We start from the raw sequence: 57,671 nt of genomic DNA, 5'->3' as shown, positions 1-57,671 counted from the left end.
TCATTGGCCACCACATTAAAATGGCAAATATAAATAACCCTACGGTATAAATTCCATGAAGCGTTTCATCAAGCTTTACTGCATCAAAAATGAGCGGTATATGATAAAAAGAGAAAAAGCTGTTAAATAAAATGAGAGCTAACAAGGGGCGTGTCAATAATGTGAATACATTTGTTATTGGCTTAAGGTTTATAAACGCCTTCCAGACCCATTTAGGTATTCCAATAATCATTAAAGGTGGAATAACTAAGTACAATGTAGCCATTTGAATCATATGAACAGAAAACATAATATGTCCTAAAAGATCAACTGGTGAGCCTTTAATGACATAGAGAAGAACCATAGACAGGATAAAAAATATAGCTTGTTTAATAGACAAAGGCTCTGATTCTTTAAATTCGCTACGCCATTTAACCGTTATTAGAAAATATAAGACAGTTGCAAACACAACCGCAATAGCAAAAAACGGACTCCATAACGCTAAAAAGCCAAATATTTCTAAAGGCATTTCTTCACCTCTCATGAATGTTTTAATTCTATACTATTATACTAGTACGTGTACTCTACTTCAATGTAATGTAATGACAATCTCGTGAAGTTTGCACGTTCATTCGGTAGATTCAACTAATAAATATGAAAGAAACCAACCGAATAACGGCTGGTTTCTCTTTATTAGATCCAAACAATCGTAATAAAAGCCAATACAGTTAAAAATGCAACAAACGCTCCTGAATATAAGAATAATGCAGGTGCTTCATGCCCTTTATGACTCATATGCATAAAATAATACAGTTGGAAAATAACTTGAATGACAGCAAGTAGTAAAATGAATGGAAAGATAAACCACTCAGAGAATCCACCTGCAACTGCAATAAATGCAACTAATGTTAAGAAAATCATCAGAGCAAATGTTACCACTTGCATTCTCATGTCCTGTGCATTTTTTCTACGACGGTACTCATAATCGACTTTTGGGTTACCTGAATTTACTTGATTTGCCATCAGTTTATCCCACCAATCCCATTAAATATACTACTGTGAAAATAAATACCCATACAACATCAATAAAGTGCCAATACAGTGATGCCACATAAAATTTAGGAGCGTTGTACAGACTTAATCCACGTTTACGGTTACGAATTAATAAAGTGGTAATCCAAAGTAATCCGAATGCTACGTGAAGTCCGTGGGTTCCTACTAAAGCATAAAAAGCTGAACCAAATGCACTACTTGTAAACGTATGTCCGTAAGCATGTACATAATGATAGAACTCATATACTTCAAGACCTAAAAATGCTGCACCTAATGCAACGGTAATAAATAACCAAGCAACCATTCCGCGGAAATTATAATTTTTCATATGGTGCATGGCATATACACTCGTTAATGAACTTGTAAGAAGTAGCATGGTAGCAACAAAAACAAGTGGTAAGTCAAAAATCTCAGCTGCCACTTTCTGTCCAGGAAGCACCTTATCTTTAAGTGCAAGATATGTTGCAAACAAGGAAGCAAATAATACAGTTTCACCGCCTAAGAAAAACCAAAAGCCATAAAACTTATTTTTCCTTCTAACGTTTGTAACTCGGGAGAATTGGGCCAAGTGCGTGTTGTGTGTTTTTCTTCTACATGCATTAGTTTTTACCTCCCTTGTTCTCATCTTCAAGAAGTTCTTCCTTATGGATATGATATCCATGGTCGTCAATAACAGAACGTAAGAACATAGCAAACAGAGTAATTAAGAAACCGATGATTAATACAGGAATTGCCCATACTTTATCATCTACATTATACATTGCTCCAAAGGATGCTACAAATAATCCAAGTGATATGATGAAAGGAAGAATAGAATTATTCGGCATATGAATATCACCAATCGGTTCAGCCGGCGTCATTTCTGTTTTCCCTTCCATTTTTTCAATCCACCAAGCATCTAATCCACGTACTAGTGGTAGCTGCTTAAAGTTGTAATATGGCGGAGGTGATGCAATCGCCCATTCAAGCGTACGACCATCGCCCCAAGGATCATTGCCCACTTTTTCGTTTTTAATTGAGGTAATAACAACATTGATTAATAAGATGATTACTGCAATACCCATGAAGCCCGCACCAATTGAACTGATCAGGTTACCTGTGTCAAGTCCTTGGTTCGGTAAGAACTTCCATATACGACGAGGCATTCCCATTAATCCTAAGAAATGTTGAATAAAGAATGTTAAGTGGAATCCAATTAGGAACAACCAGAATGTAATCTTTCCAAGAAGCTCGTTTAACATCGTACCAAACATTTTTGGCCAGTAGAAATGAGCACCTGCAAGAAGGGCATAAACGACCCCACCAATAATAACATAATGGAAGTGGGCTACAACGAAATATGAATCATGGAACTGATAATCAGCAGGAGCTGCTGCATTCATTACACCTGTTACTCCTCCAGCTACGAATGAAGGAATAAACGCGACAGCATATAGCATTGGCGTCGTAAATGATATACTCCCACCCCACATAGTGAATAACCAGTTAAATATTTTAATACCTGTTGGAACGGCAATGGCCATTGTTGCTACCGCAAAAATAGCGTTTGCGATTGGTCCTAGACCTGTAGTGAACATATGGTGAGCCCATACCATGAATCCTAAGAAACCAATTAATACAGTTGCGAATACCATGGAAGAATATCCAAATAATCGTTTTCTTGAAAATGTTGGGATAATCTCAGAGAAAATACCAAACGCTGGTAATACTAAGATGTAGACCTCAGGATGTCCAAAAATCCAGAAGAAGTGTTCCCAAATAATCGTGTTACCGCCACCAGCAACGTTGAAGAAATGAGATCCAAACATTCGATCAAAGATTAATAGAAACAATCCGACAGTTAAAGCTGGGAATGCAAATAAAAATTAAGGCAGATGCAACAAATGCTGTCCACGTGAATAGTGGCATACGCATATAGGTCATACCAGGCGCTCGCATTGTAATGATCGTCACAAGGAAGTTAATCCCTGCAATTAATGTTCCCGCACCGGATATTTGGAGTCCTAGCGCATAGAAATCTATTCCGTGTCCTTCTGATGCAAGTGATAATGATGCATAGGAAGTCCATCCTGCATCAGGTGCCCCACCTAAAAACCATGATAAGTTTAAGAAAACTCCTCCAAAGAAGAATAACCAAAAACCTAAAGAGTTTAAGAATGGAAATGCAACGTCACGCGCTCCAATTTGGAGTGGGACAATTGCGTTCATAAATGCAAATAGTAATGGCATAGCTGCCAAGAAAATCATAGTCGTACCGTGCATGGTTAATAATTCATTGTAAAGATTTGCACTTACAAAGTCATTATTCGGTACTGCTAGTTGAATACGAATCATTAAAGCTTCAATACCACCCATTAAGAAGAAAATACCACCAGTGATTAAATAAAGAATGGCAATCTTCTTATGGTCTACTGTCGTTAAGTAGTCCCAAATGGTACCAAGGAAGCCTTTGTTCTGTGGATTACTGCTCACAATTAAACCTCCCTCTTATCGTTCAGTTCACTATTCTTGAACTTTTAAGCTCATTAAATATTCAGCAAGAGCATCTAACTCTTGTTCATTTAGCTCTTTGTAGGCACCAGTCATCTTATTGCCTGGTTTGTATTGTTCTGGATTTCTAATCCAATTTTTAGCTCTTCTTCATTATGATCTAGGATACCAGCAACTTTTGTGCGGTTTCCGAAATCAGATAAATTCGGTGCAATTCGAGCTGCAGCCGGTGTACTATTGTCCGGGCTTACTGCGTGGCAACCTAGACATTGCTCGTTATAAACTTGTTGACCTTGAAGAGCAAGCTCAGTTTCTGCAATAGGTTCTTCAGCATTTTGCATTGCTGTTACCCAGCTAGTAAATTGCTCTGAATCGATTGCTCTAACCTTAAAGTCCATTAGAGCATGTGAAGGTCCGCAAAGCTCTGCACATTTTCCGTAGAAAACATTTCCTGCTTCGTTTGCTTTTTCGTTGTCAAACTCAAGGTAGAAAGAGTTAACATTGTCAACGTTTGTATCAATCTTACCACCAGCAGCTGGAATCCAGAAGCTGTGTTTCACATCAGATGCGGTAACATTGAAGTAAACATTTTGGTCAGTAGGAACAACAAGATCTTGCGCTGTAACAATTCCTAAATCTGGATACTCAAATTCCCACCAATAAAGGTTTGCACGAACATTAATGACTAGATTCTTTTTATTTCCTTCCTCGTCTACTAATTCGGCATCTGACGTGTCAGCTAAATCAAACGTCATAGCAACAGTTGGCACTGCTAAGATAAGAAGTAAAATAATTGGTATCACCGTCCAAATTAACTCAAGAACGTGACTTCCTTCCACTTGCTTCGGTACACTATCATCACCTTTTTTACGACGGAAACGAATTAGTGCAATAACATAAATAACTACAACGATTAAAATTACGCCAACCATGATTAACGTACTCAATATCATTAAGTCATATTGAGCTTGAGCAACTTCTCCAGCTGGTCGTAATGTGGAAAGAAAAGGCTCTCCACAACCTGATAAGACAAGCGCTAGTGCTGTAAGAATTGCAAGCACGCGCCATTTAGGTAGCCTTGCTTTCATTGATTAATCAAACCCCTCTTTCGTTATTTGGTCTCTTAAGTAAACAAGGACTTCATAGATTTATGTGGATTTCTTATGAAGAAAGAATTCCTAAAATAAAGGTTAAATCACGGTAACAATAACCATTGCTACAAAAAGAATCGTGAGATAATTAATAGAATAAACAAAGTTTTTCGTCGCCCACTTTATATCGTCTTCGTGGTTTCTCCCTTTGATAGCAAGAATTAGCCATCCAATATTTAAAAGTGTAGCAAACACTACAAAACCTACCCCAAGTTCTAATAAGAAAAATGGAAGAGGTAATAAAGCGATAACCCATAATAGAATATGCTTTTTAGTGGTCTTAAATCCTTTAACAACTGGTAACATAGGTATATTTGCTGCCCTATATTCTTCGCATCTTCTCATTGCTAACGCATAAAAATGAGGAGGCTGCCAAATGAACATGATTAAAAATAATACCCATGCCATAACACCCAAATCTGAATCAACGGCAGACCAACCTATTAGTGGTGGAACAGCTCCAGATACACTACCAACTATTGTATTACTAACATGTTGTCGTTTTGACCACATTGTATATATCACAACATAACTAACGACCCCTATTAATCCAATAACCCCAGCCGTTATAGTTGTCATAAACAAGAATAATTGACCGAGAGTAATTAGTGCCAAACCAATGATCAAAACCTTTTTACCACTAATTCTTCCTGTCACGGTAGGTCTTGATTTTGTTCTTTCCATTAATGGATCAATATCACTGTCAATAAAATTGTTTAATGTTGCTGACCCAGCAATAACCAGCGATGACCCTACCAAAGTCAAAAACATAATATCTAGGGAATCTAAAAAATGTGTGCCAGTAAAGTGAAAGGCCAGCCACATTCCAGTAAATGTTGTGATTAAATTGGAATTTACAATTCCAATTTTAACTAAAGATAGTATTTCTTGAACCATAGAAGGCTTTGGAATTACTGTCTCGCTCAATTCTGAAGTAAATACCCTACTGTTTGACATATCTTCCCCCCTCTCTTCAAAACACAAAAAGCTTCACTCTATCATTACTATAATAGAATTCAACACAGTTTTCTATAAATGATAGTAAAATTCCAATGACATCCTAAATTAATGTGAGAATTTACATTATACAAGCAATCATATACGTAATAATTATACCGTTTACGAGAATTTTATTTATACTTATTTAATGCGTTATATCTAAATGAATGCATCACACTATATTAAAACATATAAATAGGATGATTTGTGAAGAGAATTTGACGTAAATATGTCAAAATTGTGTCTCTAATAAACCCTCAAAAGTTGTTCACAACTTAGACCCTAATTTACTATCATCATATCATATAATATTTATAAGCGCTTTCATTTTTTCGAAGAACTATTCTATCAACATAATTCTTTTACTAAATCAAAAATGTTGAAATGGTACTTATTAATAGTTGTCACTTTCGCATCGTTCCGTTATCATCGTATAAGTAAATATTTTTCTACAAAACTACTGTTTTTTTATAAGAAGGTGAAATTTTTGCATAAAGGCTTAAAATGGCTATCGGTTCTTACAACAATCGGTATGTTAATGGTTTTACTTGGTGGAGCACTTGTGACCAAAACGGAGTCCGGTGCAGGATGCGGTACATCGTGGCCATTGTGTCATGGTCAGATTATTCCTGAAGAATTTCCATTAGATACAGTTATCGAGCTTGCTCATCGACTAGTATCTGGTGTAGTAGGATTATTAGTGCTCGCCCTTTCAATTGCAACTTGGAGGAAAATTGGCTATATTCGGGAAACGAAATTTTTATCATTCGTTTCGTTCATCGTGCTGGTGTTACAAGGCTTGATTGGAGCTGCCGCAGTAAAATGGGGCCAATCAGATTTTGTCCTTGCCCTTCATTTTGGAATTTCGTTAATTTCGTTTGCTGCTGTATTTTTGCTTACTCTATTAATATTTGAAGTAGACAAGAAATTTAACGCAGACACTTTACGTATTGATAAAAAAATGAGAGTGCATATGGTAGCTATTACCGTATATTCATACTTAGTGGTTTATTCTGGGGCTTTAGTACGTCATACTAAATCTAGCCTCGTTTGTCCAGACTGGCCGCTTTGTCGTAATGATGCTAGCTTCCTTCCAACTAATATGTATGAATGGATTCAAATGGGACACCGCGGGGCTGCAGGGCTTATCTTTATATGGATCATCTATTTGTTTGTTACAAGTTATAAACACTACCGTGACCAAAAGATTATCTACTACGGGTGGCTCATTGCCCTCATASKTGTTTCGTTACAAGTTTTAACAGGAGCACTTATCATCATCACGAAGTTAGCTTTACTTATTGCACTCGCTCACGCTTTAATTATTTCTTTATTATTCGGTCTTTTGTCTTACTTTATATTACAAGTTTTTAGAGTGAAAAGAWWAAAAAAACAAAGTCCATTCTATTGGACTGTTTTTTTATCTTCATTATTTATCCGACTGTATTTCGATTAATAAATCACCAGTTGTAATAGCTTCTCCGTTTTGTACATAAACATCTTTGATTACACCGTCAAAAGGTGCTTGAACCGTTGTTTCCATTTTCATCGCTTCAGTTATAAGCAAATGATCTCCTCTTTTAACCTTTTCTCCTTTTTCACTCACCACTTTAATAACGGTACCTGGCATTGTTGCCCCAATATGTGAGGAATTGGAAGGATCTGCTTTAATCTTTGAGACCACCTTCGATTTAATACTTTCATCTTTTATATTAATTTCACGTGGTTGACCGTTCAACTCAAAATAGAGTGTTCGATACCCATCGATTTGAGGTTGTCCGATCGAAACAAGCTTTACGATTAACGTCTTACCCGTTTCAATTTCAACTCGTACCTCTTCTCCTAACCTCATACCATATAAAAACGTAGGGGTATCTAATACAGAAACATCACCAAATTTTTCTACTGTTTTACAATAATCTTTAAATACTTTTGGATAGAGAGCAAAGGCTATAGCGTCAAAACTAGTGACTTGACGTCCTAATTCGTGAAACAATTGTTCTTTTAAGGCATCAAAGTCTACTGGCTCAAGTAGTTCTCCAGGTCTTACGCTTAGCGGTTCTTTCCCTTTTAGAATAACTTTTTGTAGTTCTTCAGGAAATCCGCCATGAGGTTGACCTAAATACCCCTCAAACAACTCAATAACAGAATCAGGAAAATCGATTGTAGCTCCTTTTTCGAGGACATCTTGTTCGGTTAATTCGTTCTGTACCATGAAAAGCGCCATATCTCCTACAACTTTTGAAGAAGGTGTAACTTTTACTATATCCCCAAACATCTGATTGACGCGGGCATACATATCTTTTACTTCATCAAATCGATCGCCAAGTCCAACCGCTTTCGCTTGCTGTTGGAGATTACTATATTGTCCACCTGGCATTTCATGCTTGTAAACTTCAGGATGCGGGCTCATCATTCCACTTTCGAAATCTTGATAATATTTACGTACATCTTCCCAATAATTAGCTAACACTTCCATTGATTCATGATTTAAGTCTATTTCTCGGTTACTCCCCTTAAGTGCATAATAAAGTGAGTTTCCACTAGGTTGAGAGGTTAACCCTGACATGGTACTTAAAGCAGTATCTACAATGTCGACACCTGCGTCTATGGCTCTAGCATACGTAAAAATACCATTTCCACTAGTGTCATGAGTATGAAGGTGAATTGGTAATTGAACCGTATCCTTTAATTCTGAGATTAATCGATAAGCTGCTTCAGGCTTTAATAAGCCCGCCATGTCTTTAATGGCTAAAATGTGTGCGCCTTGCTGCTCAAGCTCTTTTGCCATTTGCTTATAATAGTCAATGTGATATTTTGGTCTATTAGAGTCCATAATATCTCCAGTATAGCAAATAGCCGCTTCAGCAATTTTCCCCGACTGTCGAACAGCATCGATAGCCACTTCCATCCCTTTTACCCAGTTCAAGCTGTCAAAAATTCTAAATACATCTATTCCAGCATAAGAGGACTTCTCAACAAATTCTCTAATCACGTTATCAGGATAGTTTTTATAACCAACAGCATTAGATGCTCTAAGTAACATTTGGAATAAAACATTTGGAATTTGCTCTCGTAATGTGAGTAAACGCATCCATGGGTCTTCTTTTAAAAAACGATAGGAAACATCAAATGTAGCCCCACCCCACATTTCTAGTGAAAACAGTTCAGGCATTAAATGTGCCGTTTCACTTGCGATATGCTGTAAATCTTTCGTACGCACTCGAGTAGCTAATAGAGATTGATGTGCATCTCTAAAAGTAGTATCTGTAATCAAGACATTATTTTGTTCTTTAATCCAAGATGTCAATCCTTCAGGCCCTACTTCATCAAGTATTTGCTTCGTTCCATTAAGAATCGTCCCATTTTTATCAAGAATTGGCTTTCTCGGTTTTGGGTATACTGGTTTCTTCTTTTTTTCAACACCAGGAAAACCATTTACCGTTACATTCCCAATGTAGGAAAGCATTTTCGTGCCACGGTCTTTACGTTTAGGGAAAATAAATAATTCAGGCGTTGAATCAATAAAGGAAGTGTCATAGTTTCCAGTTAAAAACTTTTCATGCCGAACCACATTTTCTAAAAATGGAATATTCGTCTTAATACCACGGATACGAAATTCCTGTAGATTTCGATCCATTTTACTTGCTGCTTGTTCAAAGGTTAAAGCCCAGGTAGATAATTTAACGAGTAACGAATCATAGTGAGGTGTAATGACCGCACCTTGGAAGCTATTACCAGCATCTAAACGTACACCAAATCCTCCCCCTGAACGATACGCCATAATTTTACCCGTGTCTGGCATAAAATTATTTAATGGATCCTCAGTTGTTACACGTGATTGAATCGCAAAACCATGTGTATAGATTTTTTCTTGAATGGGTATTCCAAGTTTACTGCTATGTAACGAATGGCCTTCTGCAATTAAAATTTGGGACTGAACAATATCAATTCCCGTGATCATTTCAGTGATAGTATGTTCAACCTGCACACGTGGGTTCACTTCAATAAAGAAGAACTCGTTGTCACTAACCAAAAATTCCACTGTACCAGCATTAATATAATCCACATTTTTCATTAATTTGACTGCTGAATGGCAAATTTCTTCGCGTAATTGGTCAGAAAGGCTTACGCTTGGTGCAACTTCTACAACCTTTTGATGTCGTCGTTGGACTGAGCAGTCTCGTTCAAATAAATGAACAATATTGCCTTCTTTATCTCCTAGAATTTGCACTTCAATATGTTTCGGGTTTTGAATAAATTTTTCAACATATACTTCATCGTTTCCAAACGCCGCTTTTGCTTCAGACTTGGCACGATCGTATGACTCCTTTAGGTCTGACTCAGACTGGACAATCCTCATCCCACGGCCGCCACCACCTAGTGAAGCTTTTATGATTAGTGGATAGCCATATGTATCACCGAACTTAGCCACGTCCTCTATTTGCTGAATTGGACCGTCGCTACCTGGTATCACAGGAATATCTGCTAAAACAGCTTGTTCTCTAGCCTTGACTTTATCACCAAACATATCTAAATGGGTTGAACTTGGACCAATAAACAGAATGCCTTCTTCTTCGCATCTTCTTGAAAATTGAATGTTTTCTGATAGGAATCCGTATCCTGGATGAATCGCATCCACTTTCGCTTCTTTTGCCACTCGTAAAATGTCTTCAATATCTAAGTATGCATCAGTTTGGTTTTTTTCCATCTCCAACCAAATACGCTTCATCTGCTTTGTATCGATGATACGAGCCCGCATCTTCGTTGGAGTAGATGGCAACGGTTCGAATGTTTAGTTCTGTACAAGCTCTGAATACCCTAATAGCAATCTCACCACGATTGGCAACTAGTTACTTTTTTTATTTTTTCCATAATAATCCCCCTATTCTCTCTTCCTGTGTCTACATTTTTCAAGAACGATCTTGATGTGTATAGGTTAGGCGTGATTCTCATATGATCGTTCATTTGAAGAGTGTGAAGTATGCCCCTTTTTCTTTTTTCGTTCGTATGATCTCATAGACATTGAAATATTGACTAATATCCCCATTGAAATGGATAGAAGCAAAATGGAAGTACCCCCATAACTAATAAAAGGTAATGGTACACCGGTTAATGGGATTAAATTTGTTACACCGCCTAGGTTGATGAACGATTGAAAACCAATCATCGAACTAATACCAACGGCTATCATTGCTCCCATACGGTCATGAATTTTTAATGCAATATAAAATCCCTTAAACACAATATAAAAGATGCCTAATAAGACGATAGAAACCCCTAGAATTCCTAGCTCTTCTGAAATAATCGCCATAATAAAATCCGTATGGGGCTCAGGTAGATACCCAAGTTTCTGTACGCTTTTTCCTAATCCAAGACCTGATATTCCCCCAGAACCAATCGCTAACAATGAATTGACTGTTTGATAACCATCGCCTTGGGCGTATGCAAAAGGATCTAAATATGTGGTAATCCTACTCCCTTTTTCACCGGTAAACACAGAGCCTGTTGTCACGTAAAGATAGGTAATAATACCACCAATAGAGAGGGCACACAAACTTAAAATTTTAAATATGTTTTTCCCACTCATACCAGAGCAAAGAATAACTGACCCCCCTGTCGCCAAAATAATCATCCCAGTTCCAAAATCTGGTTCTAAAATGACTAAACCTGCTAATAAAACAAGCATAATTAGAGGTGGCATAATGGCACGGTTCATATCATTTATGTAGGATTGTTTTTTAGAGTACACAGAAGCTAAATACAAAATAACAGCTAACTTAGCAAACTCTGAAGGCTGGACATTCATAACATATAAATCTAACCAACTTTTTGCTCCATTTACTTCAACTCCAATGATTTTAACAGCAAACAAAGCGGCAATCGTTCCAAAAAAGATTAGCTTTAAAACTAATTTATTTTTATAGAATTTATATGGGATAACCGCTGCAACAAAAAAATAAGAAAAAAACCTAATGAGAATGTTCCGAAGTTGGCTTTTAAAGAAGTGGTCATAATCATACTCTAATACTTGCACGGATGTTACCATACTTGCACTAAAAATCATGACAAGGCCGAACAAACAAAGAGCGATGTACACGATGATTAAGGAAAAGTCGTACGGTTTAAGCGTCCGTTTTTTCATATATTCTCCATCCCTTGTCTATTATTATTATTCGATAATATTCTGAATTTTCCTTCTTAAATTTCAACAATTTTCGCTCTACCTTTTTTAGAAATTAATTATTGAGTAAGAAGTAAGCATGTCCTTATTCTATATTGAATCCATCTATATATCATCTACTATTTTTTTAGTATGATAAAAAAACTCAAACAATTCACTTGAATTGTTTGAGTTTTCACGTTATTTTTTAGTGGAAGCCTCGTGAAGTGCTGAGAGTTCTCGTTCTAGGGAATCTAATAAAGCCTTTCCATCCTTTTCATCTACAAGGTTAAGTCGCACTGCAAATTCGATTTCTCTTGATAAGCCAAACATCTGAGTATCTAATACTTCCTCATATAAAGGACATTGTGGCATCGTTAAGTTATCCATTTGTACTTTTATTAATTGCAAGATTTTTTCTGCATCTATTTTTAAAAGCTCATACGCTTTTTCCCTATGGTTAATCGTTGTTTCTGATGACGCCAAAGTTATCCCCCCACTTCCGTTCAATAACCATTCTATCTTCAAATTTTATCGTGAAAATATACGAATTGCAAGAAAAAGCTTAAACACCTGCACATTTTCATTCTGATAAGAATACGTTGTTATTTGATTATTCTACTATTTCTTTTCTTCTTATATAGGATTATGTATACTGTACAGTGAACAGAAGAGGAGGTATGAGCATGAATACTATTTTAACCATTACAGGAAACGTCCGGTTTTCTATAACATTGGATCCAAGTACTTGGATATTTGATGATAGAAAAATAGAAGAAAAGGACTTTTTTTCGGTTTCTGAAGAAAAACTTGAGGATTACACAGAAGTAATGTCAAAGCATTGGTCTAGAGAAATACAAGAAGGACAGGCTTTTCCTCCAACATTAAAAACTGAAAAGCGCTATGAAAAAGAAAAATTAGTGACTAGTACATATGGTATTCTTTTACATCCATTTATAATGAATGCTGAACCAAGCGAAGATGCAATGGAGATTGAAATTGTAACGAAGGAGAAATCTTATTATTTTCCTTTAGAAAAGGTAAACAGCATGCTTCTTTGTTTTTCAAAGCTTGGGAAGCCAATTAAAGAAAATGGTCCTGTACTCCTCTATTTTAGAGACGGATCTAATAAGGATAAGCCGATTAGTTCGATTGAGCGATTTACTATTCATTGATTTGTCTTGTTTGAGATTTATAGGAACTACTATCAACTGAATCCTCTAAGCAATCTAGAATTTATTACATTCAATCATTTAACTTTCCTATCATTTATTAACTACCAATCTAATCATAATAACCCTGTTAAAGAGAGGAAGCGATGAGTTTATGCGCTTCCTCTCCTTACATGTTCCGAGCAGAATTTGCTTACATACTTTTTGCTTCTTTGTAAATACTAGTAGGAATCAACATAATTTGTTCTTTCAATGAAAATAGTCCTATTTGTTGTAACGCTTTTATAGCTAAGACATATAGTATTACGAATTTTATAATATGTCAGCAGCAAGTTGAGCTAATCCAGAACGTTCGCCTTTAATTAATTTAATATGTCCTGAAATGGAATGTTCTTTAAAGCTCTCTACCACATAGGTTAATCCATTACTATATTCATCTAAATAAGGGTGGTCGATTTGAGCAGGATCCCCCATTAAAACAATTTTACTTTTTTCACCAACACGAGTCAGAATGGTCTTCACCTCATGCTTCGTTAAATTTTGAGCTTCATCAATTATAATGTATTGTTCAGGAATACTGCGTCCTCGAATATACGTTAAAGCTTCCACTTCAATAGACCCCATGCCTGCTAATATGCCATCGATTTCTCCTGGCTTTTTGGTATTAAACAAATACTCTAGGTTATCATATATAGGTTGCATCCAAGGTCTTAGTTTTTCTTGCTTCTCTCCTGGAAGGAATCCAATATCCTTTCCTACTGGAACAATTGGCCTTGCAACCAACAATTTTTTAAAAATGTTTAAGTCTTCTGTTTGAAGTAATCCAGAAGCAAGAGCTAATAATGTCTTTCCAGTTCCCGCTTTGCCGATGATGGTTACTAATGGGATGTCTTCTCTCAAAAGTAGTTCTAAAGCCATGGTTTGTTGAACATTTCTCGGTTTAATTCCCCAAATTGGTTCTTGATCGTACACAAGTTTTTTCATGTATTGCGATGTTTTATCTACCATTCCAATGGCAGAAGCATTACTACCTAATAGATCTTTAATAATAATAAATTGGTGAGGATGTAATCGCTGGTTCGTAATTTCATACAAAGGTACTTGACCATGCTCATAAAAGGATGCCACTACTTCTGGTTGGGTATACAATTCTACAAAGCCATTATAGACGTCTGTGACGTCAACTACTCGGTCGCTTAAGAAATCCTCAGCCCGCAGACCCATGGCATCGGCTTTTACGCGCATTAGCGTATCTTTGCTAACTAAAATGACCGCTTTTCCATCAGGTTTTTCCTTTTCTTCATTTGCTAAATTTTTCGCTACCGCTAAAATTCTGTTATCGTTGGTTTTTTCTACAAATATTTCTTGAAGCTCGTGAAAAGAGCGATGGTTTAGTTCAATTCTTAATGTACCACCATTATGGAGAGGGATTTTTTCGTGGAGCCTTCCTTCTTCTCTTAAGTTGTCAATCAGTTTGGATACGTGCCTTGCATTTCTACCTACTTCATCCATATACCTTTTTTTAGAATCCACTTCCTCTAGTACAACTGCTGGGATGATTACCTCGTTTTCTTCAAATGAAAAGATTGCATATGGGTCTTGTAGCAAGACATTGGTATCTAATACATAAATTTTACTCAAAACGATGCCTCCTGCTCCTATATTCTTAAACTATTGTATGTAGCGACATATCTTCTCGTTAGTAAATCTTTCTCCAATCGTTATCGTTTGCTAAAATATATGATTTTACGTATAAAGATAGAAGAAAATTACACACTAATTACTAAGAAAGCATCTTTTTAGGAGGGAATAACCTATGTATCGACTACTCGCACTCCTATTAATCGTAGTGATTAGTGCATGTCAAAATGACAATGAACTTGGCCTAAACGAAAATGAAGCACCTAGAACCATAAATGTAAATGACTCTACTATTGAACAGAATATTGACAGAGATGACAGTGAAACAACTTCCAATCGCCTAGCAGAACTTGCTGCATCTGTTCCTAACGTGAAACATGCTACAGTAGTAGCACTAGGAGAGTATGCTATTGTTGGGATTGATGTAGATAAAGACCTTGATCGTTCTGAAGTGGGAACAATCAAATACTCCGTTGCCGAAACCTTAAAAGATGATCCAGACGGAGCTGAAGCTCTTGTAGTAGCTGACCCGGATATAACAGCAAGGCTAACAGAAATACGTTATGATATACAAAATGGGCATCCTATCCAAGGTATTTTAAATGAACTCTCAGACATAACAGGAAGAATCATCCCCGAGCTACCGAAACACTTACAAAAAACTAACCCAGAAGAAGCTCCTGAGGAACCAGAATCAAAAATAAATGAAGGGAAAGAAAATACTCTAGACAAAGAGCAAGAAGATCAATCTAATAACTATCTAAATGAAAAAGAATAAAATGAAATACTAAAAGCCATGAAGAGCGCTATTTATTAAGCTTCTTTCATGGCTTTCATTACTTGTATATCTAATTTTTCCGCAGCTTTTTTGTCATATGTTTTATCATATTCAGGATATTGGACAATTTTTGAACCATAAAACATTACATCTCTAACTTCTTTTACAGATAGTTCCAGCAATGCTAGTTTTAACGGCACACCATTTAAAGTCTCTTCTTTAATCTTAGAGAGACCAGTAATGGTATAAGAAGTTTCGTTTGCTAAGACGTTCACAGCCATTGAAGCATGCTGCTGAATATTCTCAACCATTCTAGATTTCTTATCAACCGCAAGATAGAGCGTCTTCTCATCCTTTGCTATTACCCATGAAAGACTAGTTACTGCTGGACCACCAGTATCTTTATCCACCGTCGCAACTGTAACGAATCTTTCAGATTGAAAGCAATCAAACAATTCTTGAGATAACCTATCTTCCACTCGATTTGCCAACGCCATCCCTCCCAAATCTCAGACAGTTCTTGTTTGTAATTCTTGCTGTTATAGTCAGTATACTATACACCTTTGTAAAATATAAGTAGAACTCTCCTACTTTATGAAAGAGTATTTCACGTGATATACTTATGTTAAATGCAAATTAGGAGGAAACTATGAAAGTAAAATGCGTAATTTGTGAACGAATCGATACACTTCAAGACGAAAATCCCTTGGCAAAAAAGCTACGAAACCGCCCGATACATACTTATTTATGTGATGAATGTAATGATCGAATTGCGACAAAGACAAAAGAAAATCGAGACCCTGAAACATATCGTCTTCATCATCTACTAAACAAGGAAGCGGATTTTTAATGATCCGAAAAGGAATCATCATAGGGACGATTTCAGGTCTCCTTCTAGGGTTCTTTCTTAAGGGGATTGAGTATTTAACTGGAGTTAAAGTATATACATTATTATTAAATGTTGATTTTATACCAATCATCGGAGATATTCAGTGGCCAGAATTTATCGAATTCTTTTTTCATTGTATCATATCCTTTTTAATTGGTATTTTATACTTGTATATAATTGAAAAATCTAGCAATAAATGGTTCGGTGAACACCCACTATTCACAAGCTTTCTCATTACTCTCCCTACCATACCATTATACTTTCCTTTAGTTTTATTAGCTGAGAAAACCGTCCCACCTTTATGGGACATCGTTGCATTCACTTATTGGGGACTAGGTCATATTGTGTATTTCTTTAGTTTATATGTAAGTTATAAATGGCTATACAAAAAAGGTTGACCTAGTCGGTCAACCTTTTTTATTTAAGCCTCGGTACTTTTCTTTTCTTGTCGTAATCTTATTTTATATATGATTAAGATTAACGCTGCAACGACGAGACCCTCGGCAATGGGTAAGAAGATGCCTAGGAATGTTAATACCGTACAACCCAAAATTAAAAATGCATAAATAACAACATTCTTTAACAATGGGAGCTTTTTAGCAAACCCTAGCTTAAACACTAAAATCGCTAAAGCGACAATTGTAAGATAAAGTAACCACATTCCTAATTCTGTGTTTGCGTCTACTCGATAAAGAGATGCAAAAAAGGATAAGCGTTCTGTTACATTCGCTTCCACTTTGTGGCCCTCCCTTCTAAGAGATTAGTCGTTCAGTTCTGCGTATTTCTTTTTCTTCGCTACACGTTCACGCTCATTTTTATCAAGAATTTTCTTACGGAGACGAATGCTTTCAGGAGTAATCTCACAATATTCGTCATCATTTAAATACTCKAAAGATTGCTCTAAAGACATAATTCTTGGTTTTTTAATGGTAACGGTTTGGTCCTTATTAGCAGAACGAACATTTGTCGCTTGTTTGGATTTCGTGATGTTTACGGTAATATCATTTTCACGAGTATTTTCTCCGACAATCATTCCCGCATAAATCTCTACACCTGGTTCTATAAAGATGGTACCGCGGTCTTCCACTTGCATGATACCGTAAGTTGACGCTTTTCCAGTTTCCATTGAAACAAGAACACCTTGGTGACGTCCACCCACTCGACCTTGTTGCATTGGCTGGTAGCTGTCGAAGGTGTGGTTAATAATTCCAAATCCTCTAGTTAAACTCATGAATTCCGTAGAGTATCCAATAAGTCCACGAGACGGTACAAGGAAGATCAAGCGAACTTGTCCACTACCATTATTAATCATATCAAGCATTTCGCCCTTACGAGAACCTAATGACTCAATAATAGATCCTGTATGCTCTTCTGGAACATCAATTTGAACACGCTCAACTGGCTCACATTTTACCCCATCAATCTCACGAATAATAACTTGAGGTTTCGAAACTTGTAGCTCATATCCTTCACGACGCATGTTCTCAATTAAAATAGAAAGGTGAAGTTCTCCACGACCAGAAACGGTCCATGCATCAGGAGAATCTGTTGGTTCTACTCGTAAACTTACATCTGTTTGTAACTGTTGTAATAAACGCTCTTCAATCTTACGTGCTGTTACCCATTTACCTTCACGCCCTGCAAATGGAGAATTGTTAACCAAGAAAGTCATTTGTAATGTTGGCTCATCAATACGTAACACTGGTAGAGCTTCTTGTTGATCAACAGGACAAACCGTTTCCCCTACGTTAATGTCTTCCATTCCAGATACGGCTACTAAATCCCCAGCTTTTGCTTCTTCAATTTCAACACGCTTTAAACCTAAGAAACCAAAGATTTTGGTTACACGGAAGTTTTTCACGGAACCATCCAATTTCATTAAGGATACTTGTTGCCCTACTCGCATTGTTCCACGGAACACACGTCCAATTCCAATACGTCCAACATAATCATTATAATCAAGTAAAGCTACTTGGAATTGTAACCCTTCATCACTATTATCAATAGGAGCTGGAATATGTTCGATAATGCTATCATAGATTACTTGCATGTTCTCATCTTGGTTTGCAGGGTCTGAATCTAAGCTAGCTGTACCGTTAATTGCAGATGCATAAACTACTGGGAATTCAAGCTGGTCTTCGTTTGCATCTAACTCAATGAATAATTCAAGCACTTCATCAATAACTTCTTCCGGTCGTGCCGAATCTTTATCAATTTTGTTGACTACAACTATAGGTGTTAAATTTTGCTCTAATGCTTTCTTTAAAACAAATCGTGTTTGAGGCATACATCCTTCATATGCATCTACTACAAGTAGAACACCGTCTACCATTTTCATAATACGCTCAACTTCTCCACCAAAGTCAGCATGCCCAGGTGTATCAAGAATGTTAATTCTTGTATCTTTATATTGAATCGCAGTATTTTTAGCTAAGATGGTAATACCACGTTCTCTTTCTAGATCATTGGAATCCATTGCACGTTCTTCCACTTGCTCATTAGAACGAAAGATTCCAGATTGTTTTAATAATTCGTCCACTAATGTTGTTTTTCCATGGTCAACGTGGGCAATAATCGCAATATTGCGAAGATCTTGTCTTGTTTTCAAAAAATATCCACTCCTGATATCGTGTGATTCTACACACATTCTATTAACTTGATTATTATAGCACACTGTATAGAAAAGAATAAGCAGAAGATGTACAATGATGATGGATAGGAGGGGAAATTATGAAAAATATACAATGGATTTTTGTGTTATTGGCATGTTTAGCAGCTGCTTCTATTATGGGTATTGGAATTTTCATTAGTGAAGGAAGCTTAACTGGCGTGCTTTTATCAATTGTGGCCCTTATTTTTATTATGGGCTTTGGCTTTATGACCAAGAAAAAAAGTAGAGAGAATAATGAGAAATCTTAACAAAAATTTTACATAAAAAAGCTTCACAATGATGTGAAGCTTTTTTCATCTAATTCAATTCAACAGACCTTAAATATTTCTCAGAGATCTTTTGATGAAGACCTGGTTTTGAAATAAAACAGAGGATTTTGAAGTAATGGTAAGTGGTTCACCTGTTAGGCTCGTAACAACTCCCCCAACTTCTTCTACTATCACTTTTCCTCCAGCAAAATCCCAAGGGGAGAGTCTCATTGTAATATATGAATCTAATCTCCCAGAAGCTACATAAGCAATTTCCATTGCAGCAGAACCGTACGATCTAGTTCCTCGTACATTCTGAACTAACGGCCCAAGAACATGACGATTTATACGGTGGTTATCGGTTACCCATAACGCATTAACCCCAATAACAGCATCCTCTATTTCCACTTCACTTAATGGGCTGAGACGTTGATCATTTAAAAACGCTCCAAATCCTTTTCTAGCATGATACAACTCATCATGAACCACATCATATATGTAACCAAGCTGGCCTATTCCATCTTCATAAATACCTATACTTATGGCAAAGTTTCGCTGTTGATGGACAAAATTCATCGTGCCATCAATAGGATCAATCACCCAAATTACTCCATTCTCATCCTCTACAACATCACCAAATCCTTCTTCACCTAAGATTCGGTGGTCAGTATAAGCTTCATTAATTTTTTTAATTAAAAAACTGCTCAGTTTCTTTGTCCATATTCGTGACTAAATCATTTCTATTTGTTTTTGTTTCAATTTTTAATTGCTGGAGAAATGATGCACGTATTTTGCTTCCCGCTTCTTTTATCCATTGTATAGCCTGCTCATTTATCTTTTCCCAATTTGTCATGGTACTTTCCTCCCGTGCATATGCTATGGGTTTAAGCTTATAGAAAAATGCACGGTTATTCAAGTAACTACTCTTCAAATTTCACAAAATAAATGCGAGCTTTTCGCCCGCAAAAGGAGTTATTGTTGTAATGCTTTTAATCTCATTAATTCGTCTCTAATTCGAAGTAGCTTTTTCTTCGTTTTTGACTTTAAATCACTATCTTTATTTTCCATTGCTTCAAATAGTACGGCTAATTCGTAATCAAGTTCTAATCTTAATACAGCCAATCGTTGTTGAAAATAATCTTTTCTTGTAGAATGTTGAATCACTTGTTTCATTTTCCATACACTCCTTCCAATATTTGTTCCATTTGAAGTGAAGTAGCAGTTTGATTCATTTCATTTGATTGTATTACATTATCATATGAAATTTTAAATAGGATGTAACTAAAATGTGCGTTAGTCTATCTATGTTTCACTTCGAGTTCACACACTATATTTCCACAATTATCTCTATTATGTTAGAATGATTCTAAATTATTCTTAGGAGGAATTGTTAGATTGTCTACTACTACATTTTCACAGTCAGATTTCGACATATTTAAAATAGATGGTTTGGAGCCTCGAATGGAAGCCCTTGTTTCTTCTATTCGCCCCAAATTAGAGGCTTTAGGTCAAGAGTTCGCCCCTACACTTAGTGCCTTAGTTGGAGAAGAGATACATTACCACGTTGCAAAGCATGCGCGCAGGTCCGTCAATCCCCCTGCTGATACATGGGTAGCCTTTGCACCAAATAAACGAGGGTATAAGATGCATCCACATTTTCAAATCGGATTATGGGAATCACACGTTTTTATCTGGTTTGCTGTGATATACGAGGTACAGAACAAAGAAGAATTTGGACGTACTCTACAGGACAACCTTTCAAACATTCAATCCATAATCCCTTCCGATTTTGTTTGGTCAGGAGATCATACAAAGCCAGATTCTGTTCGTATGGATAATATGAGTTCAAATGACTTATCTACACTTTTTGAACGCCTCCAAACAGTTAAGAAAGCAGAGATTTTATGTGGATATCGAATTTTTCGTGATGAATTCATCAAGCTAACAGAACAACAGTGGCATGATATTATTCATAATGTATTTGTAAAAACAGTACCCCTTTACAAAATGGCTTAAACATTGAGATAAGCCCATTCTAATTCCTCAACTGTTCTAATAAACACACAAAACCACGGGACTACTCCCGTGGTTTTGATCATTTCATCGTAATGCTTTGACCGTCTTCTGCTTCCTTTGCTTTCTTGACAACATGGTAAGAAGAATATCCACTAGACTCTTCAAATTCATTACATATTTTCTTTTCTTCCGATTTGCTTGGAACAATTTCTTTAAACCGTTTATATGTGATCATGAATTGTTCTTTGGATACGTTTTTTTCATACGCTCTTTCGACTAGCTCAAAAAATTTAATGACGTCTATCACTTCATCCTTTGACCAATCCAAAGAAAAAGGATATTGATATTCCATTTCCTCACCTACATTTCTACCTCTTATACCCTTTACTATACACGTTTTAAGTAAAATTACACGGATGCCCATTTTGTTCTGAGTGTTTCTGCATCTGATATCATCCGGTCTATTAGTTCACTACAGGAAGGAACATCATGAATGAGACCCATTACTTGCCCTCCCCATCCATATCCTTCATTCAAGTTACCATGGTGAATGAAATCTTGATTTCTCTTTCCGCTAATATGATCCTTTAACGTTTCGTAGGAAGCTTGTTCACTTTCTTTAAGTAAAATCTCATCTGTCCAGGCGTTTTGAATAGCTCTTCCAGGTGCACCCATACTCCTTTTAATGACGACGGTGTCTCGTTCAGTACCTTTAAGTATAGCTTCTTTATAATTTGGATGGGCATGCTCACATTCTTTCGTAGCAATAAATCGAGTCCCCATCTCTATTCCTTCAGCACCAAGTGAGAGTGCTGCCATTAACCCTCTTGCATCTCCTATTCCTCCAGATGCAATAACGGGTATAGATACCGAATCTACAACTCTTGGCACAAGTACCATAGTACCAACATCTTCCTTACCTAAATGTCCTCCTCCTTCCTGTCCTACTACCATCACCATATCCGCACCAATTTCCTCTGCTTTCACTGCTTGTCTTACTCCTGCAACAAGTACAAGAGTTTTTACACTTGTCCCTTCCAAAAGCTTAAAAAAACCAGTAGGATTTCCACCTGTAACACTCACAATCGATACTTCTTCTTCTAGAGCGGCTTCAAGCATATGCTCAAAAGGTCTTCCATGCTGACCAATCGCAAAATTAACTCCAAATGGCTTATTTGTTAATTCATTCGTTTTTCTTATTTCTTCACGTAACTCTATTGGTGAAGGTAAGCTCATGGCAGTTATTTGACCTAAGCCACCAGCATTTGAAACGCTTGATGCAAGCTTACTATACGCTAAGTACGCTAAACCGCCTTGAATAATAGGGTATTGTATACCTAATTCCTTTGTGACTCTAGTCGACCAGTTCAACTTTTTCATCCTTTCGTTATGAATTCTATATAGGTGAGCATGCTAAAAAAGAGGTTTATATATCTTCAAGATGCGTTAAACATATACGGAGAATATAATGTAAGTAAAAAAAAAGAAGAAATGCTATAATTCTCGGGAGTAGTTAGGAACAATATCCCTTTACTACCAAAGATTTTATGTATTTAAATAAAGAGGTGTGAATTGATTGTCTCAAGAAAAAACGCCGTTATATACTGGCTTGTTAGAACACAGTAAAAAGAACCCTGTTCAGTTTCATATTCCGGGTCACAAAAAAGGTGCAGGGATGGACCCTGAATTCCGAGCATTTATTGGTGAGAATGCATTATCTATTGATTTAATAAACATTGGTCCTCTCGATGACCTTCATCATCCAAAAGGGATGATAAAAGAAGCACAAGACTTAGCAGCAGAGGCCTTTGGTGCAGATCATACTTTTTTTTCTTGTTCAAGGTACCTCGGGCGCCATTATGGCTATGGTAATGAGTGTCTGTGGTCCTGGGGATAAAATAATTGTACCGCGAAATGTTCACAAATCCGTGATGAGTGCTATTGTTTTTTCAGGTGCCACTCCTATTTTCATTCATCCTTCTGTTGATGAGAATTTAGGTATTTCCCACGGAATAACTTCAGATTTAGTTGAACGTGCACTACTTCAACACCCTGATGCTAAAGGTGTGTTAGTGATTAATCCTACCTATTTTGGGATTTCTGCTAATTTAAAAGAGATTGTAGAATTAGCTCATTCCTATAATGTCCCAGTTCTAGTCGATGAAGCTCATGGTGTGCATATCCATTTCCATGAAGATTTACCGCTTTCCGCGATGCAAGCAGGCGCTGACATGGCTGCTACTAGCGTTCATAAGTTAGGTGGCAGTATGACTCAAAGCTCTATACTTAATGTAAAGAGCGGGTTAGTGTCTCCGAAGCGTGTGCAAGCAATTTTAAGCATGCTAACTACTACCTCCACTTCTTATTTGTTGCTGGCTTCATTAGATGTAGCTAGAAAAAGATTAGTTATGGAAGGTCATGAATTAATTGATCGAGCCATTCGTTTAGCACAAAATACGCGCAGTCGCATTAATGAAATAGACCATATTGACTGTGTAGGAAAAGAAATTTTAGGTACGAAGGCTACTTATGATTATGATCCGACAAAATTAATAATTTCTGTTAAAGATTTAGGCATTACTGGCTTCGATGCAGAAAAATGGCTAAGAGAAACCTATAATATCGAAGTTGAAATGTCAGATTTATACAACTTATTATGTATTATAACACCTGGTGATACGGAGAGAGAAGCAAATATCTTGGTTGAAGCCTTACAAAAATTATCTGCTACCTTTATTGATCATTCAGGAGAACGTGAGATTGCCGTGATGTTACCAGATATCCCATTACTAGCTGTTACACCAAGAGATGCCTTTTATGCGGATACAGAAGTCGTTCCAATAAGAGAGTCAGCTGGTCGTATCATTGCTGAATTTATTATGGTCTATCCACCAGGCATTCCAATTTTTATACCTGGGGAAATTATAACCGAGGATAACATTGACTACATTCAAAAAAATATTGAAGCGGGGTTACCAGTTCAAGGTCCCGAAGATTATGATTTAAGTTACTTACGCGTTATTAAAGAGCATCAGGCTATACGATAAAAAAGATGTATCCGTCCTCGGATACATCTTTTTATTCCCCTTTGTCAAATCGCTTTAATCCTGTAATTCTTCTTCTTCCCCGCATCCACAATCAGAATACAAAACCGTTACTTTTTCCTCATCATAGTGCTCCATGGTACCTAAACAAGATTTACATACGATTGTACCCATTGTTTCAACCCCTTTGTTTAGTGTTGTTTGTAAGCGATTTCTTTCTTTGAATCTATAATAATATAACACATTTAAAATATCAAGCCTAAACTGTATGTCACATTAAAATAAATGTACCATAAATTAGGTCTATTATTTAAGTTCGTTGCATAAGAATAATTTTTGGTAACATCGCTGTCTGATTCCGTAAAAAAGCTTTGCGTTCCGAAGCACATTGCATAGTAGTCATCATTATAATCATCCAAAGAAAGTGGTCCTGCACCTCAAGGAGCCATCATCATTTTACATTATTCAACTTCTAAAAAATGCTTTTATCTACCATACTATTTATAAAAGCATAAAAAAAAGCACCCTGGGGGTGCTTTTTTGTTATGGGGTTTGTATTTCATTTGGGTCTACCATTTCATAGCCTTTATCGCGCAGACCTTGTACGATATCTTCTAGTCCCTCATTAGTCCAAGTACGGTCATGCATTAATAAATTTGCTCCATGATTTAAATAAGGAGTATTTACCATGATATCTGCAATCGCTTCTTTTGTTTGATATTCTTTTTCCCAATCGTATCCATATGTCCAGTTCATTAGCAGCATCTTTTCTTCCGCTACAACTGATTTACTGTATTCTGTGTTACTACCAAAAGGAGCTCTGAAAAATTTCGGTCTCTCACCGGTTATTTCTTCCACTAAGTCACTAATCGAAATGATTTCTTCTCGCTGCTTTTCTTCTGATAAATCTTTCAGATTACTATGACTATACGTATGGTTTCCTATTGGGAAGCCTAAATCATAAATTTCTTTTAAAATCTGTTTTTCTTCAGGAGTATCAAGAAAATGTCCATTCACAAAGAAAATAGCTGGGGCATTCATAGCTTTTAATGTTTTCGCCATGTCTAATGCATGTTGATCAGGAGCATCATCAATCGTTAATAATACAACCTGTGGGTTTGCATCTGATATAGGCTCAATAGACCAGTTAGATTCATTAAGTTTATATTGAGGCACTGTTGGCTCTTGAACTACTTCCTCCGTTGGTTCTACCTCGTCTAATTTCTCTTCCGCCGATTCAGTAGGTTCTTCTACTATTGATTCCTCTCTTTCCCGATCTTCTACCTCGTCAATAATAGTATTTTGTTCTGTCTCTTGATCAGTTTGACAGCCTACGAGTAGAAGTAAACTGGTTAAAATAGCCGCTCTTTTTCTCATTTGTGTCACCCTTCTACGTTTTAGTCTTTTTTCATTTTATCATAGTCAAATTGATTAAACGGATAGTATAGAAAAATATATCCAAAACAATCCTTTGACTATTTCGTAAAAAAGCAATGTTCCTAACGTTAATAGTACAGAATGAGTTGGTTTATAAGAAAACATTCTACTAATTCGATAACAGATAAAAATAAACACGCCAAACATGATCCACTTTACTACTGTTCCATCTAATGTTAAGAACTCAGTTAATGTAAAAAGACTCCATAAAAGCATATGAATAGAGATAGCTGCTACTCTTATCATGATATCACTCTCTTTACCGTCTTTTTACCATACTATATTTAGTTGTGAAACGATACATTCCTATCAGAACAGATTATTTCTTACTGGAAATAAATTCATTTCTAAATATAGTAATATAATCATGAAAATTCCACTTTTCTAGAAAATGATAGGCAGAGGAGTATCCAGCTTGATACAACCATTCTTTTTGTCCTTCAGTTAAACCAAAATCAGTACTAGATATGGAGTCAGTAGGAATAAGTATGGTTCTTGCCAATGCTTCCTCGTCTAAATGCCGATAATCATGTGCTTGCAGCATCGTTGATAATAATGACTTTACTATACTAAAGATTCCACTTGAATACCTTGAAACCGTTTCTTCTCGTTTAAAATGAAAACCAAATGTTGGCCATCTAGGAATATGGGGAGAATCGAAAATCCAAATTGGAAAATTACTCAGTAATCCTCCGTCGACCATTAAATTAGGGGAAGAAAACTGTTTTGTTTTCCATATAATCGGTTGAAAATAGATAGGTATAGTGCAGCTCATGGTCACGGCCTTAGCAACCGAAAACTCATCCGTTTCTCCGTACCACTCTAAATCATCTGGAAAAATAGTCATTCTATTATTGGTGATGTCTGACACGATAATTTTAAGCTGACATTCTTCTAAATCATTAAATGAATACACATTTTTATGTGCTAATTTCTCCGTTAACCACTGTTCTTGAAACGTATTTTTATAAAATCCTTCATGAAACAGTAAGTTCAATCCTTGTCCAATAAACGGCACATAATTTATCCAATTCTTTTTTAAGAATCGTACATAATCTAATTCCTTCATTATGACTCTTAATTCCTTCGCGTTATATCCACTTGCAAGTAAAGCAGCGATGATCGCCCCTGCTGAAGTACCAGCCAAACGATTCCACGAATAGCCTTGGTCTTCAATAGCTTGTACTGCCCCTACATGAGCAATTCCTCTTACCCCGCCTCCCTCGAATACACCGTCCACAAGTTTCATAATCACTTCACCTCACTATTATTTAGTATGATTAGAAAGTCTATTAAGCTGACAAGTTATCCTATCTTTTACTTTTACCTTAAAAACTTTAGGAAGACTATTGTGAAAGAACTTTTCTGTTATAATTGGCAGGTTAGTGACAAGTAATTTGATTGGTGTGATGAAGATATACCTTCTACAGTTAATAAAAGTCAGAATCGGTAGAATGGGATGCAACATTCATAGTCCCTAACATGTTATAGAATTTAAATCATTTTGGATCAACCACATGACGGGAAGTATTGTGAAAAACCATAAGAATGAGTTCAAATCAAAGAGTTAGAGAGTTTTGAGTTGATACAATTCGTACAACTTGGAGCTTTCCAAAAAAAATTTTCTGATAACAGTAATCAATCAGTAGAAATGAAAAGAAAAGGTAAGATATACACTATTATTCTTATAAAAAGTTTCTTTATCATATTATAACTCATGAAATTCAACAAATTGGACAAAATTCCTTTTGGGTTAGATAAATCTTCGTATGTAAAGATTTCTTTAACACTAGCAACAGTGGATGATACTCCCTTAACTATTTTCCTTTCTTTTATCACACATAATAGCAGGGCAATTCTTCATGTGAGATAAAAGTAAGTGATAAAATATGCTCCTGAAAAGGAGATTTCCATATAAAAAACCGATCTCACATACGCGAGATCGGTTTTTACATACATTTATTTCATAATATGAATTGGGCTACCCATTAGTACTTCAGCAGCTTCCATTGCAATTTCACCTAATGATGGGTGAGCATGGATTGTCATAGCAACATCTTCAGCTGTCATACCAGCTTCGATGGCAAGACCAAGCTCGGCAATCATGTCAGAAGCATTTGCTCCAGCAATTTGAGCACCAATTAAAAGTCCATCTTGTTTACGTGCAACGAGCTTTAAGAAACCATCTGTTTCATTAAGTGCAAGTGCACGACCGTTTGCTGCGAATGGGAATTTCGCTGCGGACACTTCAATGCCCTCATCTTTTGCTTCTTTTTCTGTGTAACCAACAGAAGCTAATTCTGGTTCAGAGAATACGACCGCAGGAATTCCTAAGTAGTCGATTTCAGCTTTTTCACCAGCAATTGCTTCAGCGGCAATTTTACCTTCATAAGAAGCTTTATGGGCAAGTGGAGGTCCCTCTACGATATCTCCAATTGCATAGATATTTGAAACATTTGTACGGCATTGTTTATCAATTTTGATAACACCGCGATCAGACATTTCAACTCCTGCTTGCTCAAGGCCAAGCTCATCCGTATTTGGACGGCGACCAACTGTAACTAAAACGTATTCAGCTTTAACTGTGTGAGTTTCACCTTTTGCTTCATACGTAACTGTTACGTCTGAATCAGTTTCTTCCACACCTTTAGCCATTGCGTTTGTAACAATTTCAACGCCTTTTTTCTTTAAGTTCTTTTTAACAATGGCAGACATTTGCTTCTCAAATCCACCTAGGATTTCATCCGTTCCTTCAAGAACTGTTACTTTTGTTCCAAAGTTTGCATAGGCAGTTCCAAGCTCTGTCCCAATATAACCTCCACCAATAACAACCATGCTTTCTGGAATATGGTCAAGGTTAATTGCACCAGTAGAATCAAGAACGCGCTTTGAGTACTTAAAAGCACCAATTTCAATTGGGCGAGAACCCGTTGCGATAATCGCATTTTTAAACTTGTATGTTTGTGCAGAATTTTCATCCATAACACGAACTGTTTCGTTGTCAACGAAATAGGCTTCACCGCGTACGATGTCTACTTTATTTCCTTTTAGTAGACCTTCAACTCCACCAGTTAGTTTCTTAACAACCGAACCTTTCCAAGCTTGAACTTTTGAAAAGTCTACTTTAACGCCTTCAGCTGTAATACCCATGTCTTCAGAATGAAGAGCATTTTCATAACGGTGTCCTGCTGAAATTAAAGCTTTAGATGGAATACAACCTACGTTTAAACAAACTCCACCAAGTTCTCCTTTTCAACAATCGTTACTTTTTGTCCAAGTTGTGCTGCACGAATCGCCGCTACATATCCCCCAGGACCTGCCCCAACGACAAGAGTATCTGTTTCAATTGGGAAATCTCCTACTACCATGTATTACCCCTCCATTAATAATAATTCTGGATCATTTAATAGACGCTTAATGTGATTTAAAGCGTTTTGAGCAGTTGCACCGTCAATAATACGGTGATCAAAGCTCAATGATAATGCTAACACAGGAGCCGCTACAATTTCACCATTTTTAACTACAGGTTTTTCTGCAATTCGACCAATTCCTAAAATAGCTACTTCAGGATGATTAATTACTGGAGTAAACCATTGTCCACCAGCAGAACCGATGTTTGTAATCGTACATGAAGCACCTTTCATTTCTGCAGGAGCAAGACGTCCTTCACGTGCCTTTGAAGCTAGTTCGTTAATTTCATTAGAAATTGAGAACATAGATTTACGATCAGCATTTTTTACAACTGGTACTAGTAGACCTTTTTCAGTATCAGCTGCGATCCCAATATTGTAATAATGCTTTTGAACGATTTCATCTTTGCTATCATCAATAGAAGTATTTAATACAGGATACTCACGTAAAGCACTTGTAAGAGCTTTAACCACATACGGTAAGAACGTTAACTTAACGCCTTTTTCTGCAGCTACGTCTTTGAACTTCTTACGGTGAGCCCATAGTGCTGTAACATCTACTTCGTCCATTAGTGTAACGTGAGGAGCTGTTTGCTTAGAGTTTACCATAGCTTTAGCGATAGCTTTACGGATCCCGCTCATCTTCTCACGAGTTTCTGGGAATTCACCCTCAGGTACAACCGCCGCTGCTGCAGCTTTAGGGGTTTCTTCTTTGGTAGCTTCTGCTTTAGGTGCTTCTTTAGTTTCAGCTTGAGGTGTAGCTTCAGCTTGAGTAGCTTGACCACCATCCATAAAGGCATCGATATCTTCTTTTACGATACGACCATTTTTACCTGATCCTTCAATTGCACGAATATCTACACCTTTATCACGAGCATATTTACGTACAGAAGGCATAGCGATTACTCGGCGACTTTCGTCAACTTCTACTTCTGTAGCTTCAGTTGCTGCTTCTTCTTGAACTTCTTCTACTGCTTCTTCAGGTGGCGCTTCGTCCCCGTGATCGTCACCTTTGAATTTTAGATCCTCATATCCTGGAGCATCAAATTCAATAAGAACGTCACCAACGACAGCTACTGTTCCTTCTTCAACTAGTAGTTTTTCAACTGTTCCTGCAACAGGAGACGGAATTTCTACAACCGCTTTATCGTTTTGCACTTCAGCAAGTACATCATCTTCTTCTACTTTATCGCCAGGTTTAACAAACCATTTTACAACTTCACCTTCGTGAATACCTTCACCGATATCAGGTAGTCGGAATTTAAATGACATGGTAGATCCTCCTTTAATTCTTTTATAAAAGGAAGGGAGAGCCCTTCCTTTGGTCATTAGAATGTTAAAACTTTTTTAGCCGTTTCTATTACGTCTTTATGATTTGGAAGCCATACGCCCTCAGCTTGAGAGAATGCAAAGACCGTATCAGGTGCTGCAACACGTAATACAGGTGCTTCTAAGCTTAGGATTGCACGATCGTTGATTTCAGCTACGATATCAGATGCAATACCAGCTTGCTTTTGAGCTTCTTGAACAACAATAGCTCTTCCTGTTTTTCAACAGATTCGATAATAGTAGGGATATCAAGAGGAGCAATTGTACGAAGGTCAACCACTTCAACTGAGTATCCTTCTTTTTCTAGTTCGTCAGCAGCTTTTAGTGACTCATGTACCATTGCACCGTAAGTGATGATGGATAGGTCAGTACCTTCACGTTTCACATCTGCTTTACCAAGAGGAATCGTATACTCTTCTTCTGGCACCTCTTGACGGAATGAACGATATAATTTCATATGCTCAAGGAAGATAACTGGATCATTATCACGAATTGCTGATAATAGTAATCCTTTCGCATCGTAAGGAGTTGAAGGAATAACTACTTTTAAACCTGGTTGTTGAGCCATTAATCCCTCTAAGCTATCTGCGTGAAGCTCAGGAGTATGAACCCCACCTCCGAATGGAGAACGGATTGTAATTGGCATTTTCAGGGAACCACCTGAACGGTAGCGGTAACGTGCCATTTGTCCACTAACAGAATCCATTACTTCATAAACGAAACCAAAGAATTGGATTTCGGGAACTGGACGGAATCCTTCAAGAGATAGACCAACAGCTAGACCACCAATACCAGACTCAGCTAGTGGTGTATCAAATACACGGTCTTCTCCAAATTCTTTTTGAAGACCTTCAGTTGCACGGAAAACCCCACCGTTTAGACCAACGTCTTCTCCGAACACAAGAACGTTTTCGTCATTTTTAAGTTCTGTGCGCAGGGCTTCAGTGATGGCTTGAATCATTGTCATTTGGGCCATGGCTTACTTCGACTCCTTTTCTTTGTAGATTTCATACTGCTCCTGTAAGTGGAACGGCATTTCTTCATACATAATAGACATTAAGTCTGTCACTTTTTGTTTTGGTGTATTGTCCGCTTCTTTAATAGCGTTCTTAATATCTTCTTTCGCTTGTTCGATTACTTCAGTTTCTTTCTCTTCGCTCCATAGACCTTTTCCTTCAAGGAATTTACGGAAACGTACTAGTGGATCTTTCTTTTCCCATTCTGTATCCATCTCAGAAGAACGATATCGAGTAGGATCGTCACCAGCCATCGTATGTGGACCGTAACGGTAGCAAAGAGTTTCAATTAGTGTAGGACCTTCACCGTTTACTGCACGGAGACGAGCATCTGCCGTTACAGCATATACTGCAAGAGGATCCATTCCATCAACTAAGACACCTGGAATACCAGCTGAAACAGCTTTTTGAGCAATAGTTGCTCCTTTTGTTTGTTTGTCACGAGGTGTCGAAATGGCAAAGCCGTTGTTTTGTACGAAGAAGATTGCTGGAGCATTGTAAGCACCTGCAAAGTTAATACCTTCGTAGAAATCACCTTGAGAAGAACCACCGTCACCTGTATATGTAACAGCTACAGCTTTCTTACCACGTTTTTTAATACCTAAAGCAACTCCAGCAGTTTGCACATACTGAGCACCGATAATAATTTGTGGAGGTAGGATATTAACACCTTCAGGAATTTGATTTCCTTTATAATGACCGCGAGAGAATAAGAATGCTTGAGCTAATGGTAATCCGTGCCAAATGATTTGAGGAACATCACGGTAACCAGGAATCACATAATCTTCTTTCTCTAAAGCAAAGTGTGAAGCAACTTGAGAAGCTTCTTGTCCTGCTGTTGGAGCATAAAATCCTAGACGTCCTTGACGGTTTAATGAAATAGAACGTTGGTCTAGTACTCGAGTGTATACCATACGGCGCATTAGCTCTTGAAGTTGCTCATCATTTAAGTTAGGCATTGCATCTTCATTAACGATTTCGCCATTTTCGTTCAAAATTTGAAACATTTCAAATTGTTGTTCGATCGTTTCAAGCGTTTTAACTGCATCGAATTGTGCCTTCTTTGATTTAGAAGCCATCTAATTCACCTGTCCTTTCTTCCTTATAATTATTAAATACATTCATACAGGTATAGAATACCCAAAATTCACAGGTCTACCACACATAATCTACCTTATATGTATCCCACTATACCTATAAAAGAAAACCAATTTCTATAAAATATGGCTTAATGTATCTGTATCAATCATTTTTTCTCTTACACTAATACAATTATGTAAGTTCGATTCATAGTGTACAACCAAAAAAAAGACTATCGTCAATTGAAAAACACTGTTTTAAAAGAGTTTTTCATATAATGTTACTTCCTCTAATTTACATATCCAAAACTGTATCAATAATACAACGAAACTGTATTACTATATAAACCTCATACAAAACTGTTATACAGTACTAATTGAATTTTGACTTAGAATCCATTTGCTTCATAGACAAAAAAACACAGGAGCGCAAATTAGCAGTCGCTCCTGTGAACCTAAAAAATATTTTATGATTCTTATTCTTCCGTAGGATCTTCCAAGTTTAATCCTGCTGCATCATAAAATGCTTAATTTTTTTTCTATTAAATTCTGCAGTAACTTCATTGAATTCTTTGTTTTGTACAAAAATTTCATCATAGGCAGTATTAGAATCATTCACTAAAGTTTCAAGTTCTTCCATTTCAACATCTTCTTTTTTCATACTTTCATATAGTAATTGGTCTGCGTCTAACGCTTTGTAGTATGCTTGTGCTAACTTATCGTGCAGATCATATCGCTTATTCATCACTTCCACTAATTCATCTGCTTGTTTTTTTAACGATTCGTTTTCTATTTTTTCTATCTCTTCGGCTACTAAAGAAAAATGCTCCTTAGACTCTTCCATTGCAGCCACTTCTTCTTCCATTTTTCTCTTCTTTGTCCAATATTCTCTAGTGCCTGGTCAGATAACGTTACAATTTGATCAAACTCTTCATTAGATAATTCTACAATTTGACTGAAAATAGTATTACCTTCTTCTTCCAATTGCTTTAACGGTTCTTGAACTTCTTGAAACGGCTGCTCCTTCGTGACAGTCTCTTCCATAATGGTAAACATATTTTCTTCTGGAGACGGTCCTCCTAAACAACCAGTAAGCAAGATGATTCCTACTAAAACACTGGAGATCATTCGTTTTTTCATACCTTTTCCCCCTATCTATTTCCACTATCTACTATATCTAGGATGTGTAAAAATAACAATATCCTTTTCTTATTATGTTAACCTATCATCGATAGTTGTAACCCTATTACTGGCTGTTTTTCTTCCTTTCGATGTGGTTAAATTATTGGACCCACTGAGTTTAAGATAAACAAACTTGTAGAATTCTCTTATAAGAAGAATATATACAGGAACTTGCAAAAAAATGTTATGATTAGCTACATATTAATAGGCTACATGATGATTTTTGTATTAAAGGAGGACAATCCATTGATTACAATGAGTGATATTATTAGAGAAGGCCACCCAACATTACGTGAGGTAGCAAAGGAAGTGAAGATTCCACCTAGCTTAGAGGATCAAGAAACGTTAAAAAGCCTTCTTGAATATGTTAAGAATAGTCAAGACCCAGAAAAAGCAGCAACATTTAATTTACGTCCAGGTATTGGTATAGCTGCTCCTCAAATTGATGTATCAAAAAGAATGTTAGCCATTCGAGTTCCTAACGAAAAAGGTGAGTTAATCGAAGAAGCTTTGTTCAACCCAATAGTAATAAGCCACTCTGTTGAACAAGCCTACCTTACTTCCGGTGAGGGATGCTTATCCGTCGACCGAGATGTTCCAGGTTTTGTACCTCGATATAGAAAGGTTACAGTAAAAGGATTTGACATAAATGGCCAACTAAAAACACTAAAGCTTAGAGGCTTACCCGCCATTGTTTTTCAACATGAAATCGACCATTTAAATGGTATCATGTTCTATGATCACATTAATCAGAAGGACCCTTTTAAACCAATCGAAAATGCCGTCGCTATTGATCGATAAAAATAAGAAAAGCTCAGAATCTCTCTTCCATTCCTGTGAGATTCTGAGCGACTAAAACTATAGTAGCCCTAATTTTTTTAATCCGTATGGAATTCCTTCTTCTGCCACATCATGAGTCACAAAATCAGCATACTGCTTTACTTCATCTGACGCATTCCCCATGACCACACCTGTGCCTACCTCTTGAATCATTTCGATGTCGTTTAACCCATCACCGAAGGCGTACACATCTTTCAAATCAAAATTTAACTTCTTAATCATTTGTTTAATACCCTCAGCTTTAGAACCACCTTTAGGTAAGATATCCATAGAATACTTGTGCCAGCGAATAAAAATGAAAATCATTATAAGCCTCTCGGTAATAATTTTCTTCACCTTTTTCACAAAATAAAAGAGATTGATATATCTTTTTGTCTTGATAAAAGTGGTCATCTCTCTCTGGATGAATAAACTTTAAGCTTTCCATACTTTGTTGGATAAATGGATGATGGTCAGTATTAGCTTTCATCGTTTGCTCATTCAAGAAAACAAGTGGATGATTACGATTGGTTGCATCATCTATAATCTTTTCTAATTCTGGTTGAGATAAAGGATTTTCATAAATCACTTTATTCTCAAACTGAACGTATTGTCCATTAAAGCTGACATATGAATCTAACTCTAATTCATCTATTAACCATTCGAACATAAAGGGCGCTCTTCCCGTTGCAATAGCTACGAAGATGCCATTATCCTTCAATTGCCTAATCGCCTGTTTTGTTGTAGTAGGCAATTTTTTCTCGTGATCTAATAGTGTTCCATCAATATCAAAGAATACAATTTTGCTCATGTTAAACTCCTTATTTGAAATTTCCCCTTCACTTTACAGTAATTTCCCCCAAGATTAAAGTCAATCCTTCCGATCATTTGTACCAAACTTATCCATGAAAGATTTGGAGAAAAATACATATACTACACTTGACTAATGCTAGCACAGAACGAATTATCCGTATCTAAGACAATAGGTTTCTTTACTTCACAGACGAAAATCGGTAAAATGACAGTAAGGAGTGATGATTATGTTAAAACGGCTCCGGAAGAAACTAGCAAAACAGTGGAAAGATCTATTAAGAAAAAAAACAATTGCGTAATTAATAGTGCACCCTTCCACCAGCGGAGGGTCTTATTCTTATGGTCATATTGATTTGTCCAATTCACTGCTTTAAATAAGTGAAAAAGTTGATAAATTTATATATAATAGAAAAAGTTACATTTTTGAAAACGGATAAGGAGAGAGATTATGAAGATTTACAAAGTTTACTATCAAGAAAGTAAACAGCAAGCACCAGTAAGAGAAAACACTCAATCATTGTATATTGAAGCTGAAAGTGAAGGGCATGTACGTCGACTATTAAAAGACCGTCCATATAATATCGAATTCGTACAAGCTCTTGATACTCATTACTTAGAGTATGAAAAAGAACATGCAGCTTTTGAAATGGAGCAATAATCCCTATGAAATTTGTTAAAAATGATCAAACAGCTGTTTTTGCCTTGGGCGGACTTGGCGAAATCGGTAAAAACACATACGGCATTCAATTCCAAGATGAAATTATCTTAATTGATGCAGGAATTAAGTTTCCTGAGGATGAATTACTAGGAATTGATTATGTTATCCCTGATTATTCCTACCTTGTTAAGAACGTGGATAAAATCAAAGGACTCTTTGTCACTCATGGTCACGAAGACCATATCGGCGGAATTCCATATTTATTAAGGGAAATTAATATCCCAATTTACGGTGGTAAATTAGCGATTGCCCTTATTCGAAACAAGTTAGAAGAACACGGGCTATTAAGAAATGCTACACTAAATGTGATTAAAGAAGAGGACATTATCAAATTTAGAAAAACGTCCGTTACATTCTTTAGAACAACTCATAGTATTCCTGATTCATACGGAATAGTAGTTAAAACCCCGCCAGGTAGTGTGGTTCATACTGGTGACTTTAAGTTTGATTTTACTCCAGTTGGGGAACCTGCAAACTTAACTAAAATGGCTGAAATCGGAAAAGATGGTGTCCTTTGCCTACTTTCTGACAGTACGAACAGTGAAGTTCCTAACTTTACGATGTCAGAACGAAAAGTAGGAGATAGCATTCATGACATTTTCCGCAAGGTAGACGGCCGAGTTATTTTTGCAACGTTTGCTTCAAACATTCACCGACTTCAACAAGTCATTGAATCGGCTGTCATCAACAATCGTAAAGTTGCTGTGTTTGGCAGAAGTATGGAAGCAGCCATTGAAATTGGTCGTGAATTGGGCTATATTCAGGCTCCTAAAGAAACGTTCATTGAGTCAAACCAAATTAATCGCTTACCAGCTAATGAAGTAACTATACTTTGTACTGGTAGCCAAGGGGAACCAATGGCTGCGTTATCACGCATTGCCAACGGAACTCACCGTCAAATTCAAATTCAGCCTGGTGATACAGTCGTATTTTCTTCTTCTCCAATTCCAGGAAATACGATTAGTGTAAATCGTACCATTAACCTTTTATACCGCGCAGGCGCAGAAGTTATTCACGGTTCATTAAATGACATTCACACGTCAGGACATGGTGGACAGGAAGAACAAAAATTAATGTTACGATTAATTAAACCAAAATTCTTTATGCCAATACATGGTGAGTTTAGAATGCAAAAAAATGCATGCTCAATTAGCTGTTGATTGTGGAGTACAACCAGAAGATTGCTTTATTATGGATAATGGTGAAGTTCTTGCACTGAGTAGCGATCAAGCTCAAGTTGCTGGAAAAATTCCATCTGGTAACGTTTATATCGATGGCAGTGGAATTGGTGATATTGGAAACATTGTATTACGAGATCGCCGAATACTTTCTGAAGAGGGCCTAGTTGTCGTAGTAGTAAGCATGAATATGAAAGAATACAAAATTTCTTCAGGACCTGATTTAATTTCTAGAGGATTTGTATACATGAGAGAGTCCGGAGATTTAATTAATGAGGCTCAAAGCTTAATCGCTAAACACTTAGACAAGCTACTTGAGAGAAAAACAACTCAGTGGTCAGAAATTAAAAATGAAATCACTGATACGTTAGCTCCATTCTTATATGAAAAGACAAAGCGTCGACCTATGATACTTCCTATTATTATGGAAGTATAATCAAAAAGAGGAATGTTCTTCTCACAGAACATTCCTCTTTTTTCTCCTATGTTTTGGACAAATCGTTGCAACTCCTTCTTGGATGACAGATGAAAAAATTTATCCTGATACCGTCCAGCAACCTTTATGATATTGGATTTGCCCCTATTTTCAAATTGTCGATTCCTCTTGAACATTTTTAAGAAGATTTGAAGCGTTGGTTTGTATGCTGACTTTTCAACTCGAAGGACTTGAAGAATAAATCGCTTACTAATTCTCCAGGTTCTAAGATGAAATGGGAGGTCCAAGAAGATGATGACATCACTCTCTTTAAAAGCATCATAAACCCATTCCTCATTATGAACCCCTTCTATTATTTAATTTTCTTTATAAACTATACTCTGTAAAAGTGTATGTCTTTCTTCCTCAGTTCGTCTTCGATCCCCGTTTGCATTTCTCTCCCAACATAGGTCATCAAGACTGTAGCACGGTACTTCAAGAATGCATGAAAGCCTTTTTCCTAACGTCGATTTTCCACTACCCACAGAACCAACTATATGGATTCTAGCAAACTCTTCCTTCAAACCCCTATTCCCCCTATTTAAACAAAATACTGAACGACTACTCCTACTCCGTTATCCACTTCTACCTCAGCGAAGGCCCCATTAACAAGCGTCATTTGAGGTGGAACATGCCCAAAATCTAAATCATATACTATGGGGATCTGTAACTCTTCAGCTAAATCTTCATAGGCATCCTGTGCCGTATAATTTCCTACGGACTGATTTGCAGGACTACGTCCAAACATAATTCCTGAACAATCAGTAAACCAACCGGCCAATTTTAACTGAACAAGCGATCTTCTTAAATCGGTCACACTTAATTCACAGTTCTCAAAGTACCAAATAATTTGATCGTGTTGAATATATCTTTCTTTAAATGTTTGAATATTCCCAAAAGGCGTTCCAGCTAAATGCCTTATTACATCAATACATCCCCCTAATAACCTTCCTTTTATTTTCACGGGTGTTGGTTGTACTGACTTCCAATACGTTTGTTCAGTAAGATGAAATACACATGAAGTAGGGTTATGATGCTGCCACTCTTTTTGAAACAATTTAGAGGAATATTGTACAATCGACTGATCAGGTTTTAAAGAAACTACACGTTCCCACATAGCTGTAGTGTCATCCCACTGCTCTCCTCTTAAATCTACAAGATTAGGCCCATGCACTGTAGCTATTCCAGTCTGTAAGGTGACAGCTAATGAAAGTAAACTAGTATCAGAATATCCCACTATCCACTTTTCCTGCATTTGTGCAAAATCCACGTATTCTAGTATCTCTATTAAGAGTTCTCCTCCCCAAGGAGGTAGAATAATAGAAACTGATTCATCCATCATCAACCGATTAAATTCCTCACCTCTCACCCATGCAGGTGCTGACTTTGCTTTATTTTGTGTCCAAACTGTTTCTCCAATCTTCAAGCTATATCCTCGTACCATCATACGGTTGCAGGCTAATATAAACATAGAATGCAATTCTTTAGGAATACCAGAAGATGGAGCAGTTATAGCCATATTCTTGTCTTTTTCTAATAATGGATACCTAATCACGGGTTTTCCTCCTCTATTCATTTTAGTAATCTTAACAAAAATGTATCAGTAGTTCGAGGGGATTTGTAATTTATTATCTATTCTTTCATACTATTCCAATCATTATGGTATAGTAGATTTATTAAAACGATTATACTATCCTTTACTACTTAAAAACAAATATAGTTATCTGAGGGGGAACAGTATGTTTACTGTTGGGAGTATTTTCATTCCAGTCAACAATTTGGAGGAATCGATTGAATGGTATCAAAAAGTGTTAAACATTCATCTATTGGATCGTTGGGAATCTGAAGAGGAAAAAGGAGCAGGATTTTGCTTTCATAAGGGGGATATTCAACTAGGCTTGATTGAAGTAAAATTAAGCGATTCCACTGAATTCAATGTAGATGATCACCAAAAAAATAGCTATTATAACTTTAAAGTAAGGGATATAGAGGCAGCTTACCAACATCTTATGAATCAAGACGTTAAGGTAACCAAAATAGAGAATTTTGGTGGGATGAAATTCTTTGATTTCTTTGATTTACATGGTCATTCATTTTCTGTAGTAGAAGAAGTAGCGGGCTCGCCCTTTCACTCCGATCATATCAAGAGAATTCAGTCTACATTATAGAAAAAAGCTGTCCGAATGTGGACAGCTTTTTCTATAGCATCTTTTTCTCAAATCGATTAATGTCATTGTCAGCACCAATCACAATTAAGATATCACCCTGTTGAATGGTTTCTTCTGCTTGTGGAGATACAATAATTTCACGGTCTCTCTTAATGGCGACAATATTAAGTCCGTACTTGGCACGGATATCTAGTTTTAGAATAGAATTTCCATCCAATTGATGATTGGCTACAATTTCAACAATAGAGTGTTCATCGGATAATTCTAAGTAATCTAAAACATTATTTGATACGATGTTATGAGCAATTCTTTTTCCCATATCACGCTCAGGATGAACAACTGAATTAGCACCAATCTTCTTTAATACTTTTTCATGATAGTCATTTTGGGCTTTAACCGTAACATTTTCTACCCCAATTTCTTTTAGCATTAAGGTCGTTAGGATACTTGACTGAATATCATCACCAATCGCCACGATGACATGATCAAAATTGCGTATTCCAAGGCTTTTTAATACCGATTCATCTGTAGAATCAGCTGCTACAGCATGAGATGCAATGGAAGAATATTCGTTTACTTTATCATGGTCCTTATCTATAGCCATAACTTCCATACCTTGCTCGGCTAATTCTTTTACGATGCTTCCACCAAATCGGCCCAGCCCAATCACAACAAATTCTTTACTCACTGAACATTCCTCCAGAAACCTTCTGTTTACGATTCCATTTTAGCATATACAGAGGAAGAGTCTATCATTTTTTACCCTTAACATAATCGGCATCAAATAAAAACAATTTCATTAACAAAATTAAGGATGGGATGAGTAACAAAAGTCCTGCAATAAATACAATGACAAGTGCTTGGCCCATTATTGGATTCGTTACACTTCCTTCAATCGTAATAAAGGGATAAAGAATATATGGTAAATGAGATGCTCCATATCCAAAGAATGCAAATAAAAATTGTAGCATAACAGAAATAAATGCTAATCCATAGTTTCTCTTTTTATAGATTAAGATGGACGCAATCAAGAAAAATAGTAAGGACAATCCAAACATCCACCAATAATTTAATGCGTTTTGAAAGTGCTGCGGGTTATGCTCGCGTAAACTTACAAACACTAAAAATGACGCCAAAATAGTAGGAGGACTCCAGAAAAGCGCAAATTTCCGAACAATAGTTACAGCTTGATCATCTGCTGCTCGATTAGCATAATACGTTAAAAAAGCGGCAGAGATAAATAAAACAGATACAATCGCTAGAACAACTACACTCCAGGAATAAGGACTTGTAAAGAGTTCTCCAGCTAAAAACACCACTTTATCTCCGGAAACTTGAAGGAACCCTCCTTCAGAAATCGTCAAAGCTGTAGATAAACTAGCAGGTATTAATAGGCCCGTTGCGCCGTATAAAAACAAGTAAAACATATTATCTTTCGACCCATAATTACCAAAAGCATAAAAAGATCCTCTAATGGCTATTAAGATGATAGCTATACTACCTGGAATAAGTAAAGCTGTACCGTAATAGTAAGCTGTATCAGGAAAGAATCCTACAATACCGACAAAGAAAAATACAAAAAATACATTCGTCACTTCCCAAACAGGAGAAAGGTACCTGCTGATTAAGTCATTGATGAGATGATCTCTTCCTGTCCATTTACCATAAAAAGCAAAAAATCCTGCACCAAAATCTATACTTGCCACGATTAAATAACCGTAAAGAAACGTCCATAGCACCGTAATTCCTAATAGTTCCAACGTCATCATCATGATCCTCCTTCCAACCCTTTACACGAGATAAGGAGAGAAACCTCTCTCCTTAATTTTCCTCTTTAAAACGTTTTTCTAGCTCTGCTTCAGCAGGTTTATTCTTAAACATTTTAATTAATACTGAAATCGTCACAATGGCTAAAATCATATATAACAAAATGAATAGGACAAACGTAATGCCCACTCCATCCCCTTTAGTTGCTGCTTCAGAAACCGTCATATATCCACGTAAGATCCATGGCTGTCTTCCAACTTCTGCATATAACCAACCAAATTCAATGGCAAGCATCGATAAAGGACCAGCTGCTACAATTCCCCACAGAACTGGTTTTGAGAAAGGATTACCTTTCTTCCAAATCCAAAGTCCGAGGAATAATAAAGCGATAAACATTCCGTACATCCCAATTGTCACCATTAAATCAAACATATAGTGGATCCATAAAGGTGGACGTTCATCTTCTGGAAATTCATTTAATCCTATTACCTCAGTATCAAAGGAATTACCAGCCAAAAAGCTTAAAGCACCTGGTATTCGAATAGCATTCTTTACTTCATTATTTTCATCAATCGTTCCGAATACAACGAGATCAGCATTTGATTCAGTCTCAAAATGCCATTCTCCTGCTGCTAATTTCTCAGGCTGATATTCAGCTAAGTATTTTGCTGATAAGTCACCTGCAACCATCGTTAATCCAGTAAAAATAAAGGCAGATACCATCGTTAGCTTTAATGCTTTTCTATGATAAGCCCCTCTACTTCCTTTTAGGAATGCATAAGCGGCAATTGCAGCTAGAATAAATGCACATGTCATATAAGAAGACGCAATAACATGAAACACTTTAGTAGGCATAGCAGGGCTCATCATCGCTGCAAGTGGATTAATATTAATTGCTTTACCATCTGATAAATCAAACCCTATCGGAGAGTTCATAAAAGCATTAACTGTTGTAATAAAAAGGGCTGAAGCTGAAGATCCTATCATAATCGGAATCGTTAGAAGCCAATGACTCCATTTATTTTTAAAACGGTCCCACGTATAAAGATAGATTCCTAAGAAAATAGCCTCAAAGAAAAATGCAAAAGTTTCCATAAATAGCGGAAGAGCAATTACTTGACCAGCCACCTGCATAAAACTAGGCCATAATAATGAAAGCTGCAGGCCAATAGCAGTTCCTGTCACGACACCAACTGCAACTGTAATCGTAAATCCTCTTGCCCATCTTCTAGCTAATAATAAGTAATGTGAATCATTGTTTTTTATCCCCATAAATTCTGCAATAGCAATCATGACAGGAACCCCAACACCTATCGTTGCAAAAATAATATGGAAAATTAAGGTCGCCGATGTTAGTAATCGACTTAGCATGACATTATCTAGTTCCAATGAGGGTACCTCCTAACGATCTCTATAAAGATATATATATCACTCTATCATTATTGTAAAACGAAAACTACAATTTGTGAATAATTGAACATGAACATTTTGTGACATTTATCACAAACAAACTTTCGGTGAATGGAGCATAAAAATACCAGGTCCAGTTTGGACCTGGTTTTATCTTTCATTCAGGCAAATTTTTTATTACTAGTATTTCCATTTTTCTCTTTGAGTTTCCAAACTTTTTTTACTTTGATTCTTGATGAATGGTTGAATCCAATAATCTAACCCAATTCTTCCTGCATTAGCACCTGCCACGATTATAAAGATTGAAAGTAGTAACATCATTGGATTAGTAGAAACTGTACCACTAAATAAGAAAGCGAAATTCATTACCATTCCAAAGAATACCGCTGCTGTTGTTAAACAACCCAATAATAAACCCAATCCAACTAAAAATTCACCCCAAGGTATTAAGAAATTAAAGAGTCCTACATTAGGGATGGCAAATCCTTCTAAGAAACTAGCCCACCAGCCTTGAACAGCAGGATGTTCTCCTGTTGCCTTTGCTATGGATCCTTGTAAATACCCGCTTGCATCAAATCCACCAGTAATTTTACCCCACCCTGCCGTTAACCAAGCGTATCCTAAATATAAACGAAGAATAGTTAATACATAAGAAGCAACTTTACTTTCCCTTAAGTATGCTACCATCACTTATCTCATCTCCTTGGAAATTACTGTGAAACAATTCACATGAATAAGGATGAGTTTGTGAAACGTTTCACTATCTTCTACACTTTTAGTATATGCTTGGGAGGACAGCTTTTCAATAGGTTTCCAAATCGTTCAAAAAGTATTCAATGTTTTTCCAAAAACGAATAAAAAAACTATGAAGAGAGCAGCCTCTTCATAGTTTTCACGGCTATAATGCCTCTAACATTTTAAACTGAGCTTTAACAAGACCATAATATTCTCCTTGAAGGTTCATGAGTTCTTCATGATTGCCTTGCTCTATTAAATTCCCATGCTCTAGCACGATTATTTTATCGGCTCCTCTAATGGTGGAGAGTCGATGAGCAATCATGATAGCTGTTCGACCATTTAACAACCGTTTTAATGCTTCTTGAATCTTCATTTCAGTTTCTGTATCAATCGAGGCAGTTGCTTCATCTAGAATGATTATTTTAGGGTCTGCTAACAGGCTCGTGCAAAGGAAAGTAATTGCCTCTGACCAACGGAAAGCACATTTCCTCGTTCTTCCACTTCTGTTTCATATCCATCTGAGAGGCTCATTATAAATTCATGAGCTCCGATTGCTTTTGAAGCTTCTATAACCTCTTCATCTGAGGCTTCAGGGCGTCCAAAGCGAATATTATCTTTAATCGTGCCTGAAAAAACGAATGTGTCTTGAAGTACAATACTTATTTGACTACGTAAGCTAGTAAGTGAAACATCACGTAAATCATTACCATCTAATAAAACTCTCCCTTTCGTAGGGTCATAGAAGCGAGTAATTAAATTAGCAATCGTTGTTTTGCCTGATCCTGTGTGCCCAACAAGTGCGACCGTTTCTCCACCTTTTATGTGAAGATCTATGCCATTTAGGGCCTTTCGTTTGTCATCGTAAGAAAATTCCACATTGTCAAAGCGTATTTCACCTCGAATATCACTCAGTTCCTTTGAATTTGTTTTTTCACTAACGATCGGTTGTTCGTCTAAAAATTCAAAGATACGTTCAGAAGAGGCCATTCCCATAAGAAGTTGGTTGTAAACCATTCCCAATCGAGATATTGGCTCCCAGAACATTCCTAAATAAAAGGCAAAAGAAACAAATTCACCTAACTCTAAAGTTCCACCTTGAATTAACGTAGCCCCGTACCATATCAACACAGCTGTCCCCACAGCATTAGTCATTTCGACTAATGGACGAAACATGGCATTTTTCTTGGTAGCTACTCTCCAGCTCTCAAAATTTTCTGTGTTGACTCCATCAAAGAACATCATATTTTCCTGTTCTTGTGTGTAAGTTTGAGTCACACGAATTCCTTGGATACTCTCATTCAGATGAGAATTTAGTTTAGATTGCTTTAAGCGAACATCTTGCCAGGATCGACGAATTTTTTTACGTAAGCTAGTAGAAAATAAAAAAACAATTAAAGGCAAAATCACAAGAACCGCTAATGTAAGCTCTGGACTCAAGGTGAATAATAGTACGACAATACCCGCCAAGAGAATAATATCCATTAATAAATTGATAACTCCGCTTGTAAACAATTCTTGTAATGAATTAATATCATTTAAGATACGTACTAGGATACTTCCCGCAGAACGCTGATCAAAGAAACGATGAGAAAGCCACTGTACATGGGTGAACAAATGCTTTCGCAAATCATAAATGACACTTTGACCTAATTGATTCATCCAACGAATACGTAAAAAGTTCGCAACATAATTGATGAAATATAGTCCCAACGCAACTCCAACTGTTATAAATAAAAGCTCTTGGTTAGGGCCATCAGGATTCAGAATGGCTTTATCTAATGTATAAACACCGATAATTAACGGAATCGCCAATCTAACGGCAGTTGTAATTAAAACCATAACGATAGAGAGCGGTACTAATGTTTTTGAATAAGGCCTGAAGTAGCTTAATAATCTATATAGCTGACTCCAGTTGAATGGCTTATCTATGATTTGATCGGTGGAGTAGCGAAAACGTTTTAATACACTTGGATTTTGCTTCATGCTCTCCCCCCACTTTCTTGTCCTTGTAAAATTTTCTTTTGATCCTTATATTGGATTTCATAAATGCGTTGATATGGTCCTCCAGAGGATAGTAGCTCCTCGTGCTTCCCTCTCTCTACAACTTCTCCATTCTCTAATACTAATATTTCATCCGCATGCTTTAGTGAAGAAATCCGGTGAGCAATGATAAAGGTTGTTCTGTTTTTCATCACAGTCTGCAGTGCCTTTTGTATGCTAAATTCTGTTTCCATATCAACAGCACTAGTTGCATCGTCTAAAATCAAAATACTTGGATCGGTACAGATGGCCCTAGCAATGGCGATACGTTGCTTTTGCCCACCAGACAATCCTAAACCACGCTCACCAAGAATGGTATCATACCCGTCAGGCAGCTCTATTATGAAATCATGGGCTTGTGCGATTTTTGCTGCTTTCACAATTTCCTCCATAGAAGCATCGGGTCTTCCATATGAAATATTGCTAGCGATGGTGGAAGAAAACAAGAAAGACTCCTGTAAAACTACCCCTACATTATTCCTTAAACTTTGAATGGAATAATCCTTAATATCACGTCCATCAATAAGAATCTTACCAGATGTAGGCTCATAAAATCTTGTAAGTAACTGTGTTAAACTTGTTTTACCAGACCCTGTCTCTCCGATTAATCCGATGACAGACCCTTTCGATGCTACAAAGCTAACATCCTTTAAAGCTTTTTCACTTTCATCATTATATTGAAGCGTAACATGTTGAAATTCTACATCCCCATCTAAGTGAGGAAGCTTTATAGAACTAGGAGAATCCTCAATATCCTCTGACTCATCTAAGATTTCAAGTAGACGTTCACCTGATGCTTTTGCTTGAGAAAAAAGATTGATAGTAAAGCCTAGATTCATAATTGGCCAAATAAAATACCACACTAAGCTATAAAAGGCGACTAGCTCACCTGGTTGAAGACTTCCGTTTATAACTAAATATCCACCATATCCTAACAGTAAAACCACACTTAAATTACCCATTAACTCCATAAGAGGAAAATATTTGGCCCAAATATTTGATGTAAACAAATAATTTTCTTTATAATTTCCATTGGAAGAATTAAATTTATCGATCTGATAATTTTCTCTTGATAATGATTTTACCGTGTTGATGCCACTTAAATTCTCTTGTACGTTTGTATTAAGCTTACCAAACGACTTTCTGATTCCTCTAAACGCAGGGTGGACCGCTTTATCAAACCTGTATACGGCAACTGCCAGGAAAGGTAAAGTACTTAATGTAACAAGTGTCAGCTGCCAAGAATACGTCATCATGACGCTAAAACTTATTGTAATAAGTAGTATAAAGCGAATAAATTCTGTAATCCCAAATGATAAGAAGAAACGAAATGCCTCAACATCTGCTGTTAATCTAGACATTAGATCACCTGTTTTCGCATTATCATAGTAGCGAAACGGCAAAAATTGAAGCTTTTCATATAGAGAATTTCGCAGTTTATAAACTGAAACAATTCCAAATAAATCTCCACAATATTGGTGTACATACGTAAAAATCCCTTTAATAATCATCAACCCAACAAAACCTAGGGCTAAATAAGGAATCCAATTGTAATTACCTTTTAACACGGCCTCATCAATGGTTACCTGTAAAATTATTGGATAGACAACGGTAATGACTGTTACAAAAAAGTAAAAAAACTAAAGGAAATGATAAAGTACTTTTTATACGGCCAATAAAATGACTTTAACTTTTTTAAATGTATCCATGCCAATCCCCCTTAAATTTAAAAAAACATGATAGTAATAAATATAACGGTTTTCGAAATTTATTTCTACTTATTTGTTTTAATTTTTCTTTATTTTTAGACAATAAAAAAATACCCATATTCTCCAATAGGATGGACAAACGGGTACACTTATTCACTTATTCACTTATTTACTTATTCACTTATTCTCTCTCAACTAACAACCGATTTATTCGACTTTCCACCATATTCATACTGCTTCCACCAGCTTGATAATGCCTAAGAATACCCTTCTCATCAAATAAATAATAGGAAGGTACATATTGATTTTGAAATTTTTCTTTTAATATATGATGCTGATCTAGTAGTATTGGTTGAGCTATATCATGTTCGAGTGCTACCTTCTTCACCACATCAATATCATAATCACCTTCAACTCTAGGCATATGTATGGATAGTACCGTCATGTCTTCCTTAAACTTGTCACGAAGTTCGTTAACCTTTGGCATAGCTACTTTGCACAAATGGCAGCTAACAGACCAAAAATGAATAAAAATTGGTCTTTTTTCTATAGAGTTGTGGTCTGTTTCTTCTGCATTTAGCCACATCAAAGCTCCAGATAGTTCTGGTATAGGGTCTCGTAATCTCATAGGTATCAACACCTTTCTTATAAGATCATTTTAAACCTAGCTTTGTCTAGATAAGCGAAAATATAGAACAATTCATTGAACAATGGAGAGAAATTGTCGCATTTTGACTGTTTGACATTTCCTTATTTTTTCTTTCAGTATATAGTTTAGCATGGATTGCTTTAGGGTTAAGATAAAAGGATGAGTAATATGCTAAATGAGTTTTATGGAGAGTGATAAGTTATGGATCGTATTTTTGAAAGATTTGAGAGTATTGATTGGAATAATATTTTAGTGTTTGTGGGAGGCGCAATCCTTCAAATTATTGCTTTATTCATTGGATTTTTAATCGTTAAATCTATTGGGAATAGTGTAATCTCTAGATTTTTTACAAACTATGAAAAATCTAATCACATTTCAGAAGCCCGAGCGACAACATTAAAAGGATTAACAAAAAATATATTAAATTACATATTAATCTTTGTTTTCTTTGTAACGCTACTACAAATTTTCGATATTGAAGTGGCAGCTATTTTAGCTGGTGCTGGGATTGTTGGGTTAGCAGTAGGGTTCGGTGCTCAAGGACTCGTATCAGATATTGTAACTGGATTTTTCATTTTGTTAGAAAAACAATTAGATGTTGGTGATTATGTGTCGACGGGTTCATTTTCAGGAATTGTCGAATCAGTAGGTTTACGTACCACTCAAATTAGAGGATTTGATGGTACATTGCACTATATTCCTAACAGAGATATCACATCTGTTAGTAACCATAGCCGAGGCAATATGAGAGCGCTTGTTGATATTGGGATTTCCTATGACGATCATATCGATACAGCTGTAACTGTAATGCAAGAAGTTTGTGATCAGCTAGCAAAAGAAAATGACCATATTATAGAGGGACCAAATGTTCTCGGAGTTCAAAGCTTAGGATCTTCTGACGTTGTCATAAGAATAGTAGGAAAAACGAAAAACGGAGAACAATGGGGAGTAGAACGTGAGCTACGTAAACAGTTAAAAGCAGCTCTTGATGCAAATGGTATTGAAATTCCATACCCTCACCAAGTGTTTGTCCAAAAAACGGAAACAGAAAATGCAAATGGGTAAAATATAGGACGAGAAAAAGGATGGGTGCTCTCATCCTTTTTCTATTCATCCAATTGCATATATTCAATATATTCTGTGATGGTATCAATCGCAAACGGAATCGCATCCTCCTTAGGATTTAACTGTCCATTGTGTAACCCAAAGGGAGAATCTACCCCTAACCAGAACATAAAGCCCGGAATACTCTTTAACATATACCCAAAATCTTCACCAGTCATAGCTTCCTTACTATGAACAAATTTTAGTGTATCTTTATTTTCTGCCCATTGGATAAAATGTTCAGTTGTTTTAGGATCATTATAGACTTGATAATAATTGCTTCCGTAGTCGATCCTAGCTTGACAATCAAACTGCCATTCTACCCCCTTAACAATTGACTCTATTCTAGATTTAATGCGCTCCATTGTCTCTGGATGTAATGTTCGTATTGTCCCTTCTAGACGGGCATTTTCAGCAATGACATTCTGTACAGTACCAGCGGTTAGTTTCCCTATCGTCAATACAGCAGAATCCAAGGGATCTATATTTCTCGATACTACAGTTTGTAGATTGGAAACAAGACTCGATGCTGCGACCACCATATCCTTCGTTTGGTGAGGGTAGGCAGCATGACCTCCCTTACCAAGTAAATCTATAAACAATTCAGACGTATTCGCAAATAAGAGTCCTTCCTTTGTTCCAATTTCTCCTACTTTTAATTCTGGGGCGATATGAAGGGCCATCATTACATCAATATTCAACCGTTTCATTTCGTCTGACTCAAGCATTGGCAGAGCACCGCCAGGTCCTTCTTCGGCAGGCTGAAAGATAAAAACGAGATGATCATTAATTGGATGTTCCACAAAGTAAGATAGGACACCTAACGCAATACTCATATGAAAATCATGTCCACAAGCATGCATTTGTCCTGTATGATTTGAAGAAAAAGACAAATCTGTTTGCTCTACTATCGGTAATCCATCAATATCTGAACGATATCCAACAGTCCTATTCCCCTCTTTACCGAGAATTTTCACAAATAATCCTGTTTTCCATTTCATTACTTCTATTCTCTCTGAAGTTAATGTATTTAAATAGTCAAGAATATAGCTTTGAGTTTTCCACTCTTGAAATCCTAATTCTGGAATTTTGTGAAGCTCTCTTCTAATTAATATAAAAGGATGGTCCACATTTTTCACTCCTTTCAAAAGGTCAGGTTTAATTCCAACCTGTAAAAAGGCAACTAGTCATTAGCTGCCTTTTTACTCATATGAATGATCCAAATGGTACTTGTCTCACTTAACAAGCTTTTAACTTAGAGTTGACGTAACTCTTGTTTAATTTCTGTTTTGCTCTTCGTTTTTTCATCAATTTCTTTAATAACGCGAGCTGGTGTACCAGCAACTACTGTGTATGGAGGCACATCATCAATAACAATTGCACCTGCTGCCACAACTGCACCTTTACCAACGGTAACACCTTCAAGAATAACAGCATTCGCACCTACTACTACATCGTCTTCAACCACAACAGGTTTAGCTGAAGGTGGCTCAATTACCCCCGCTAACACAGAACCTGCACCAATGTGACAATTTTTACCTACAGTTGCACGTCCACCTAATACTACATTCATATCAATCATTGTGCCTTCACCAATCACAGATCCGATGTTAATGGATGCTCCCATCATAATAACAGCATTATCTCCAATTTCAACTTGATCACGAATGATCGCACCTGGCTCTATACGAGCTTTGATCCCTTTCATATCAAGTAAAGGAATAGCTGAGTTACGACGATCATTTTCTATAACATAATCTTCGATTTTATCTTTTTGCTCTGTTAAAACTTTTCAACCGTCGCCCACTCACCAAAAATCACACCTGTATCACCATTTAAAAACGTTTGAAGCGATTGATCAAATTCAATCTCAGCCAGTTTCCCTTTTATGTATACTTTTACTGGTGTAGACTTTGTACTATTTTGAATAAATGAGATAATCTCATTTGCATCCATCATTTTCATAAATAACTCCTCCTCGTGGCGTTAAATTGAGATGTATGTTCATCTCCTCTATGAATCATACAAGAATTCGTTAGCAACTTCAACAAATGCCTCTACTTGACGTAATTTAAATGACGATTCATATCCTAAAAGCCAGGTATCTCTGTACAAAGCTTGGCCATGTTCATTCTTTAACGGTATTTTTGATACAACATCTGTTTGTTTGGAGAGCGTAATACCTGGTAGAATCGCATAACCAATTCCATTAAATGTCATTTGTTTGCATGTTTCAATTTGATCGACAACGATCGTTCGGTTTGGGACAGCTTTAAATTCTTGGTGCCACCATTCTTGTATTTGCTGATAATAGTTAGAGTCGCTTTTAAATTGGATAAAGGGGCGATCTGTTTTTCCTATTTCATCAATATTCACTATTTCTTGATCAACTAAGTAGAGAGGATCTTTAAAAAGATGAATCTTTTTCCCTTTCCAATCTGGCCTTCCTCTTATAATTCCAATATGGACTTCATCTTCATAAAGGGCTTTTAATATTTCTGAACTCCATCCAGTAATTAAAGAAATTTTTGCATGAGGGTACCTTTTAACAAAGCGTTTTAGCACTTGTGGTAACCAATTTTGTCCAACGATTGATGCACAGGCGATTTTTAATGTTCCATGCACTTCACTATGCAAGCTTTGAATCTCTTCTCTTACTCGTTCTTCTCTAAGTAACACTTCCTTAGCGAATTGAACTACCTTTTCTCCTACCGGTGTTAAGGATAATCCTTTTTGAGAGCGAAGAAATAATGGTTGTCCCCAGTTTTTCTCTATAGATTGTAATCGTTGCGAAAGTGCGGGCTGTGAAACGAAAAGTCGTTCTGCAGCCTTTCTCATATTCATTTCTTCCGCCAATACGACTAATAATTCATACTCTGACATTGTCATACAACTTCCCCTTACTTAAACTCACCCGTATGCACAAATCGATTTAAAACCTTTAATACGGAACGTCTTGTTAAAATCCCTTCGAAATTCTGCTCCTGATCTACCACGCACAAAAATGGGTGATCCACTACTAGAGAAAGTGCTTTTACGAATTTAGTTTGTAAGGTGACCGTAGCGATCTCTTTTTTCATAGCATCTTCTACTTTTTTCTTTTCTAATAATTCAAATTCAATCCGCTCTATCCCTAAAAGGCTATCAGTAATTAAACTCGAGCTGATAAGGCCATGTAATTTATATTTTGGATCTAAAACTGGAATAGCAGAATAACCACTCTTGGTTAGTACAAGTAGAGCGTGTTCTAATGTATTGCCTAATTGAACATGGGCCACTTTCTCAGCAGAAATCATTAAATCCTTTATTTCAGGCTGAAATGACTCTTTATTTTCTATCGTTAACATGTGTTAAAACCCCTTATCCCATGTGACTTACTCTTATATTTTAGCATAGGACAAGAATAATAGTGAAAACATATTATATTGAACAGACAAAAAGGCAATCTCTAACTTGAGATTGCCTCCTTCATTAAGCGCTTAAACGTTCTGAAAGGGTTTGAATGGATGTAATTACCGCTTCTAACTTCGCTTCAATGCGGTGTAAAAGATAGAGCGTTACAACAACTGGAAACCCAACTTCAGATAGTAATACAGCTATTTCATTCACGCTTTCTCCTCCTTTCCTTTTAATAAAGAATAGGTAGCAGACAATTGATCCGTCCGCTACCTAACACTTAAACTAATTCATAAGATGTAACCGTTCTATCTACTAGTCTCGCACCTTTAATCGATGCAACCGGACCATCATACGTTTGGAAAACGGTTGAAGCGATTATGGTTTCCATGGCATTTTTAACCGCTGAAGCATTAATAGGTTCGTTTGGTTCATCAATCGAAACGGTTGTTGTTTTTCCTGCATTATTTAAAAATTGAAGTTCTAATACCTTTGCCATCTTAATTCCTCCTTTCTTAAAACATTGTAACGTTCAAGTTATTAAAGAACGTCAAAATTGTCTGATTTTTCTACATTTAATAACGGTCGACTACTTAACGAAGCGATAGCTTGGGCTACTAAATGTAGATCATCTGCTGAAGCATTGAGCCGGATGTTTCCATACGTTTTAGCAATAATTTTTTGTACACCTTTTTCGTTTATTTCTCCACCATACTCTAATCGAAGCTTAGATTCTTTCAGATTTACTTGAGCCATTGTTTTCACCTCCTCCCTACACCCTTTAAGTAGTCAGAGGGACAAAAAAAAGGACAGGGTCTTCAAAAAAAGTGTAAACTCAGTTAAACAACGCTCCCCGATTTCCGCATAAAGACTTCGCTTTCCGCTGGGAATCGATGAAGCCGCATACGCTTTTCGAACAAACGCTACTTCCCGTAGAACCGAATACGTTTAACTGAATGGCCACAGCACTTTCGAGGAGTTTTCGCCATTTTGCTCCAATCAATAGCTAGTAAACAGCAAAAATCAACATCACTCTTTAACAGAACCAAAATCATATTCGAAAGAAATAAAAGGGATTTTCTTTTGAGGACGTGGCAATGCCTTGCTGGAAGGGAAACATGGTACAGAACTCAATCACTGCCGATTAACAGAGACAAAAAAAATAAGAGCAATGTGCCCTTATTTTCCTTCTTGCAATAATTCAAAAATTTCAATAGCAGTTATGTCAATATCATCAAACGGATATTTGCTAGGCTTCTTATCATCGTTGTATACTTCCAATTCAAACGTGTCTGTTGCAGGAAAATACTTAACCTGACAAAGCTTCTTTCCTTCTAACTCGAAGTATCGTTGAGGAATATCTCCACTTTCACCTGATTCTTGCATAGACTTTAGTCTTTGAATAATTCCTAATAATTGAGACATACGACCTCTCCTTTCATTCACGAACTCAATTTTTACATTGTTTAAGCGATAATGCAAGTAAGCCTTGCTGATTTCTTTTCAATCACGTTATCAGTTATTATACTATGTAAGGATATTTTTAGAGTTCATCTTTCATAATACCAAAAATATAGACAAGGAGGAACAGATTATTGAAAACTTTACAACTCTATACCCAGCCTAGTTGCCCCCCGTGTCAATTTGTTAAATTATATCTAGAAGACAATCAAGTCCCATACCAACAGCATGATGTAAAAAATGACGCGAGAGCTAGAAACCATATGATATCAGTATTACACTCTTCTGCTACACCCACGATAGAATATGGGGATATCGTTATAAGAGGTGTAGACATGGATAAGCTAGAACAAGTCATTAGCCTTATCCAGCTATCAAATAAATAATATAGAATGCAATCAAGACACCTGCAACAATATAGGTCAAAAATATAGGATTAGCTAGAATCCCATGTTTTTTAACAGATTGTGGAATACTTTTATCTTGCTCTTCGTTGTGCTGCTTTGGGACCTTCAGCGTATAGATGAATGAAGCAATTAAAACCAAAACAACTAGAACACATAGGACTAGAATATATTGACTCATAAATTCTCCTTTCGTCCTCTTTTTTATAGTTTGACAAGGATACGGAGAACTATACAAGTTCACACAGAAAAACTCTTTCGTATTTGTCGAAAGAGTTTCTTTTACATGGTATTTCACTAAATTTTAGAATGGATGTGGGTTTAACCACTGACCACCGTCCATTGTGACGCATTCCCCATTTATATATCCAGCTTTATCAGAAAGTAAGAAATAAGCTAATTCAGCAATTTCCTCTGGCTGGCCTAACCTTTTTAATGGAACACTTGCAATTGTGCGTTGTGCGGCTTCTTCTGATGTCCATAGCTTTTCAGCTCCACCCGTTTTATCAATTGGACCTGGTGCAATAGCATTAACACGTATACCATATCTACTTCCCCACTCAACCGCAAGGGTTCTAGTAAGTGATAATACTCCCGCTTTAGCAGCAGCGGAGTGAATGACACCTGCTCCTGCTCCCCATGCATATGTAGCTACCATATTTAAAATTGAACCGCTCTTACCATGTTGAATAAAGTATTCTCCTACTGTTTTGGAACAATAAAATGTACCATTTAAAACAATATCAATAACGGCATTCCACCCGTTTACCGATAATTTTTCAGCTGGAACGATAAAGTTTCCTGCTGCATTGTTGATAAGGCTATCGATGGTACCAAACCGATCATGTGTAAATTGAACCAGCTTTTCTAAATCTTCTATATTTCGAACATCCATTTGAAAGGTTTCAATACTGCCTGGTCCTGTTATTTCATCTGCTGCTGCTTTAAGTCTATCTACATCTCTTCCGGTAATGACAACAGAGGCCCCTTCCTCTACTAGCTTCATCGCCATAAATTTCCCCATGCCGCTAGAACCACCTGTGATAATGACCACTTTCTCCATCTTAATCCCCCTTAGTAAAATGAATGAATATTCAGTCATATTCTAACACAGAAACACACCTTGTGAAAGCGTTATCTTTTGCTTTAAGTTAGTTTTTTAAAAAATAGCTCTATTAAACACAGCTCCCCGAATTTTTGAATAAATCTTTGATTTTTGGGCTTTTTTCCACTTTCCCTTTGAAAATACTAAGCAATTTCCTTAGGTCATTGAAAGAGTTTTACTAAATAAACAACGAACTATGAAAATACGGAGAAAAGGGCAAAGAAAAAAATTAAACGCTTTAACCCAAATACAAGTTAAAGCGTTAAAATCATAATCGTTTCTCATCACTAACGAGAGATTCATGTAGTTGAGATAGACATTTTATCATGGTTTTCTTTCTGTTTCTTCCTTTATTTCTTAACACGACACTTTTATAGTAAAGCGTAACTTCTCCAAATTTCTCTTCTTTGAATCCTTTGATGTATAAACGAACATCCCCTATATCTAAAGGTATAATCATTATGTCATAGGTAGCATGCTGATTACTCACAATTAGCTCCCCCTTCTTCATTCTATGCTTTGTTAGAGAGTATTGATGACTTTTACTATTAATTTTCAGCAGTTGATTGGAGCAAAATGGCGAAGACTCCTGCGGAAATCAACAGCGTTGTTTAACAGAGCCTTATTCTAAGTAGTGACTAGAGTTTACCTATCAGACTATTACTCTTAATTCTTTACTAAGGAGCTATTTTACCATAAACTGTTTTCAAGTTCATAAATTAGTTAGAGGTGCCCAAATGAATGAAATGATAAACAGAAGACAGTTCATCAAAAAATCCATACGCTCTTTATCTATTATACTCTCAGTTCCAACGGTTGGATACGTTTATTCACGCTTTATTGAACCAAGAAGTCTATCTATAACAGAATTAACACTAGATGCTCCTATTCCAGACAGTTTTCACGACATGAAAATTCTACAGTTCAGCGATACACATTTAGGTTTTCAATATAATTGTAGTCAATTCGGTACATTAGTGGATAAAATCAATAGCTTGCAACCAGATCTTATTGTATTTACAGGAGACTTATTCGATTCGACCGAAAATTTTTCAGAGTCATTAGAATTAATTCGATTGCTTCGGTTACTTCAAGCCCCTTACGGAATATACGCAGTGAAGGGGAATCATGATCATGCATTTTCGTCTAGTGCGACAAGAATTGAGTACATATATCGAGAGGCTAATATCACATATCTAAATAATAGCTTTCATGAAATTCGTAATAGCCATGGAGATTCCTTCTTTATTAGTGGAGTAGATGATCCGGTTTATGGCGTTCCAGATTTAACCAAAGCACTTCCTTCTTCAAAAAAGGATCAGTTCACATTGTTACTTTCTCATGCTCCTGATTTTGCCATTGAAGCAAAAAATCATAAAATACATTTGCAATTAAGCGGACACAGTCATGGAGGACAAATTCAACTTCCCATTTTAGGGCCAGTTTTAACTCCCGTTAAAAGTAAGCTATACCGAGAAGGGCTCTATCATGTTAATGATACGTTAACGTTATATGTAAACCGTGGTATAGGAACAACGATCTTACCTTTACGTTTTTTAGCAAAGCCCGAAATTACACTCTTCGCTATTCGTGCTATTTAATGTACTTTATGATAAGTAAGGGAGGTGTATGAAAATAATCTTTTTATATGCCCAACCTTTATCTAGACAGGCTCATGCTCGTTTTCCTTCCATATGATAAATGTAGAAGGGAGGAGTTAGTATGCTTAGAAGAAGCCAATACCCAGTTAGATATCAATATAGACAAGATGAACGTTTTTTCCCGTTTTTTCCGTTTTTTGGAGCAATTCCATTCCTTGGAGGACTTGCGATAGGTGGTTTGGCTGGTGCAGCGTTTACAAATAGACCATGCTGCCCACCATACGGCCCATATCCACCACCATATCCGCCCTATCCACCTTACCCTGGCGTTGGTCCAGGATATCAACCCTATCCATCTTACCCTTATAA

Annotated in this window: 48 protein-coding genes and 14 pseudogenes (1 of these 62 running past the window's edge); 16 read left to right on the top strand and 46 right to left on the bottom strand. The window is 36.6% G+C overall.

Going from position 1 to position 57,671, the window contains the following annotated elements:
- The 6 genes and pseudogenes from ctaG to cyoE all read right to left on the bottom strand — a co-directional run.
- Window positions 1-508 carry the 5' portion of a cytochrome c oxidase assembly factor CtaG gene (gene ctaG, locus M44_RS05920; RefSeq protein WP_029326750.1) on the bottom strand. It extends 383 nt beyond the left edge of the window, so the window shows 508 of its 891 coding nt (coding positions 1-508); the start codon lies at window positions 506-508; the stop codon falls past the left edge of the window.
- Between the two features lie 164 nt (window positions 509-672).
- A complete protein-coding gene (gene ctaF / locus M44_RS05915; protein ID WP_010171816.1) occupies window positions 673-1,002 on the bottom strand; it encodes a cytochrome c oxidase subunit IVB in 330 nt (109 codons plus the stop codon).
- A 4-nt stretch (window positions 1,003-1,006) separates the two neighbouring features.
- Window positions 1,007-1,632, bottom strand: a pseudogene (locus tag M44_RS20735) (cytochrome (ubi)quinol oxidase subunit III).
- Window positions 1,632-3,504 (bottom strand): annotated as a pseudogene (gene ctaD / locus M44_RS20730) (cytochrome c oxidase subunit I). Before ctaD ends, M44_RS20735 begins: the two co-directional pseudogenes overlap by 1 nt.
- A 30-nt stretch (window positions 3,505-3,534) precedes the next feature.
- Window positions 3,535-4,610 (bottom strand): annotated as a pseudogene (gene coxB / locus M44_RS20725) (cytochrome c oxidase subunit II).
- Window positions 4,611-4,712: 102 nt separating this feature from the next.
- A complete protein-coding gene (gene cyoE, locus M44_RS05895; protein ID WP_010171806.1) occupies window positions 4,713-5,630 on the bottom strand; it encodes a heme o synthase in 918 nt (305 codons plus the stop codon).
- Window positions 5,631-6,159: 529 nt separating this feature from the next.
- Between cyoE and M44_RS05890 the strand changes: the two genes are divergently transcribed.
- A complete protein-coding gene (locus tag M44_RS05890) occupies window positions 6,160-7,128 on the top strand; it encodes a COX15/CtaA family protein (RefSeq protein WP_010171804.1) in 969 nt (322 codons plus the stop codon).
- On the opposite strand, the pseudogene pyc reads toward M44_RS05890, so the two are convergent.
- From pyc to M44_RS05875, 3 genes and pseudogenes are all read right to left on the bottom strand, one after another.
- Window positions 7,102-10,504 (bottom strand): annotated as a pseudogene (gene pyc, locus M44_RS20720) (pyruvate carboxylase). The gene M44_RS05890 and the pseudogene pyc overlap by 27 nt on opposite strands.
- A 107-nt stretch (window positions 10,505-10,611) precedes the next feature.
- Window positions 10,612-11,817 carry an FtsW/RodA/SpoVE family cell cycle protein gene (locus M44_RS05880; protein WP_010171801.1) on the bottom strand — a complete coding sequence of 402 codons (1,206 nt, stop codon included), beginning with the start codon at window positions 11,815-11,817 and terminating at the stop codon, window positions 10,612-10,614.
- A 219-nt stretch (window positions 11,818-12,036) separates the two neighbouring features.
- Complete coding sequence (locus tag M44_RS05875) at window positions 12,037-12,300, bottom strand: Fpa/YlaN family protein (protein WP_193345637.1); 264 nt, start codon at window positions 12,298-12,300, stop codon at window positions 12,037-12,039.
- Window positions 12,301-12,521: 221 nt separating this feature from the next.
- On the opposite strand from M44_RS05875, the gene M44_RS05870 reads away from it, so the two are divergent.
- Entirely contained in the window at window positions 12,522-13,010 is a 489-nt protein-coding gene (locus M44_RS05870) for a hypothetical protein (protein WP_010171796.1), read from the top strand.
- Between the two features lie 309 nt (window positions 13,011-13,319).
- Here the strand turns inward: M44_RS05870 and M44_RS05865 are convergent, their stop codons facing one another.
- The gene (locus tag M44_RS05865) at window positions 13,320-14,648 is read right to left on the bottom strand and encodes a PhoH family protein (protein ID WP_010171794.1); all 1,329 of its coding nucleotides are present in this window, start codon (window positions 14,646-14,648) and stop codon (window positions 13,320-13,322) included.
- Between the two features lie 175 nt (window positions 14,649-14,823).
- On the opposite strand from M44_RS05865, the gene M44_RS05860 reads away from it, so the two are divergent.
- Window positions 14,824-15,426 (top strand): YhcN/YlaJ family sporulation lipoprotein, encoded by a 603-nt coding sequence (locus tag M44_RS05860; RefSeq protein WP_010171792.1) that lies wholly within the window; start codon window positions 14,824-14,826, stop codon window positions 15,424-15,426.
- 35 nt (window positions 15,427-15,461) lie between these two features.
- Here the strand turns inward: M44_RS05860 and M44_RS05855 are convergent, their stop codons facing one another.
- Window positions 15,462-15,917 carry a pyridoxamine 5'-phosphate oxidase family protein gene (locus M44_RS05855; protein ID WP_029326749.1) on the bottom strand — a complete coding sequence of 152 codons (456 nt, stop codon included), beginning with the start codon at window positions 15,915-15,917 and terminating at the stop codon, window positions 15,462-15,464.
- 158 nt (window positions 15,918-16,075) lie between these two features.
- On the opposite strand from M44_RS05855, the gene M44_RS05850 reads away from it, so the two are divergent.
- Complete coding sequence (locus M44_RS05850) at window positions 16,076-16,276, top strand: YlaI family protein (protein WP_010171788.1); 201 nt, start codon at window positions 16,076-16,078, stop codon at window positions 16,274-16,276.
- A complete protein-coding gene (locus M44_RS05845) occupies window positions 16,276-16,713 on the top strand; it encodes a hypothetical protein (RefSeq protein ID WP_010171786.1) in 438 nt (145 codons plus the stop codon). Before M44_RS05850 ends, M44_RS05845 begins: the two co-directional genes overlap by 1 nt.
- A gap of 23 nt (window positions 16,714-16,736) precedes the next feature.
- Here the strand turns inward: M44_RS05845 and M44_RS05840 are convergent, their stop codons facing one another.
- Window positions 16,737-17,051: a YlaH-like family protein gene (locus M44_RS05840; protein ID WP_010171784.1), complete on the bottom strand. Its 315-nt coding sequence runs from the start codon at window positions 17,049-17,051 to the stop codon at window positions 16,737-16,739.
- Window positions 17,052-17,075: 24 nt separating this feature from the next.
- Window positions 17,076-18,923 carry a translational GTPase TypA gene (gene typA / locus M44_RS05835; protein WP_010171781.1) on the bottom strand — a complete coding sequence of 616 codons (1,848 nt, stop codon included), beginning with the start codon at window positions 18,921-18,923 and terminating at the stop codon, window positions 17,076-17,078.
- A 122-nt stretch (window positions 18,924-19,045) separates the two neighbouring features.
- Here typA and M44_RS05830 point away from each other — a divergent pair, with 122 nt between their 5' ends.
- Window positions 19,046-19,234, top strand: a complete 189-nt coding sequence (locus M44_RS05830; protein ID WP_010171779.1) for a YlaF family protein — start codon at window positions 19,046-19,048, stop codon at window positions 19,232-19,234.
- A 49-nt stretch (window positions 19,235-19,283) separates the two neighbouring features.
- Here M44_RS05830 and M44_RS20715 read toward each other — a convergent pair.
- Window positions 19,284-20,087 (bottom strand): annotated as a pseudogene (locus tag M44_RS20715) (inositol monophosphatase family protein).
- A 119-nt stretch (window positions 20,088-20,206) separates the two neighbouring features.
- Complete coding sequence (locus M44_RS05820) at window positions 20,207-20,407, bottom strand: hypothetical protein (protein WP_010171777.1); 201 nt, start codon at window positions 20,405-20,407, stop codon at window positions 20,207-20,209.
- A gap of 222 nt (window positions 20,408-20,629) precedes the next feature.
- Here M44_RS05820 and M44_RS05815 point away from each other — a divergent pair, with 222 nt between their 5' ends.
- Window positions 20,630-21,250, top strand: coding sequence for a YktB family protein (locus tag M44_RS05815; RefSeq protein WP_010171775.1), 621 nt, complete (start codon window positions 20,630-20,632; stop codon window positions 21,248-21,250).
- A gap of 79 nt (window positions 21,251-21,329) precedes the next feature.
- On the opposite strand, the gene M44_RS05805 is transcribed toward M44_RS05815, so the two are convergent.
- On the bottom strand, window positions 21,330-21,602 hold the full coding sequence (locus M44_RS05805; protein ID WP_029326748.1) for a UPF0223 family protein: 273 nt from the start codon (window positions 21,600-21,602) through the stop codon (window positions 21,330-21,332).
- 56 nt (window positions 21,603-21,658) lie between these two features.
- The gene (locus M44_RS05800; RefSeq protein ID WP_010171771.1) at window positions 21,659-22,621 is read right to left on the bottom strand and encodes an NAD(P)H-dependent flavin oxidoreductase; all 963 of its coding nucleotides are present in this window, start codon (window positions 22,619-22,621) and stop codon (window positions 21,659-21,661) included.
- A gap of 205 nt (window positions 22,622-22,826) precedes the next feature.
- Here M44_RS05800 and M44_RS20710 point away from each other — a divergent pair.
- A pseudogene (locus M44_RS20710) lies at window positions 22,827-24,297 on the top strand (aminotransferase class I/II-fold pyridoxal phosphate-dependent enzyme).
- 54 nt (window positions 24,298-24,351) lie between these two features.
- Here M44_RS20710 and M44_RS05790 read toward each other — a convergent pair.
- The 9 genes and pseudogenes from M44_RS05790 to M44_RS05750 form a co-directional block, all read right to left on the bottom strand.
- Window positions 24,352-24,468 (bottom strand): GapA-binding peptide SR1P, encoded by a 117-nt coding sequence (locus M44_RS05790; RefSeq protein WP_010171769.1) that lies wholly within the window; start codon window positions 24,466-24,468, stop codon window positions 24,352-24,354.
- Between the two features lie 369 nt (window positions 24,469-24,837).
- The gene (locus M44_RS05785; protein WP_010171765.1) at window positions 24,838-25,671 is read right to left on the bottom strand and encodes a polysaccharide deacetylase family protein; all 834 of its coding nucleotides are present in this window, start codon (window positions 25,669-25,671) and stop codon (window positions 24,838-24,840) included.
- 54 nt (window positions 25,672-25,725) lie between these two features.
- Entirely contained in the window at window positions 25,726-25,977 is a 252-nt protein-coding gene (locus tag M44_RS05780) for a hypothetical protein (RefSeq protein ID WP_010171763.1), read from the bottom strand.
- Between the two features lie 73 nt (window positions 25,978-26,050).
- On the bottom strand, window positions 26,051-26,980 hold the full coding sequence (locus M44_RS05775) for a patatin-like phospholipase family protein (protein WP_010171761.1): 930 nt from the start codon (window positions 26,978-26,980) through the stop codon (window positions 26,051-26,053).
- A 710-nt stretch (window positions 26,981-27,690) separates the two neighbouring features.
- Window positions 27,691-29,099 (bottom strand): annotated as a pseudogene (gene lpdA / locus M44_RS20705) (dihydrolipoyl dehydrogenase).
- A 3-nt stretch (window positions 29,100-29,102) separates the two neighbouring features.
- Window positions 29,103-30,413: a dihydrolipoamide acetyltransferase family protein gene (locus M44_RS05765; protein ID WP_010171759.1), complete on the bottom strand. Its 1,311-nt coding sequence runs from the start codon at window positions 30,411-30,413 to the stop codon at window positions 29,103-29,105.
- 56 nt (window positions 30,414-30,469) lie between these two features.
- Window positions 30,470-31,446 (bottom strand): annotated as a pseudogene (locus M44_RS20700) (alpha-ketoacid dehydrogenase subunit beta).
- A 3-nt stretch (window positions 31,447-31,449) separates the two neighbouring features.
- On the bottom strand, window positions 31,450-32,565 hold the full coding sequence (gene pdhA, locus M44_RS05755) for a pyruvate dehydrogenase (acetyl-transferring) E1 component subunit alpha (protein WP_010171755.1): 1,116 nt from the start codon (window positions 32,563-32,565) through the stop codon (window positions 31,450-31,452).
- Window positions 32,566-33,067: 502 nt separating this feature from the next.
- Window positions 33,068-33,609: pseudogene (locus M44_RS05750) on the bottom strand (YkyA family protein).
- 384 nt (window positions 33,610-33,993) lie between these two features.
- On the opposite strand from M44_RS05750, the gene def reads away from it, so the two are divergent.
- Window positions 33,994-34,548, top strand: coding sequence for a peptide deformylase (gene def, locus M44_RS05740; protein ID WP_010171749.1), 555 nt, complete (start codon window positions 33,994-33,996; stop codon window positions 34,546-34,548).
- Window positions 34,549-34,692: 144 nt separating this feature from the next.
- On the opposite strand, the pseudogene M44_RS20695 reads toward def, so the two are convergent.
- Window positions 34,693-35,377: pseudogene (locus M44_RS20695) on the bottom strand (Cof-type HAD-IIB family hydrolase); the annotation flags it as partial.
- 450 nt (window positions 35,378-35,827) lie between these two features.
- On the opposite strand from M44_RS20695, the gene M44_RS05725 reads away from it, so the two are divergent.
- Together M44_RS05725 and rnjA are read left to right on the top strand one after the other, a co-directional pair.
- Entirely contained in the window at window positions 35,828-36,037 is a 210-nt protein-coding gene (locus M44_RS05725; RefSeq protein ID WP_010171743.1) for a DNA-dependent RNA polymerase subunit epsilon, read from the top strand.
- 5 nt (window positions 36,038-36,042) lie between these two features.
- Window positions 36,043-37,711 (top strand): annotated as a pseudogene (gene rnjA, locus M44_RS20690) (ribonuclease J1).
- 580 nt (window positions 37,712-38,291) lie between these two features.
- Here rnjA and M44_RS05710 read toward each other — a convergent pair.
- Window positions 38,292-39,305 (bottom strand): S66 family peptidase, encoded by a 1,014-nt coding sequence (locus M44_RS05710; protein WP_010171738.1) that lies wholly within the window; start codon window positions 39,303-39,305, stop codon window positions 38,292-38,294.
- Between the two features lie 184 nt (window positions 39,306-39,489).
- Between M44_RS05710 and M44_RS05705 the strand changes: the two genes are divergently transcribed.
- Window positions 39,490-39,918, top strand: coding sequence for a VOC family protein (locus M44_RS05705; protein ID WP_010171736.1), 429 nt, complete (start codon window positions 39,490-39,492; stop codon window positions 39,916-39,918).
- 31 nt (window positions 39,919-39,949) lie between these two features.
- Here M44_RS05705 and M44_RS05700 read toward each other — a convergent pair whose 3' ends face one another.
- The 7 genes and pseudogenes from M44_RS05700 to M44_RS05670 form a co-directional block, all read right to left on the bottom strand.
- Entirely contained in the window at window positions 39,950-40,606 is a 657-nt protein-coding gene (locus tag M44_RS05700; protein ID WP_010171733.1) for a potassium channel family protein, read from the bottom strand.
- A gap of 64 nt (window positions 40,607-40,670) precedes the next feature.
- Window positions 40,671-41,684: a cytochrome d ubiquinol oxidase subunit II gene (locus tag M44_RS05695; RefSeq protein WP_010171732.1), complete on the bottom strand. Its 1,014-nt coding sequence runs from the start codon at window positions 41,682-41,684 to the stop codon at window positions 40,671-40,673.
- A 55-nt stretch (window positions 41,685-41,739) separates the two neighbouring features.
- Entirely contained in the window at window positions 41,740-43,074 is a 1,335-nt protein-coding gene (locus M44_RS05690; RefSeq protein WP_010171730.1) for a cytochrome ubiquinol oxidase subunit I, read from the bottom strand.
- A gap of 201 nt (window positions 43,075-43,275) precedes the next feature.
- Entirely contained in the window at window positions 43,276-43,785 is a 510-nt protein-coding gene (locus M44_RS05685; protein WP_010171727.1) for a DoxX family protein, read from the bottom strand.
- Between the two features lie 208 nt (window positions 43,786-43,993).
- Window positions 43,994-45,816, bottom strand: a pseudogene (locus tag M44_RS20680) (ABC transporter ATP-binding protein).
- Window positions 45,813-47,578 (bottom strand): annotated as a pseudogene (locus M44_RS20675) (ABC transporter ATP-binding protein). Before M44_RS20675 ends, M44_RS20680 begins: the two co-directional pseudogenes overlap by 4 nt.
- A 185-nt stretch (window positions 47,579-47,763) precedes the next feature.
- Window positions 47,764-48,210 (bottom strand): TlpA family protein disulfide reductase, encoded by a 447-nt coding sequence (locus M44_RS05670; RefSeq protein ID WP_010171724.1) that lies wholly within the window; start codon window positions 48,208-48,210, stop codon window positions 47,764-47,766.
- Between the two features lie 222 nt (window positions 48,211-48,432).
- Here M44_RS05670 and M44_RS05665 point away from each other — a divergent pair, with 222 nt between their 5' ends.
- The gene (locus M44_RS05665) at window positions 48,433-49,296 is read left to right on the top strand and encodes a mechanosensitive ion channel family protein (protein WP_010171722.1); all 864 of its coding nucleotides are present in this window, start codon (window positions 48,433-48,435) and stop codon (window positions 49,294-49,296) included.
- Between the two features lie 41 nt (window positions 49,297-49,337).
- Here the strand turns inward: M44_RS05665 and M44_RS05660 are convergent, their stop codons facing one another.
- From M44_RS05660 to M44_RS05625, 8 genes and pseudogenes are all read right to left on the bottom strand, one after another.
- Complete coding sequence (locus M44_RS05660) at window positions 49,338-50,465, bottom strand: N-acetyldiaminopimelate deacetylase (protein ID WP_010171720.1); 1,128 nt, start codon at window positions 50,463-50,465, stop codon at window positions 49,338-49,340.
- Window positions 50,466-50,590: 125 nt separating this feature from the next.
- Window positions 50,591-51,300: pseudogene (dapD, locus tag M44_RS20670) on the bottom strand (2,3,4,5-tetrahydropyridine-2,6-dicarboxylate N-acetyltransferase).
- A 48-nt stretch (window positions 51,301-51,348) separates the two neighbouring features.
- Window positions 51,349-52,224 (bottom strand): LysR family transcriptional regulator, encoded by an 876-nt coding sequence (locus M44_RS05650; RefSeq protein WP_010171717.1) that lies wholly within the window; start codon window positions 52,222-52,224, stop codon window positions 51,349-51,351.
- A gap of 11 nt (window positions 52,225-52,235) precedes the next feature.
- Complete coding sequence (cbpB, locus tag M44_RS05645; RefSeq protein WP_010171715.1) at window positions 52,236-52,682, bottom strand: cyclic-di-AMP-binding protein CbpB; 447 nt, start codon at window positions 52,680-52,682, stop codon at window positions 52,236-52,238.
- Between the two features lie 124 nt (window positions 52,683-52,806).
- Window positions 52,807-52,944 (bottom strand): YvrJ family protein, encoded by a 138-nt coding sequence (locus tag M44_RS05640; RefSeq protein WP_010171713.1) that lies wholly within the window; start codon window positions 52,942-52,944, stop codon window positions 52,807-52,809.
- 67 nt (window positions 52,945-53,011) lie between these two features.
- Window positions 53,012-53,230: a DUF2922 domain-containing protein gene (locus tag M44_RS05635; RefSeq protein WP_010171711.1), complete on the bottom strand. Its 219-nt coding sequence runs from the start codon at window positions 53,228-53,230 to the stop codon at window positions 53,012-53,014.
- Between the two features lie 41 nt (window positions 53,231-53,271).
- Window positions 53,272-53,487, bottom strand: coding sequence for a DUF1659 domain-containing protein (locus tag M44_RS05630; RefSeq protein ID WP_010171709.1), 216 nt, complete (start codon window positions 53,485-53,487; stop codon window positions 53,272-53,274).
- Between the two features lie 423 nt (window positions 53,488-53,910).
- Window positions 53,911-54,156 carry a YkuJ family protein gene (locus M44_RS05625; RefSeq protein WP_010171707.1) on the bottom strand — a complete coding sequence of 82 codons (246 nt, stop codon included), beginning with the start codon at window positions 54,154-54,156 and terminating at the stop codon, window positions 53,911-53,913.
- A 170-nt stretch (window positions 54,157-54,326) separates the two neighbouring features.
- On the opposite strand from M44_RS05625, the gene M44_RS05620 reads away from it, so the two are divergent.
- On the top strand, window positions 54,327-54,578 hold the full coding sequence (locus tag M44_RS05620) for a glutaredoxin domain-containing protein (protein WP_010171705.1): 252 nt from the start codon (window positions 54,327-54,329) through the stop codon (window positions 54,576-54,578).
- Here M44_RS05620 and M44_RS05615 read toward each other — a convergent pair.
- The 3 genes from M44_RS05615 to M44_RS05605 all read right to left on the bottom strand — a co-directional run bounded on the left by M44_RS05615 (window position 54,556) and on the right by M44_RS05605 (window position 56,191).
- Window positions 54,556-54,777: a hypothetical protein gene (locus tag M44_RS05615; protein WP_010171703.1), complete on the bottom strand. Its 222-nt coding sequence runs from the start codon at window positions 54,775-54,777 to the stop codon at window positions 54,556-54,558. The genes M44_RS05620 and M44_RS05615 overlap by 23 nt on opposite strands.
- A gap of 123 nt (window positions 54,778-54,900) precedes the next feature.
- The gene (fadH, locus tag M44_RS05610) at window positions 54,901-55,659 is read right to left on the bottom strand and encodes a 2,4-dienoyl-CoA reductase (protein ID WP_010171701.1); all 759 of its coding nucleotides are present in this window, start codon (window positions 55,657-55,659) and stop codon (window positions 54,901-54,903) included.
- A 310-nt stretch (window positions 55,660-55,969) separates the two neighbouring features.
- Window positions 55,970-56,191, bottom strand: a complete 222-nt coding sequence (locus M44_RS05605) for a hypothetical protein (RefSeq protein ID WP_010171699.1) — start codon at window positions 56,189-56,191, stop codon at window positions 55,970-55,972.
- Between the two features lie 247 nt (window positions 56,192-56,438).
- Here M44_RS05605 and M44_RS05600 point away from each other — a divergent pair, with 247 nt between their 5' ends.
- Window positions 56,439-57,302, top strand: a complete 864-nt coding sequence (locus M44_RS05600; RefSeq protein WP_010171697.1) for a metallophosphoesterase — start codon at window positions 56,439-56,441, stop codon at window positions 57,300-57,302.
- A 121-nt stretch (window positions 57,303-57,423) separates the two neighbouring features.
- On the top strand, window positions 57,424-57,671 hold a 248-nt coding region (locus M44_RS20665; RefSeq protein ID WP_010171695.1), incomplete at its 3' end, for a hypothetical protein.

This window comes from Bacillus coahuilensis m4-4 (assembly GCF_000171615.1).
Classification (GTDB): domain Bacteria; phylum Bacillota; class Bacilli; order Bacillales; family Bacillaceae_K; genus Bacillus_T; species Bacillus_T coahuilensis.
Note: the sequence above shows the minus strand (reverse complement) of the source record. Positions and strands in the feature narration are given on the sequence as shown.

What these genes read in the sequence shown, in the direction of transcription:
- ctaF (WP_010171816.1), bottom strand. Translation starts at nt 1,002, where the DNA reads ATGGCAAATCAAGTAAATTCAGGTAACCCAAAAGTCGATTATGAGTAC.
- cyoE (WP_010171806.1), bottom strand. Translation starts at nt 5,630, where the DNA reads ATGTCAAACAGTAGGGTATTTACTTCAGAATTGAGCGAGACAGTAATT.
- M44_RS05880 (WP_010171801.1), bottom strand. Translation starts at nt 11,817, where the DNA reads ATGAAAAAACGGACGCTTAAACCGTACGACTTTTCCTTAATCATCGTG.
- M44_RS05870 (WP_010171796.1), top strand. Translation starts at nt 12,522, where the DNA reads ATGAATACTATTTTAACCATTACAGGAAACGTCCGGTTTTCTATAACA.
- M44_RS05860 (WP_010171792.1), top strand. Translation starts at nt 14,824, where the DNA reads ATGTATCGACTACTCGCACTCCTATTAATCGTAGTGATTAGTGCATGT.
- M44_RS05850 (WP_010171788.1), top strand. Translation starts at nt 16,076, where the DNA reads ATGAAAGTAAAATGCGTAATTTGTGAACGAATCGATACACTTCAAGAC.
- M44_RS05845 (WP_010171786.1), top strand. Translation starts at nt 16,276, where the DNA reads ATGATCCGAAAAGGAATCATCATAGGGACGATTTCAGGTCTCCTTCTA.
- M44_RS05830 (WP_010171779.1), top strand. Translation starts at nt 19,046, where the DNA reads ATGAAAAATATACAATGGATTTTTGTGTTATTGGCATGTTTAGCAGCT.
- M44_RS05820 (WP_010171777.1), bottom strand. Translation starts at nt 20,407, where the DNA reads ATGAAACAAGTGATTCAACATTCTACAAGAAAAGATTATTTTCAACAA.
- M44_RS05805 (WP_029326748.1), bottom strand. Translation starts at nt 21,602, where the DNA reads ATGGAATATCAATATCCTTTTTCTTTGGATTGGTCAAAGGATGAAGTG.
- M44_RS05790 (WP_010171769.1), bottom strand. Translation starts at nt 24,468, where the DNA reads ATGGGTACAATCGTATGTAAATCTTGTTTAGGTACCATGGAGCACTAT.
- M44_RS05785 (WP_010171765.1), bottom strand. Translation starts at nt 25,671, where the DNA reads ATGAGAAAAAGAGCGGCTATTTTAACCAGTTTACTTCTACTCGTAGGC.
- M44_RS05780 (WP_010171763.1), bottom strand. Translation starts at nt 25,977, where the DNA reads ATGATAAGAGTAGCAGCTATCTCTATTCATATGCTTTTATGGAGTCTT.
- M44_RS05775 (WP_010171761.1), bottom strand. Translation starts at nt 26,980, where the DNA reads ATGAAACTTGTGGACGGTGTATTCGAGGGAGGCGGGGTAAGAGGAATT.
- M44_RS05765 (WP_010171759.1), bottom strand. Translation starts at nt 30,413, where the DNA reads ATGTCATTTAAATTCCGACTACCTGATATCGGTGAAGGTATTCACGAA.
- pdhA (WP_010171755.1), bottom strand. Translation starts at nt 32,565, where the DNA reads ATGGCTTCTAAATCAAAGAAGGCACAATTCGATGCAGTTAAAACGCTT.
- M44_RS05725 (WP_010171743.1), top strand. Translation starts at nt 35,828, where the DNA reads ATGAAGATTTACAAAGTTTACTATCAAGAAAGTAAACAGCAAGCACCA.
- M44_RS05705 (WP_010171736.1), top strand. Translation starts at nt 39,490, where the DNA reads ATGTTTACTGTTGGGAGTATTTTCATTCCAGTCAACAATTTGGAGGAA.
- M44_RS05695 (WP_010171732.1), bottom strand. Translation starts at nt 41,684, where the DNA reads ATGACGTTGGAACTATTAGGAATTACGGTGCTATGGACGTTTCTTTAC.
- M44_RS05670 (WP_010171724.1), bottom strand. Translation starts at nt 48,210, where the DNA reads ATGAGATTACGAGACCCTATACCAGAACTATCTGGAGCTTTGATGTGG.
- M44_RS05665 (WP_010171722.1), top strand. Translation starts at nt 48,433, where the DNA reads ATGGATCGTATTTTTGAAAGATTTGAGAGTATTGATTGGAATAATATT.
- M44_RS05650 (WP_010171717.1), bottom strand. Translation starts at nt 52,224, where the DNA reads ATGACAATGTCAGAGTATGAATTATTAGTCGTATTGGCGGAAGAAATG.
- cbpB (WP_010171715.1), bottom strand. Translation starts at nt 52,682, where the DNA reads ATGTTAACGATAGAAAATAAAGAGTCATTTCAGCCTGAAATAAAGGAT.
- M44_RS05635 (WP_010171711.1), bottom strand. Translation starts at nt 53,230, where the DNA reads ATGGCAAAGGTATTAGAACTTCAATTTTTAAATAATGCAGGAAAAACA.
- M44_RS05630 (WP_010171709.1), bottom strand. Translation starts at nt 53,487, where the DNA reads ATGGCTCAAGTAAATCTGAAAGAATCTAAGCTTCGATTAGAGTATGGT.
- M44_RS05625 (WP_010171707.1), bottom strand. Translation starts at nt 54,156, where the DNA reads ATGTCTCAATTATTAGGAATTATTCAAAGACTAAAGTCTATGCAAGAA.
- M44_RS05615 (WP_010171703.1), bottom strand. Translation starts at nt 54,777, where the DNA reads ATGAGTCAATATATTCTAGTCCTATGTGTTCTAGTTGTTTTGGTTTTA.
- fadH (WP_010171701.1), bottom strand. Translation starts at nt 55,659, where the DNA reads ATGGAGAAAGTGGTCATTATCACAGGTGGTTCTAGCGGCATGGGGAAA.
- M44_RS05600 (WP_010171697.1), top strand. Translation starts at nt 56,439, where the DNA reads ATGAATGAAATGATAAACAGAAGACAGTTCATCAAAAAATCCATACGC.